The sequence below is a fragment of the Verrucosispora sp. TAA-831 genome (assembly GCF_050780145.1).
Classification (GTDB): domain Bacteria; phylum Actinomycetota; class Actinomycetes; order Mycobacteriales; family Micromonosporaceae; genus Micromonospora.
Genome location: NZ_CP192240.1, coordinates 964,524 through 1,022,194, shown reverse-complemented (window position 1 = coordinate 1,022,194; position 57,671 = coordinate 964,524). Strand labels below are relative to the sequence as shown.

The 57,671-nt window shown below is 72.3% G+C and carries 46 protein-coding genes and 1 pseudogene (1 of these 47 only partly in view); 21 read left to right on the top strand and 26 right to left on the bottom strand.

The window, feature by feature from the left end; all coding sequences use genetic code 11:
• Positions 1–1,116 carry the 5' portion of a polyamine ABC transporter substrate-binding protein gene (locus ACQVFL_RS04760; RefSeq protein WP_396695919.1) on the bottom strand. The gene continues 69 nt to the left of window position 1, outside the view, so only the first 1,116 of its 1,185 coding nucleotides appear in the window; it begins with the start codon at positions 1,114–1,116; its stop codon lies off the left edge, out of view.
• 205 nt (positions 1,117–1,321) lie between these two features.
• Here ACQVFL_RS04760 and ACQVFL_RS04755 point away from each other — a divergent pair, with 205 nt between their 5' ends.
• A complete protein-coding gene (locus ACQVFL_RS04755) occupies positions 1,322–1,834 on the top strand; it encodes an Lrp/AsnC family transcriptional regulator (protein ID WP_396695917.1) in 513 nt (170 codons plus the stop codon).
• Positions 1,835–2,067: 233 nt separating this feature from the next.
• On the opposite strand, the gene ACQVFL_RS04750 is transcribed toward ACQVFL_RS04755, so the two are convergent.
• Positions 2,068–2,253 (bottom strand): DUF397 domain-containing protein, encoded by a 186-nt coding sequence (locus ACQVFL_RS04750; RefSeq protein WP_431728766.1) that lies wholly within the window; start codon positions 2,251–2,253, stop codon positions 2,068–2,070.
• Entirely contained in the window at positions 2,244–3,014 is a 771-nt protein-coding gene (locus ACQVFL_RS04745) for a DUF5753 domain-containing protein (protein WP_431728765.1), read from the bottom strand. The genes ACQVFL_RS04750 and ACQVFL_RS04745 overlap by 10 nt, the downstream gene beginning before the upstream one ends.
• Positions 3,015–3,379: 365 nt before the next feature.
• On the opposite strand from ACQVFL_RS04745, the gene ACQVFL_RS04740 reads away from it, so the two are divergent.
• The gene (locus ACQVFL_RS04740) at positions 3,380–4,726 is read left to right on the top strand and encodes an aspartate aminotransferase family protein (RefSeq protein ID WP_396695911.1); all 1,347 of its coding nucleotides are present in this window, start codon (positions 3,380–3,382) and stop codon (positions 4,724–4,726) included.
• A 9-nt stretch (positions 4,727–4,735) separates the two neighbouring features.
• Positions 4,736–6,112 carry an NAD(P)/FAD-dependent oxidoreductase gene (locus tag ACQVFL_RS04735; protein WP_396695910.1) on the top strand — a complete coding sequence of 459 codons (1,377 nt, stop codon included), beginning with the start codon at positions 4,736–4,738 and terminating at the stop codon, positions 6,110–6,112.
• Positions 6,113–6,259: 147 nt separating this feature from the next.
• Here the strand turns inward: ACQVFL_RS04735 and ACQVFL_RS04730 are convergent, their stop codons facing one another.
• Positions 6,260–6,631 carry a DUF3499 domain-containing protein gene (locus ACQVFL_RS04730; protein ID WP_176092711.1) on the bottom strand — a complete coding sequence of 124 codons (372 nt, stop codon included), beginning with the start codon at positions 6,629–6,631 and terminating at the stop codon, positions 6,260–6,262.
• Positions 6,632–6,781: 150 nt separating this feature from the next.
• Between ACQVFL_RS04730 and ACQVFL_RS04725 the strand changes: the two genes are divergently transcribed.
• Entirely contained in the window at positions 6,782–7,231 is a 450-nt protein-coding gene (locus ACQVFL_RS04725) for a metallopeptidase family protein (RefSeq protein WP_396695908.1), read from the top strand.
• 76 nt (positions 7,232–7,307) lie between these two features.
• Here the strand turns inward: ACQVFL_RS04725 and ACQVFL_RS04720 are convergent, their stop codons facing one another.
• The 6 genes from ACQVFL_RS04720 to ACQVFL_RS04695 all read right to left on the bottom strand — a co-directional run bounded on the left by ACQVFL_RS04720 (position 7,308) and on the right by ACQVFL_RS04695 (position 14,134).
• The gene (locus tag ACQVFL_RS04720; RefSeq protein ID WP_013731688.1) at positions 7,308–7,565 is read right to left on the bottom strand and encodes a WhiB family transcriptional regulator; all 258 of its coding nucleotides are present in this window, start codon (positions 7,563–7,565) and stop codon (positions 7,308–7,310) included.
• 448 nt (positions 7,566–8,013) lie between these two features.
• The gene (locus tag ACQVFL_RS04715) at positions 8,014–8,358 is read right to left on the bottom strand and encodes a phospholipase (RefSeq protein ID WP_431728764.1); all 345 of its coding nucleotides are present in this window, start codon (positions 8,356–8,358) and stop codon (positions 8,014–8,016) included.
• A 138-nt stretch (positions 8,359–8,496) separates the two neighbouring features.
• Positions 8,497–9,891, bottom strand: coding sequence for a DUF4331 domain-containing protein (locus ACQVFL_RS04710; RefSeq protein ID WP_431728763.1), 1,395 nt, complete (start codon positions 9,889–9,891; stop codon positions 8,497–8,499).
• 179 nt (positions 9,892–10,070) lie between these two features.
• Complete coding sequence (locus ACQVFL_RS04705) at positions 10,071–10,358, bottom strand: hypothetical protein (RefSeq protein WP_396695901.1); 288 nt, start codon at positions 10,356–10,358, stop codon at positions 10,071–10,073.
• Between the two features lie 160 nt (positions 10,359–10,518).
• The gene (locus ACQVFL_RS04700; RefSeq protein WP_431728762.1) at positions 10,519–13,059 is read right to left on the bottom strand and encodes a bifunctional FO biosynthesis protein CofGH; all 2,541 of its coding nucleotides are present in this window, start codon (positions 13,057–13,059) and stop codon (positions 10,519–10,521) included.
• Between the two features lie 82 nt (positions 13,060–13,141).
• Entirely contained in the window at positions 13,142–14,134 is a 993-nt protein-coding gene (locus ACQVFL_RS04695) for a hypothetical protein (RefSeq protein WP_396695897.1), read from the bottom strand.
• A 98-nt stretch (positions 14,135–14,232) separates the two neighbouring features.
• On the opposite strand from ACQVFL_RS04695, the gene cofD reads away from it, so the two are divergent.
• Together cofD and ACQVFL_RS04685 are read left to right on the top strand one after the other, a co-directional pair.
• Positions 14,233–15,201 (top strand): 2-phospho-L-lactate transferase, encoded by a 969-nt coding sequence (gene cofD / locus ACQVFL_RS04690; protein WP_396695895.1) that lies wholly within the window; start codon positions 14,233–14,235, stop codon positions 15,199–15,201.
• Positions 15,198–16,286: a coenzyme F420-0:L-glutamate ligase gene (locus tag ACQVFL_RS04685; RefSeq protein ID WP_431728761.1), complete on the top strand. Its 1,089-nt coding sequence runs from the start codon at positions 15,198–15,200 to the stop codon at positions 16,284–16,286. Before cofD ends, ACQVFL_RS04685 begins: the two co-directional genes overlap by 4 nt.
• 25 nt (positions 16,287–16,311) lie before the next feature.
• Here ACQVFL_RS04685 and ACQVFL_RS04680 read toward each other — a convergent pair whose 3' ends face one another.
• Positions 16,312–17,298 (bottom strand): ArsR/SmtB family transcription factor, encoded by a 987-nt coding sequence (locus tag ACQVFL_RS04680; protein ID WP_396695891.1) that lies wholly within the window; start codon positions 17,296–17,298, stop codon positions 16,312–16,314.
• A 318-nt stretch (positions 17,299–17,616) separates the two neighbouring features.
• On the opposite strand from ACQVFL_RS04680, the gene ACQVFL_RS04675 reads away from it, so the two are divergent.
• Positions 17,617–18,231: an NUDIX hydrolase gene (locus tag ACQVFL_RS04675; protein ID WP_396695889.1), complete on the top strand. Its 615-nt coding sequence runs from the start codon at positions 17,617–17,619 to the stop codon at positions 18,229–18,231.
• Here the strand turns inward: ACQVFL_RS04675 and ACQVFL_RS04670 are convergent.
• Both ACQVFL_RS04670 and ACQVFL_RS04665 read right to left on the bottom strand, forming a co-directional pair.
• Complete coding sequence (locus ACQVFL_RS04670; protein WP_396695887.1) at positions 18,200–19,291, bottom strand: mannose-1-phosphate guanylyltransferase; 1,092 nt, start codon at positions 19,289–19,291, stop codon at positions 18,200–18,202. The two genes, ACQVFL_RS04675 and ACQVFL_RS04670, sit on opposite strands and share 32 nt — an antisense overlap.
• A 47-nt stretch (positions 19,292–19,338) precedes the next feature.
• The gene (locus tag ACQVFL_RS04665) at positions 19,339–20,484 is read right to left on the bottom strand and encodes a glycosyltransferase family 4 protein (protein WP_396695885.1); all 1,146 of its coding nucleotides are present in this window, start codon (positions 20,482–20,484) and stop codon (positions 19,339–19,341) included.
• 151 nt (positions 20,485–20,635) lie between these two features.
• On the opposite strand from ACQVFL_RS04665, the gene ACQVFL_RS04660 reads away from it, so the two are divergent.
• Positions 20,636–21,325 carry a TIGR03089 family protein gene (locus ACQVFL_RS04660; protein ID WP_396695883.1) on the top strand — a complete coding sequence of 230 codons (690 nt, stop codon included), beginning with the start codon at positions 20,636–20,638 and terminating at the stop codon, positions 21,323–21,325.
• A gap of 119 nt (positions 21,326–21,444) precedes the next feature.
• On the opposite strand, the gene ACQVFL_RS04655 is transcribed toward ACQVFL_RS04660, so the two are convergent.
• Together ACQVFL_RS04655 and ACQVFL_RS04650 are read right to left on the bottom strand one after the other, a co-directional pair.
• Entirely contained in the window at positions 21,445–23,433 is a 1,989-nt protein-coding gene (locus ACQVFL_RS04655; RefSeq protein ID WP_431728760.1) for an acetoacetate--CoA ligase, read from the bottom strand.
• Positions 23,434–23,604: 171 nt separating this feature from the next.
• Positions 23,605–24,129, bottom strand: coding sequence for an acyl-CoA thioesterase (locus tag ACQVFL_RS04650; RefSeq protein ID WP_396695879.1), 525 nt, complete (start codon positions 24,127–24,129; stop codon positions 23,605–23,607).
• A 23-nt stretch (positions 24,130–24,152) separates the two neighbouring features.
• On the opposite strand from ACQVFL_RS04650, the gene ACQVFL_RS04645 reads away from it, so the two are divergent.
• On the top strand, positions 24,153–24,800 hold the full coding sequence (locus ACQVFL_RS04645) for a hypothetical protein (RefSeq protein WP_396695877.1): 648 nt from the start codon (positions 24,153–24,155) through the stop codon (positions 24,798–24,800).
• Between the two features lie 58 nt (positions 24,801–24,858).
• Here the strand turns inward: ACQVFL_RS04645 and ACQVFL_RS04640 are convergent, their stop codons facing one another.
• Complete coding sequence (locus ACQVFL_RS04640; protein WP_431728759.1) at positions 24,859–26,022, bottom strand: acyl-CoA dehydrogenase family protein; 1,164 nt, start codon at positions 26,020–26,022, stop codon at positions 24,859–24,861.
• A gap of 252 nt (positions 26,023–26,274) precedes the next feature.
• Here ACQVFL_RS04640 and ACQVFL_RS04635 point away from each other — a divergent pair, with 252 nt between their 5' ends.
• Together ACQVFL_RS04635 and ACQVFL_RS04630 are read left to right on the top strand one after the other, a co-directional pair.
• Positions 26,275–27,702, top strand: coding sequence for a UDP-glucose dehydrogenase family protein (locus ACQVFL_RS04635; protein ID WP_396692684.1), 1,428 nt, complete (start codon positions 26,275–26,277; stop codon positions 27,700–27,702).
• A gap of 1,021 nt (positions 27,703–28,723) precedes the next feature.
• Positions 28,724–33,373 (top strand): annotated as a pseudogene (locus ACQVFL_RS04630) (SCO7613 C-terminal domain-containing membrane protein); the annotation flags it as partial.
• A gap of 84 nt (positions 33,374–33,457) precedes the next feature.
• Here the strand turns inward: ACQVFL_RS04630 and purE are convergent.
• The 3 genes from purE to ACQVFL_RS04615 form a co-directional block, all read right to left on the bottom strand.
• Complete coding sequence (gene purE / locus ACQVFL_RS04625) at positions 33,458–33,946, bottom strand: 5-(carboxyamino)imidazole ribonucleotide mutase (RefSeq protein ID WP_350695631.1); 489 nt, start codon at positions 33,944–33,946, stop codon at positions 33,458–33,460.
• A 125-nt stretch (positions 33,947–34,071) separates the two neighbouring features.
• Positions 34,072–35,253 (bottom strand): 5-(carboxyamino)imidazole ribonucleotide synthase, encoded by a 1,182-nt coding sequence (locus ACQVFL_RS04620; RefSeq protein WP_431728758.1) that lies wholly within the window; start codon positions 35,251–35,253, stop codon positions 34,072–34,074.
• Between the two features lie 49 nt (positions 35,254–35,302).
• Positions 35,303–37,342, bottom strand: coding sequence for a thioredoxin domain-containing protein (locus tag ACQVFL_RS04615; RefSeq protein ID WP_396692680.1), 2,040 nt, complete (start codon positions 37,340–37,342; stop codon positions 35,303–35,305).
• A gap of 134 nt (positions 37,343–37,476) precedes the next feature.
• Between ACQVFL_RS04615 and ACQVFL_RS04610 the strand changes: the two genes are divergently transcribed.
• On the top strand, positions 37,477–38,520 hold the full coding sequence (locus ACQVFL_RS04610; protein ID WP_396692678.1) for a phosphatidylinositol-specific phospholipase C domain-containing protein: 1,044 nt from the start codon (positions 37,477–37,479) through the stop codon (positions 38,518–38,520).
• Positions 38,521–38,579: 59 nt separating this feature from the next.
• On the opposite strand, the gene ACQVFL_RS04605 is transcribed toward ACQVFL_RS04610, so the two are convergent.
• The 3 genes from ACQVFL_RS04605 to mca all read right to left on the bottom strand — a co-directional run bounded on the left by ACQVFL_RS04605 (position 38,580) and on the right by mca (position 42,526).
• Positions 38,580–41,021, bottom strand: coding sequence for a putative bifunctional diguanylate cyclase/phosphodiesterase (locus ACQVFL_RS04605; protein ID WP_431729770.1), 2,442 nt, complete (start codon positions 41,019–41,021; stop codon positions 38,580–38,582).
• Positions 41,022–41,299: 278 nt separating this feature from the next.
• The gene (locus tag ACQVFL_RS04600; protein ID WP_396692674.1) at positions 41,300–41,593 is read right to left on the bottom strand and encodes a hypothetical protein; all 294 of its coding nucleotides are present in this window, start codon (positions 41,591–41,593) and stop codon (positions 41,300–41,302) included.
• Positions 41,594–41,641: 48 nt separating this feature from the next.
• Entirely contained in the window at positions 41,642–42,526 is an 885-nt protein-coding gene (mca, locus tag ACQVFL_RS04595; RefSeq protein ID WP_431728757.1) for a mycothiol conjugate amidase Mca, read from the bottom strand.
• Between the two features lie 273 nt (positions 42,527–42,799).
• Between mca and ACQVFL_RS04590 the strand changes: the two genes are divergently transcribed.
• Together ACQVFL_RS04590 and greA are read left to right on the top strand one after the other, a co-directional pair.
• Positions 42,800–43,234, top strand: a complete 435-nt coding sequence (locus tag ACQVFL_RS04590) for a DUF4307 domain-containing protein (RefSeq protein ID WP_396692670.1) — start codon at positions 42,800–42,802, stop codon at positions 43,232–43,234.
• Positions 43,235–43,402: 168 nt separating this feature from the next.
• Positions 43,403–43,900, top strand: a complete 498-nt coding sequence (gene greA / locus ACQVFL_RS04585) for a transcription elongation factor GreA (protein ID WP_131053387.1) — start codon at positions 43,403–43,405, stop codon at positions 43,898–43,900.
• Between the two features lie 70 nt (positions 43,901–43,970).
• Here greA and ilvA read toward each other — a convergent pair whose 3' ends face one another.
• From ilvA to ACQVFL_RS04570, 3 genes are all read right to left on the bottom strand, one after another.
• On the bottom strand, positions 43,971–45,191 hold the full coding sequence (gene ilvA, locus ACQVFL_RS04580) for a threonine ammonia-lyase (RefSeq protein WP_396692668.1): 1,221 nt from the start codon (positions 45,189–45,191) through the stop codon (positions 43,971–43,973).
• A gap of 133 nt (positions 45,192–45,324) precedes the next feature.
• On the bottom strand, positions 45,325–46,734 hold the full coding sequence (locus tag ACQVFL_RS04575) for an amidase (protein WP_431728756.1): 1,410 nt from the start codon (positions 46,732–46,734) through the stop codon (positions 45,325–45,327).
• 16 nt (positions 46,735–46,750) lie between these two features.
• Positions 46,751–47,893: a cystathionine gamma-synthase gene (locus ACQVFL_RS04570; RefSeq protein WP_431728755.1), complete on the bottom strand. Its 1,143-nt coding sequence runs from the start codon at positions 47,891–47,893 to the stop codon at positions 46,751–46,753.
• Positions 47,894–48,078: 185 nt separating this feature from the next.
• Between ACQVFL_RS04570 and ACQVFL_RS04565 the strand changes: the two genes are divergently transcribed.
• The 7 genes from ACQVFL_RS04565 (at position 48,079) to ACQVFL_RS04535 (ending at position 56,128) form a co-directional block, all read left to right on the top strand.
• The gene (locus ACQVFL_RS04565) at positions 48,079–48,501 is read left to right on the top strand and encodes an HIT family protein (protein ID WP_431728754.1); all 423 of its coding nucleotides are present in this window, start codon (positions 48,079–48,081) and stop codon (positions 48,499–48,501) included.
• Positions 48,502–48,574: 73 nt separating this feature from the next.
• Complete coding sequence (gene msrA / locus ACQVFL_RS04560; RefSeq protein ID WP_396692662.1) at positions 48,575–49,237, top strand: peptide-methionine (S)-S-oxide reductase MsrA; 663 nt, start codon at positions 48,575–48,577, stop codon at positions 49,235–49,237.
• 251 nt (positions 49,238–49,488) lie between these two features.
• On the top strand, positions 49,489–51,273 hold the full coding sequence (locus tag ACQVFL_RS04555; protein ID WP_396692660.1) for an N-acetylglutaminylglutamine amidotransferase: 1,785 nt from the start codon (positions 49,489–49,491) through the stop codon (positions 51,271–51,273).
• Positions 51,274–51,275: 2 nt separating this feature from the next.
• Positions 51,276–53,168: an N-acetylglutaminylglutamine synthetase gene (ngg, locus tag ACQVFL_RS04550; RefSeq protein ID WP_431728753.1), complete on the top strand. Its 1,893-nt coding sequence runs from the start codon at positions 51,276–51,278 to the stop codon at positions 53,166–53,168.
• Positions 53,165–54,355 carry an osmoprotectant NAGGN system M42 family peptidase gene (locus tag ACQVFL_RS04545; protein ID WP_396692657.1) on the top strand — a complete coding sequence of 397 codons (1,191 nt, stop codon included), beginning with the start codon at positions 53,165–53,167 and terminating at the stop codon, positions 54,353–54,355. The genes ngg and ACQVFL_RS04545 overlap by 4 nt, the downstream gene beginning before the upstream one ends.
• Before the next feature lie 337 nt (positions 54,356–54,692).
• A complete protein-coding gene (locus tag ACQVFL_RS04540; RefSeq protein ID WP_431728752.1) occupies positions 54,693–55,622 on the top strand; it encodes a ribonuclease Z in 930 nt (309 codons plus the stop codon).
• Complete coding sequence (locus ACQVFL_RS04535; RefSeq protein WP_431728751.1) at positions 55,619–56,128, top strand: N-acetyltransferase family protein; 510 nt, start codon at positions 55,619–55,621, stop codon at positions 56,126–56,128. The genes ACQVFL_RS04540 and ACQVFL_RS04535 overlap by 4 nt, the downstream gene beginning before the upstream one ends.
• 171 nt (positions 56,129–56,299) lie before the next feature.
• Here ACQVFL_RS04535 and ACQVFL_RS04530 read toward each other — a convergent pair whose 3' ends face one another.
• Positions 56,300–57,670 carry a cystathionine beta-synthase gene (locus ACQVFL_RS04530; protein ID WP_396692651.1) on the bottom strand — a complete coding sequence of 457 codons (1,371 nt, stop codon included), beginning with the start codon at positions 57,668–57,670 and terminating at the stop codon, positions 56,300–56,302.
• Position 57,671 lies beyond the last annotated feature (1 nt).

Genomic DNA, 57,671 nt, shown 5'->3' with positions numbered 1-57,671 from the left:
GACGCGGGCCTTGGAGAGGATCGCCTCGTCCGGGAAGATCAGCGGGTTGGCGGCCAACTCCGGGTCGATCTTCTCCATCTCCTCCTGCGCGCCCTGCACCGGACAGATGTAGTTGACGTACGCGGCGAGCTGGGCGGCGATGGCCGGGTCGTAGTAGTGGTTGATCAGCGCCTCGGCGTTGCCCTTGTGGGTGGCCTTGTTCGGCACCAGCATGTTGTCCGACCAGAGCGTCACACCGGAGTCGGGCACCACGAACTTGATCTGGTCGTCGTCGAAGCCGAGCTGGATGATGTCGCCGGACCACCCGATGCACGCCGCGATGTCGCCCTTGGCGAGGTCGGGGGCGTAGTCGTTGCCGGTGAACCGGCGGATCTGCCCGGAGTCGACCGCCTTCTTGAGCTTGTTGAGGGCGTCGTCGAACTGGTTGGCGGTGAAGTCGGCCGGGTTGTGACCGTTGGACATCAGCAGCAACCCCATGGTGTCGCGCATCTCGGTCAGCGCGGTCACCTTGCCCTTGAGGTCGGCGCGGGTGAGCAACTCGTCGACGGTCCGGATCTCCCGGGTGACCCGCCCGTTGTACGCCAGCCCGGCCAGGCCCGACTGCCACGGCACGGCGAGGTGGTTGTCCACGTCGAAGGGACGGTTCCGCAGCGACGGCAGCAGGTTCGCCTCGACGTTGGGCAGCTTCGACTTCTCGAGCCGCTGGATCCAGCCGAGCCGGATCATCCGGGCGGCCATCCAGTCGGTGAGCACCATGACGTCCCGCCCGGTGCCCTGACAGGCGGCGAGCTGGTTCTGCACCTTGCCGAAGAACTCGTTGTTGTCGTTGACGTCCTCGGTGTAGGTCACCTGGATGCCGGTGTCGGTGACGAACTTGTCGAGACTGGGACGCTTCGACGCGTCATCGTCATCGACGTCCATATATTGCGGCCAGTTGGAGAAGGCGAGAGTCTTCTCCGTGCCGGACAGGTCCTCGCTGACACAACCGGCCTCGGTCTGCTGCGCGCCGGGGGTGCCGCAACCGGCGAGGGTGCCACCCGCCGCGAGCAGCGCGGCCGAGCCGAGGGTGCCGGTGAGCAGACCACGCCGAGTGAGGGGCCGGTAAGCGTTTCGCATGTGACGACTCCTACAGGTCATCGTCGGCGGCGGGACGGGGGTGGGCGCGCCGACGGGAGGGTCAATGGCGATGGACGACTGATCCTGACATGAGGAAACCTCGCTCACAAGGGATTCCGTAGCCGCAATAGCCGTGGACGACGAATTACGCCAGACTGCGCGGTGGCACTAGGCTCAGCGCCGTGATGGACATGGGGAGCGCTCGATGACGAACCGGCAGCAGGACAACGGCACCGGCGGACGCCGGGTCAGCGTGCGGGAGGGCGCCAGCCACGTCCTGCTCGACGACGTGGCCAAGCAGATCATCGAACAGCTCCAGGAGGACGGCCGCCGTCCGTACGCGACCATCGGCAAGGCGGTCGGGCTCTCCGAGGCAGCGGTACGTCAACGCGTACAACGGCTGCTCGACGCCGGGGTGATGCAGATCGTCGCGGTGACCGATCCGCTCCAGCTCGGCTTCCCCCGGCAGGCCATGATCGGGCTGCGCACCGACGGCGACCTGGAGAGCGTGGCGGACCGGCTCGCCGAGTTGGACGAGGTCGACTACGTGGTGATCACCGCCGGCTCCTTCGACCTGCTGGCCGAGGTGGTCTGCCGCAACGACGAGCACCTGCTGGAGATCCTGCAACGGCTGCGCGCCGTCTCCGGTGTGCTCTCCACCGAGGCGTTCGTCTACCTCAAACTCCGCAAACAGACCTATAGCTGGGGCACCGCCTGACGGCGCCCCCACGCCGTCCCACCGCCCGCCGCGCCCGCCGCCCGCCCCGCGCCCCGCCCGCCCCGTCCCCCGCGCCCCGCGCCCCGCCGATCATGGAGTTGTGGTCGTGGAAATGCGCCGATCGCCCTGGTTTGTCGCTGCCACAACTCCATGATCGGCGCGTGCGGAAGGGATGGCGCGGGGAAGGGACGGTGCGGGGAAGGGACGGTGCGGGGAAGGGGCGGTGCGGGAGGTCAGCGCGGGGGCGTGGAGACGAACGCGCGCCAGGCGTCGGGGGTGAAGGTCAGGGTGCCGCCGGCCCGGTCCTTGCTGTCGCGCACCAGGATCCGGCCGGGCAGATTGTCGGCCACCTCGACGCAATCGCCGCCGTTGTTGCTGCTGCGGGTGGCGGTGCGCCAACGGGCACCGGTCAGCTCCATGTCGCCGCTACCTCCCGGATCAGCTCGATGGACCGGCGACGTGGCAACGCCTCACCGGTGACGCTCTCCCATCTCGCGCCCAGGCTAGCAAGGTCGGCACGCTCGGTCACCACCTGACCGCGCAGTTGATTGTCCAGATAGGCCGCCTCGTAGCCGTCCGGCATCCGGGCCAGCACGAACGGCCCGGCCAGGCCGGTGTGCCACGGGTTCTCCGCCGGGATCACCCGGACCTGCACGTGCTCCCGCTCGCCCAACTCGGCCAGGTGGAGCAGTTGCCCGGCCATCACCGCCCGGTCGCCGCCCACCCGCCGCCGCAGCACGACCTCGTCGACCACCGCCACCAGTTGCAGCGGCACCTCGCGCTCCAGCACCCGCTGCCGGGCCAGCCGCGCCGCCACGATCTCCTCCACCTGCGCCGGCGCGACCAGGCCGCCGGTCGCCAGCACCGCCCGGGCGTACGCCTCGGTCTGAAGCAGGCCCGGCACCAGCAGCGGCTGGTACGACCGGAGCGAGCTGGCCTTCTGCTCCAGTTGTGCCCACTCCTGGAACCAGGGCATGTCCCGGCGACGGTACGGCTCCGGCCAGAGTTCCTTCGACTGGCGGCCGAGGATGGCGGCGACGGCGGCCCGGGTGCCGGGATGCGGGGTACGCCCGTCGGCCACCCAACGGCCCGCCGTCTTCGGGTCGACGCCGACCTTCCCGGCCAACGACTGAGCCGTCTCGCCCTTGTCCACCATCGCCAACCGCAGTGTCTCGTTCATCTGCCGACCTCCGTCCGCGCGTCACGTTGCGCCGCACGCTAGCCACTCTGGGTGGCGCTGTCCGCCCGATCGCGGCGTGTTGTGGGTGGGACTGTTTCGCGCATCTCAGGTGCGATCGAGATGCCCCTCGAATGCCCTGGACACGCCCCGCCGCACTCCTCCGGCACCACCACCGACCTCCGACCACCTGCCGAAGCGGCGGCGATGCGGATTCCGTTGCAGTACGTCGGATAAGCTCGCTAAATCCGTTGCTTCAAGGCGTAATGTCAACCGATTGCACTTGCCTCGCGGCGGCGGGCTGTGGGATAACCGTGAGCAGAGCGGCCGGTGAACCCCTGACCGGCCCGAGACCCGATGGGGCTGACATGGCGAACGCCACCGACCACCTCTGGATGCATTTCACCCGGATGGCGAGCTACTCCGCCGGTGAGGTACCGACCATCGTGCGCGGTGAGGGCGCGTACGTCTGGGACTCGGCGGGTCGCCGCTACCTGGACGGCCTGGCCGGGCTCTTCGTGGTCAACGCGGGCCACGGTCGCACCGAGCTGGCCGAGGCCGCCGCCAAGCAGGCCGGGGAGCTGGCGTACTTCCCACTCTGGTCGTACGCCCACCCGACCGCCGTGGAGCTGGCCGAGCGGATCTCGGAGTTGGCGCCGGGCGACCTGAACCGGGTCTTCTTCACCACCGGCGGTTCGGAGGCGGTCGAGGCGGCCTGGAAGCTGTCCCGGGCGTACTTCAAGCGGGTCGGCAAGCCCACCAAGCACAAGGTGGTCAGCCGGTACATCGCCTATCACGGCACCTCCATGGGCGCCCTGTCGATCACCGGGCTGCCGGGCATCAAGACGGACTTCGAACCGCTGGTGCCGGGCGGCATCAAGGTGCCGAACACCAACTTCTACCGGGCTCCGGAGCACGGCGACGACCCGGTGGCGTTCGGCCGCTGGGCCGCCGACGAGATCGGGCGGGCCATCGAGCGGGAGGGACCGGACACCGTCGCGGCGGTCTTCCTGGAGCCGGTGCAGAACTCGGGCGGCTGCTTCCCGCCGCCGCCGGGGTACTTCGAGCGGGTCCGCGAGATCTGCGACGCGTACGACGTGTTGCTGGTCAGCGACGAGGTGATCTGCTCGTGGGGTCGGCTCGGCGAGTACTTCGGCGCGACCCGCTACGGATACCAGCCCGACATCATCACCACCGCCAAGGGCATCACCTCGGGGTACGCCCCGCTCGGCGCGATGATCGCCAGCGACCGGCTGATGGAGCCGTTCCTCACCGAGACCGGCATGTTCGCCCACGGGGTGACCTTCGGCGGGCACCCGGTCTCCTGCGCGGTGGCCCTGGCCAACCTGGAGGTCTTCGCCCGCGAGAACCTCGTCGGGCACGTACGCGCCAACGAGGCGGCCTTCCGGTCGACCCTGGAGAAGCTGCACGACCTGCCGATCGTCGGTGACGTCCGGGGCGACGGCTACTTCTACGGCATCGAGCTGGTCAAGGACAAGGACACCCGGGAGACCTTCGACGAGGCCGAGTCGGAGCGGCTGTTGCGCGGCTTCCTGTCCAGCGCGTTGTTCTCCGCCGGGCTGTACTGCCGGGCCGACGACCGGGGCGACCCGGTGGTGCAACTCGCCCCACCGCTGATCGCGGGACAGCAGCAGTTCGACGAGATCGAGCAGATCCTGCGGGGCGTACTCACCGAGGCATGGAAACGACTCTAGGAGGCGGTGGTGGCCTACCAGGACCTGTCGTACTGGCTGTCCACCGTGGACGAGCCGTTGACCCCGCGCCCGCCGTTGGCCGGTGACACCGTCGCCGACGTGGTCATCGTGGGCGCGGGGTACACCGGGCTGTGGACGGCGTACTACCTCGCCGAGGCCGAGCCGGCCCTGCGGATCGTGGTCCTGGAACGCCAGGTGGCCGGTTTCGGTGCCTCCGGGCGTAACGGCGGCTGGTGCTCGGCGTTGCTGCCGACCTCGCTGACCGGGCTGGCCCGGCGACACGGCCGGGACGCCGCGATCGCCATGCAGCACGCCATGCACGACACGGTCCGCGAGGTCGGCCGGGTGGTCGCCGCCGAGGGCATCGACTGCCACTGGTCGTACGGCGGCAGCGTGGTGCTGGCCCGCAGCGAGCCGCAGGTGCAGCGGGCCCGGGCGGCGGTGGCGGAGGCGCGGGCGTTCGGTTTCGGCCCGGACGACCTGGACCTGCTCGGCCCGGCCGAGGCCGTGGCCCGGTGCGGTGCCACCGGGGTACGCGCCGCCACCTACACGCCGCACTGCGCGGCCGTGCACCCGGCGCGACTGGTCCGCGGCCTGGCCCGCGCCGTGGAACGCCGGGGCGTGACGATCCACGAACGCACCCCGGTCACCGAGATCCGGCCCCGCGCGGCGGTCACCCCGGCCGGCACCGTACGCGCCCCCGTGGTGATCCGGGCGACCGAGGGCTACACGCCGGGGCTGACCGGGCACCGGCGGGCCCTCGCCCCGGTCTACTCACTGATGATCGCCACCGAGCCGTTGTCCGACGAGACGTGGGCCGAGATCGGGTTGGCCGAGCGGGAAACCTTCTCCGACCACCGGCACGTCATCATCTACGGCCAACGCACCGCCGACGGCCGACTGGCCTTCGGCGGGCGGGGTGCCCCGTACCACTTCGGCTCTCGGGTCCGCGCCGACTACGACCGGGAGCCACGGGTCTTCGCCACGCTCCGCCGTACGCTCGGGGATCTCTTCCCGGTGCTCGGCCCGGAGGTGCCGGTCACGCACACCTGGGGCGGTCCGCTCGGGGTGGCCCGGGATTGGGCGGCCTCGGTCGGCTACCACCGGGCCGACGGGCTGGGCTGGGCCGGCGGGTACGTCGGCGACGGGGTGGGCACCAGCAACCTGGCCGGGCGTACGCTGGCCGACCTGATCCGGAACGAACCGACCGAGCTGACCCGGCTGCCCTGGGTCAACCACCGCTCGCCCCGCTGGGAGCCGGAGCCCCTACGCTGGCTCGCGGTCAACGCCGGCCTGCGCCTGATGCTCTCCGCCGACGAACGCGAGTCCCGTACCGGCCGGACATCCCGCCGCGCCGCCACCTTCACCCGCCTCCTAGGCCACTAACCCCCACTCCCCCGCTCCCACTCCCCCCTCCCCGCCTCCCCCCTCCACCTCCCCGCCTCGACGCGTTGATCAAGAAGTTTGCGTCGATTCCTGGCGCCCAGCCCGACCAAACTTCTTGATCAACGCAGCCCAGGGGGGGTGGGTGGGTCAGTGGGTGGGGGGGATTACGCGGAGGTGGCCTCGGCGGGACGAGGTGGTGGGGGGTGCGGCCTGCTGGGTCTGGTCGTCCTGTGGCGGGCGGGGTGCCGGGCGGGCGGCTTCGCGGACCGCCTCGGCGAGCGCGACCAGGTCGTCGGTGGTGGGCGGCGGGGGCTCGAACTCGCCCTCGTGCCGGACCACCTCCCAGCCACGGGGGGCGGTCAGGCTGCGGGCGTGCGGCTCACACAGGTCGTACGTGTGCGGCTCGGCGAAGGCGGCGAGCGGACCCACCACTGCGGTCGACTCGTTGTAGACATAGGTCAGCGTGGCGACCGCTTGCCGGGGGCAGCCGTTACGGGAGCAGCGCCGTGGTGACCTCACGGGCGCAGGGTATCCCCATTACCGGGTCCGGCGCACCGGTTCGCGTTACGACACGCCCGTCTTGGTGATCACATTTCGGCTCGGGGGCACGGCACGCCAGGTGGCGGCGCTGCTGCGGGCAGGGGCGTGGTGGCGGCTACCCTTTGGCTCATGACGAGTCCGGAGAACCGCCGCCCCGGCCCCGGCCGGCGCTCGCACCGCGACCGGCACGGACGCGGTCTGCGCGGGCGGCTGGTGCCGGCCACCGTGCCGTTGGCGCGTACCAAGGCGGAGATCTTCGACGATCTGGTGCTGGACACCGTCGAGACGCTGGAGCGTCGCTTCGCCAAGGAACTCGCCGGGGTGGAGTTCGCCGTCGAGGACGTCCCGCCGGACCTCAACGTCTATGACACCGACGTGCTGGAGGACGGCGAGGTGCCGTTGGCCCGGCTGCTGCCGGGTCGGCCGGGACGCCAGGAGGTGCCACCCCGCATCGTGCTGTACCGCCGTCCGCTGGAGTTCCGGGCCATGGACCGGGAGGATCTCGCCGACCTGGTACACGACGTGATCATCGAGCAGGTGGCGAACCTGCTCGGCGTCGACCCGGACGAGTTGGCCTGACCGACCGCCGTGACCCCCCACGGCGCGTCGTCACCCCCCGGGGCGGGACGTCCCCCGACCGTCCCTTCCCGACGACTCAGGCTGCTCGCCGCTTGAGCTTGCGCCGCTCACGCTCGGAGAGCCCACCCCAGATCCCGAACCGCTCGTCGTGGCCGAGAGCGTATTCGAGGCATTCGGTCTTGACCTCGCACCGCGAGCAGATGCGCTTCGCTTCGCGGGTCGAGCCGCCCTTCTCGGGAAAGAACGCCTCCGGGTCGGTCTGCGAGCAGAGCGCTCGCTCCTGCCACTCCGGCGCGTTTCCGAGCAGGTCGGCCGCCTCGAGCTGGCCGTCCATCAATTGCCTCCTTGTCGCGCACCGGCGCCATCGCCGCTGCAACCCCCCACGCGAAAGGCGTGCTTGTCCGTCCGGTCCCGTTTTGCTGCGGTTCGTGCGAACAACCCCATTCAAATTACACGCGTGTAATGCGTGCGGCGTCAAGCCAAACTTGATAATGGAGTCGCCCTCCCGACACGCACCCGGCCTCGCCCTGCCCTATCGATTCAGACCCCGACCGAGTAACGCCCTCTCCGGCGAGTTGCCCGAGTTTTCTCCCGTGGCGCGCGGCCCGAGACAGGGGTGATCCCGCTCCGCGCCGGCCTCTGGGAGGCCACCCGTCAAGATCGGTTGATCTTGACCCGCAAGATTAGCCCGACTTGGCCGGGACCGCCCATCGAGCCGGTAGACGACGACTGCGCCCCGTCCACATCGTGGACGGGGCGCAGTCGCGCGGAAGCCTGATCAGTCAGTCAGAGGAGCCGGAAGGGCTGGTGGGCCAGGTGAATTCGGTGACCACACCACCGCCCACCCGGACCATCCCGGCGGGCGTATCGTCGTCCCACCAGACGGTATAGGTACCGGCCGGTAGGTCCGGGTAGACCGCACTGTGGAAGGTGCCGTCCAGGACCTGCCGCTCACGTACGGCCGAGTGGGTCCGGGGCTCACCCTGGCGCTCCGGCCGGCTGACCTCGATCTCCCGGCCGAGCAGGTCGCGTCCGGTGTGCACGATCAGGGCACCGGTGTCCCCGCCCAGGTCGAGCACGACAGTCCCGGTCCCCGTCGGACCGTATGTGTGCACATGCCCGCTCATGCCGACACTCCGCTCCGCTCCGCGCCGGCACGAGACCCGACTGCGCCGATGATTCGCTCGCTCCGCTCGCTCATGCCGTCCTCCGCCTCGCTCCGCGCCGGCACACCACTGCGCCGATGATTCGCTCGCTCCGCTCGCTCATGCCGACACTCCGGGGTTGTTGAAGCCGTCGTAGGGCGTACCGAGGAAGGGGAAGTTGCGCAGGAAGGGTGCGGTCACGTCGGCGGCGCTCAGCCCCGGGGTCACCGCAGCGGCTGCCTCGTCCGGCTGGAACCGCCGGTCCACCAGCGGCACCGTCAGGCCCGCGATGGCCCGCAGGGCGATCGTCACCACGTCGTCGGTGACCCGCCGACCGTTCGGGAAACCGGCCAGGTCACCGGCGAGCACGCCGATGGCGTTCGGCCGACGGGCCGGGGGGATCGCGGTGTTCAGGCGCAGCATGTCGGCCTGCACGTCCCCGGTGGCGTTGGTGAAGCCGTCGATCAGACCCTCGGGGAGGCCGGTGAGCAGGATCGCGACCAGGTCCGCCCGCGCCTTCTCGGACTTGTTCAGCTTGTCCAGGTTGGGGAAGACGCCGGGGTAGAGCACCGGCAGCAGAGCCGCCAACTCGGGCCGCTCGACGAACTTGGCGAACCGCTTGTCCTCCGACGGCGGCAGGGTGTTCCACAGATCCTTCTCTGCCATCGGCACGATGACCTCGTTGAACAGCGGGTTGCCCAACCTGGACACCTGGGTGAACGGCCCGGTGTTCGTGTCCGCCGCCACCTTGTCGCCGAGCACCCGCACCTGACGGCGGGACGCCGTGGTCCAGACGCCGATCACCGAGGCGGGTTCCTGCCAGTGGTAGCGGTTCGCCTGGCGGCGCACCCGGCCGAGCGGCACCTGGAGGGCGAGGCTGTGCACGTTCAGCCGGTCGGTGGCGTTGACCGGCTCGCCGGGCTCGCGGAAGATCTTCTTCCCGGCCACGTGCAACTGCTGGAAGGGGCGCAGCGTACCGAGGTCGAAGATCGCCCCGAGGTCGACGAAGAAGCCGTCGGCGCGCTGCCCCGCGAAGACCTTCTCCCCGGTGGAGAGCGAGAAGGTGGCCTGGCGGACCAGATCGCCGTACTTCGGGGTGGAGAGCGGGCCGACGTTGCACGGCGGGCAGGGCAGCTTGCGTGCCAGCCGCTGTTCCCGTCCACCGGCGATCCGGGTCAGGCTGTAGAACTGCCGCCGGTTCCAGTTCTCGCTGTCCAGCGAATCGATCGGCCCGGTGTTGTAGAGAAAACTGTTCGGGTTCGTGATTTCGGTGGTGAATTCGAAACGGTAGGTGACGTCCGGCTGACCGTCACCGTTGTTGTCGATGTGGATCTCGTAGCGCACGTCGTCGCCGAACTCGAAGAAGTTCGGTCCCCCCGAAGGCAGTTGCAACGGGACGTAGTTGGCGATCAGCGTCACCGTGTCCGGACGGTCCGGCGTGACGAAGGCGTACAGGTCCGACGAATCGGCGACCGGATCCTTGGCGATCTCCGGCGCCTCGCGGTGTGAAGACATGACGAACCCACCTCACTGGGCGAAAGTGTGCATTGGACGGACGGCCGGGCGCCGAGAGCCCGCGCCGGACCGGGGGACGCGACCGCCGGTACGGCGGTGGCGGGTGACCGCTGCGCGCCGCTGACGGACGCGGCGGTCGGGGACGCCCGGCGTGGCGGGCGGAGGTCGGGTGGGCGGACTCAGCGTCGGGCGGCGGCCTTGCGCAGCCGGTCCGCCAGACCACGATCCCGCACCTCGATGCGGGACTGGCCGACGAAGACGTCCATCGTGCCGGAGCGGGCGTCGCGCAGGTGCACCACGATCGTCTCGTCGGCACCGGCCGCGCTGCCCTTGTCGTCGTCACCGGCGGCCGAGAGACCCGGCACCGCCAGGGCTGCCGCGCCGAGCGTGGCACTGGCCGCAGCCGTCAACGTCTGCCGACGGGTCAGTCGCGGCCACTGCCGCGTCCGCCTTCTCTCAGTGATCATGGCCAACCTTTCCGGCGGCGGCGCACACGCGCCCGCAAGGACGGACGGGGGTCGCCGCACGGACCGCGAAGGCCCCCGAATCTCGGGTGCCGGCGGCGGTCCTCGCCGATCCCGCCGCCGGCATCGACAGGTACGGCCGGGGACGCGTGAAGGTTCGACGCTAGGCGCTGATGTGACCGTACGCAGTCGTACGCCTACGCGCCGGACGACCGGCCGCCGTCGCGATCGCCCGCAACTGCTCCTCGGTCCGCGCCGAACCGTTGCCGGAGCCGGCCATCCGCGAGATGGTCTCCTCCATCAACGTGCCGCCCAGGTCGTTGCAGCCGCTGCGGAGCATCTCCACCGTGCCCTCGTCACCGAGCTTCACCCAGGAGCACTGGATGTTGTCGATCCGGCCGTGCAGCAGCACCCGGGCCATCGCGTGCACCACCCGGTTCTCCCGCCAGGTCGGCCCGGGTCGCGCGATACCGGCCAGATAGATCGGGGCGTTGGTGTGCACGAACGGCAGCGCCACGAACTCGGTGAACCCGCCGGTGCGGTCCTGCACCCCGGCCAGCACCCGGAAGTGCGCCAACCACTGCCCGGGATGGTCCACGTGGCCGTACATCATCGTGGAGCTGGACCGGATGCCCAGCTCGTGGGCGGTGCTGACCACCTCGACCCACGCGGCGGTCGGCAGCTTGCCCTTGGTCAGCACCCAGCGCACCTCGTCGTCGAGGATCTCCGCCGCCGTCCCCGGGATGGTGTCCAGGCCGGCCTCGCGCAGCCCGGTCAGCCACTCCTTCACCGGCACCCCGGCCTTGGCGGCGGCGGTGACGATCTCCATCGGGGAGAAGGCGTGCACGTGCATGCGGGGCACCCGCGCCTTGATCGCCCGGACCAGGTCGGCATAGATGGTGACCGGCAGCTTCGGGTCGATGCCGCCCTGGATGCAGACCTCACCGGCTCCGGCGTCCCACGCTTGGAGCGCCCGGTCGGCGACCTGCTCCACCGACAGCCGGTACGCGTCGGCGTCCCGCTCCCGCTGCGCGAAGGCACAGAACCGGCAGCCCACGTAGCAGACGTTGCTGAAGTTGATGTTGCGGTTGACCACGTACGTGACGTCCTCGCCGACCGCGTCCCGCCGCAGGTCGTCGGCGCTACGGCAGAGCTCGTCCAGGGCCGGACCGTCCGCGCCGAACAACGCCATCGCGGCGTCGGCGTGCCGGGGTTCGAGCAGCGCCGCCGGGTTCTCGGCGGCCAGCCGCAACCCGGCCCGCAGGTCGGCGTCGCCGGAGCCGAGGGCAGCCGACCGGCCGGACGGGTCGGCCTCCGACGACGGTACGGCGACCTTGGCCGCCACCTCCGACCAGTCCCCGTAGACGTGGTCGAAGTCGCCCCGCCGGTCCTCGGTCCGCCCCGTGCGGTCGATGTCGACGTGCAGGTCGGTCCGCCCACCGAAGGTCTCGTCCGGCTCCTGCCAGGGACGGCCGACCGGCCGCGCGGACGCCACGGCGAGCCCGGTCGACGGCTCGGCCAACGCGGTGACGTGCGGCAGCAGGCGCGGGTCCAGCCACGGCTCGCCGGCCCGGACGTACTCCGGGTAGACCGTGAGCCGCTCGCGCAGCTCGAATCCGGCGGCGGCGGTGCGCTCCGCCAACTCGTCGAGCTGCGGCCACGGGCGTTCCGGGTTGACGTGGTCCGGGGTCACCGGGGAGACGCCGCCCCAGTCGTCGATGCCGGCGCGCAGCAGCAGGTCGTACTCACCGGCGATGAGGTTCGGCGGTGCCTGGATGCGGGCCTTCGGGCCGAGCAGCAGCCGGGCCACCGCGACGGTGGCCGCCAGGTCGTGCAGCTCCGCGTCCGGCATCCCGCGCATCGCGGTGTCCGGCTTGGCGCGGAAGTTCTGCACGATCACCTCCTGGAAGTGGCCGTACTCCCGGTGCGCCCGCCGGATGGCGAAGATCGCGTCCACCCGTTCGGCGGGCGTCTCGCCGATGCCGATCAGGATGCCGGTGGTGAACGGGACACCGACCCGGCCGGCGTCGTCGAGGACCCGCAACCGCACGGCCGGTTCCTTGTCGGGCGAGCCGAAGTGCGGGCCGCCCGGCTCCGACCAGAGCCGCGTCGCAGTGGTCTCCAGCATCATCCCCATGCTGGGCGCGACCGGCTTGAGTCGCTGCAACTCCGACCAGGAGAGCACGCCCGGGTTCAGATGCGGCAGCAGGCCGGTCTCCTCCAGCACCGCCACCGCGCAGGCGCGCAGATAGTCCAGGGTGGACTCGTAGCCGCGCTCGTCCAGCCACTGCCGGGCCGCCGGCCAGCGCTCCTCCGGCCGGTCACCGAGGGTGAACAGCGCTTCCTTGCACCCCTGCGCCGCACCGGCGCGGGCGATGGCGAGCACCTCGTCGCGGTCGAGGAACGCCGCCGGCAACCGGTGCGGCACGGTGGCGAAGGTGCAGTAGTGGCAGCGGTCCCGGCAGAGCCGGGTCAGCGGCACGAAGACCTTCTTCGAGTACGTGACCACGCCCGGCCGCCCGGCGTCCCGCAGCCCGGCGTCCCGGATCGCCCCGGCGACGTCGAGTAGTTCGGTGAGGGCGGTGCCCCGGGCACTCAGCAGTGCGGACGCCTCGTCGACGTCGAGCGCCCGGCCGGCGGCGGCCCGGCGCAGGGCCCGCCGGACAGCCGCCTCCGCAGGGCCAGGCTCGCTGCGATCAACCATCCGCCCAGCCTAGGCGCTGTCGCCGGCCGCACACCCCCCACGTGGGCAACCGCACCCGGCCGCCCGGCTGGTCGTACGGCGGTCAGGCGGGCTTGTCGCCCGGGTCGATCCGCTGGGTGCGGTCGCCCTCGCCCGGCGGCGGCACCGCCTGGCCCGGCTCGGTGCCCTGACGCGGGATGGTCTGGGTCGGGTCGGCCGACGGGGGCTGCCCGAACGGCGGTGCCGCCGGAGAGGTCGGAGCCGGTGGCTGCGCCGGCACGACCGGCTGGCCGTGCGGCGGCCAGGTGTGCGGGGCGGACGACGGCCCGCCGGGCGCCTGACCCGCCACCGGCCACCCCGGCTGCTCCCCGCCCGGCTGAGCGCCGGGGTAACCGCCCGGCTGCTGGCCGGGGTAACCGGCGGGCTGGCCCGCGCCCGGGTAGCCGGCCTGGCCGGGAAAGCCACCGGACTGCTCGCCACCGGGCCATCCACCGGTCGGACCGGGCTGCTGCGGCCACCCACCCGGGTAGCCACCGGGCTGTCCCGGGGTGCCCTGCGGGGCCCAGCCCTGCTGCGGGGTGCCGTACAGGCCGGGCTCCTGCTTGGGCTTGGGCACGTAATAGAGCCGCCGCCAGACGGTCCAGACCACGTACGCCGCCGCGCCGAACAACGCCACCCAGGCCGCCCGGGTGATGACGCCGGTCAGGGCGTCGAAGATCTGCGCCTCGGCCAGCCGACCGACCGTCCAGATCAGCAGCGTCAGACCGCCGAACACGACGCTGACCGCGTACTCGACCAGGGCCACCTGCGTGATCAGCTTCGCCTTGCCGACCACCGGGGCGAGGTGGGTGGCGAGCAGCACCGCCAGCAGCGGCAGGACGATCGCCTCCAGCCCGACGAAGCCGAAGAACGCACTGCCCGCCCGGCCGGTCACCGTGCTGTAGGCGCCCTGCGGAGTGATCAACCGGATCAGCGTGACGAAGAGGAAGACGGCGTTCGCGCCCAGGAGCACGAGGGCGACGAGTTCCCGAAGCGGCCCGGTCACCTGACGGGCCGGGGTCGGTTCGGAGGGCGGATGCTCCACGGGGCTGGTCACGAACTCTCCCTGGGGGCGAAAGCGGACAGATGCCGACGTGAGCCTAGTCTCCCTGGGCGACTGGCCGTCGGAGGCGTCACGTAGGCGAGGATGGGCTGATGCGTGTCGTGGTTCTGACCGGCGGAATCGGGGGTGCCCGGTTCCTGCTCGGGGTGCGTGCGTACGCCCGTGAGGTGGGTGCCGAGGTGACCGCCGTGGTCAACGTCGGCGACGATCTGCGCCTGCACGGGCTCCGGGTCTGTCCGGACCTGGACAGCGTCATGTACACCCTCGGCGGCGGGGCCGACCCCGAGCGCGGCTGGGGTCGTACCGGCGAGAGCTGGACGGTCAAGACCGAGCTGGCCGCGTACGGTGCCGAGCCGACCTGGTTCGGGCTGGGCGACAAGGACCTGGCCACCCACCTGGTACGCAGCACCATGCTCGACGCCGGGTACCCGCTGCACCAGGTGACCGACGCGTTGGCGACCCGCTGGCAGCCCGGCGTACGCCTGCTGCCGGCGACCGACGACCGCCTGGAGACGCACGTGGTGGTGACCCTGCCCGACGAGACCGGCGACGGCACCGGCGGGCAGCGGGCGATCCACTTCCAGGAGTGGTGGATCCGGTACCGGGCCCAGGTGCCGACGCACCGGTTCGTGTTCGTCGGCGCGGAGGCCGCGAAGCCGGCACCCGGCGTGACGGAGGCGATCGCCGGTGCCGACGTGGTGCTGGTGGCGCCGAGCAACCCGGTGGTCAGCATCGCGCCGATCCTCGCCGTACCGGGCGTGCGGGAGGCGCTGACCGGCGGTCCGGCACCGGTGGTCGGGGTGTCGCCGATCATCGGTGGCGCCCCGGTGCGCGGCATGGCGGACCGGTGCCTCTCGGTGGTCGACGTGCCGTGCACCGCCGCCGGGGTCGGCGGGCTGTACGGCAGCCGGGCCACCGGTGGCCTGCTCGACGGATGGCTGGTCGCCGAGGAGGATGCGGGCACGGAGGTGCCGGGCGTGACCGTACGCGCGGTGCCGCTGCGGATGACCGACGAGGCGGCGACGGCGGCGATGGTCCGCGCCGCGGTGGAGTTGACGTGAGACTGGAGATCCTGCCGGTGCCGGGCATCGGCCACGTGACCGAGGGCGACGACCTGGCGGCGCTCATCGGAGGCGCGGCACCGTGGCTGCGCGACGGCGACGTGCTGGTGGTGACCAGCAAGATCGTCTCGAAGGCGGAGGGTCGGCTGGTGGACGTGCCCGCCGACGGCCCGGATCGGCAGGCCGCCCGGGACGAGGTGCTGGCCTCGGAGACGGTCCGGGTGGTGGCGTCGCGCGGCCCGACCCGGATCGTGCAGACCCGACACGGCTTCGTGATGGCGGCGGCCGGCATCGACGCCTCGAACGTCGACAAGACCCGGCTGGTGCTGCTCCCGGAGGACCCGGACGCCTCGGCCCGGGCACTGCGCGCCGGGCTGCGGGCGCGTCACGGCGTGAACGTCGCCGTGATCATCAGCGACACCATGGGTCGGCCGTGGCGCAACGGGCTCACCGACGTGGCCCTCGGCGTGGCCGGGATGGACGCGATCCGGGACCACCGGGGCGAGGTCGACCCGTACGGCAACGAGCTGGTGCTGACCCAGATGGCCGTGGTCGACGAGTTGGCCGGCGCGGGCGAACTGATCAAGGGCAAGTGCGACCAGATGCCGGTCGCGGTGATCCGGGGCTACCTGACCGCCGGGCAGGACGACGACGGCGAGGGTGCCCGGGTGCTGGTGCGGGACGCGTCGATGGACCTGTTCTCGCTCGGCACCGCCGAGGCCCGGGCGGCGGGGCTGGCCGAGGCCGCGCACCTGCCGGACCGCCCCGGCGAGGCACGGCCCGACCCGGCTACGGTCGCCGCGGCGATCGCCTCGGTCATCGACGTCGTCGCACCCGGCACGGTGTTCACCCAGGTCGTCGACGACGACGTACGCGCCGGACTGGTCCATACCGTGCCCGGCTGGCCGGAGCGTGCCACCGGCCTGGTGCTCTGCTCCCCGCCCACCCCGGTCGGTCCGGTCCAACTGGTCCGGTTCGGCACCGACGTGCAGCGGCTGCGGACCGCCCTCGCGGCCCACCACGTCCCCTCCCAACTCCTCCCCCCGCCACCGGCCACCACCGCCGCCGCCTCCCTGGCCCTCTGAGCACCCGACGCCGGGTTTCCGCCGGTCAGGGGTTGAGCAGGGCGCGCCCCAGCGGGGTGGGGGTGTGCAGGACGGTGTTGCGGTCGCGGTGGCTCACCAGCAGACCGGCGTTGCGCAACACCGTGGTGTGCTGGCTGGCCGCCGCCGCCGAGATCCGCAACCGGCGGGCCAGCTCGCCGGTGCTGCACCCGCCGTCGGTGGCGGCGAGCACCGCGGCCCGGGTCCGGCCGAGCAGCGCGGCCAACGCCGTGCGCCCGGCGCCGGTCGCGTCGGCCTCGACGGCCAGTCCGCCCAGCCGGTCCACCGGATAGACCAGCACCGGCGGCAGCTCCGGGTCGACCAGCGCCACCGGCGTCTTCGCGCAGAAGAACGACGGCACCAGCAGCAGTCCCCGACCCCGCAGGTGCAGTTCGCGGCTGTTCGGATAGTCGGGGATGTGCAGCACCCCGGACTCCCAGCGCACGCCCGGCCGCAGGGAGGTCAGCAGGCCCTCGATCCCGCCGTCCAGCATGGCCCGCGCCCGGCGGCTCCGGTCGGCGTCCACCGCCGCCTGCACCCGCTCCCAGTACGGGCCGAGGGCCAGGTCGCGGTACCGGCTCATCGCGTCGGTCAGGTCGTCCAGCGCCCGCGGCTCACCCCGGGCCAGGGCGTCGGCCCCGGTGGGCAGGCTCCGACCGCTGGCCAGCCGACTGAGGTCGCGGTGCAGCAACGTCGCCGGGGTACGCCGCAGCGCCTCCATCCCGGCCTCGAACCCGCCCACGCTCTCGTACGGGGTGAGGAAGTCCGGGAAGTAGCCACGCGGCGGGTTCAACGTCAGCAGCAACCGCAGTCCGTCGGCGTCATCCTGCCGGCGCAGGCCACGCATGACCTCACGTCGCCAACCGGCGAGCAGCGGGTCCCGGCTGCGTCCGGGCAGCAGGTGCAGGCTCAGCACCACTTCCCAGATCGGGTCCGCAGCCGGCGCGACTCTGGTCCGGAGGATGTCCTCGCCGGAGAAGTGGATCTTCAGCATGGAACGACTCCCCGTCACCCGGCTGAGGGACGTCCGGCGACGCTTGGCACTTTACCTGGGGCACATCGCCTTGGTCCGTTAAGCGTGGGCTAAAAGACCTCGACTCCCGACGCCCGGGTCCGCCATGCTCTGCGTGCCGCAAGGGACGACACACGTCCCCTGCGGAGTCCGGGGGCCGGGGGAAGGCACGGCCGGGCGGCACCACACGAGGGTCTGCGGCTCAACGTTTCCGCAGAGGTGTCGCCCGGCCGTCAACCGTCCCGCCCCGCAACTCCCCTCCCGCCCGCCCGTACGCTGTGCGGGACGGAAGGAGGGGCCGTGTCGACGCCTCATGCAACCGACGAGCACCCGCAGGCCCCGGAGAGCGGCTGGTCCGCGCTGCACGACGACGCGTCGACGGTCCTCACCGGATGGACGCCGACCAGCTCGGACGCCGCGACCGCGCGGGACCGGACCCTCGCCCTGCTGACCGCCGGACCGGTCGCGATGAGCCGCGAGCACCGGGCCGGACACGTCACCGCCAGCGCCCTGCTGTTCGACGCGACCGGCACCCGGGTGCTGCTCTGCCTGCACCGCAAGTTCCACCGCTGGGTGCAACTCGGCGGGCACTGCGAGTCGGGCGACGGGACGCTGGCCGGGGCCGCGCTCCGCGAGGCGACCGAGGAGTCCGGCATCACCGGCCTGCGGGTGGACCCGGTGCCGATCGACGTGGACGTGCACCAGGTCGGCTGCCAGGGCGGGTCGCTGCACCACGACGTACGCTTCGCCGTCTTCGCCCCGCCCGGCGCGGTGGAGACGGTCAGCGCGGAGTCCGAGGCGCTCGGCTGGTTCCCGCCGGACCAGCTACCGCAACCGCTGGCCGGCGGGACCGCCCGGCTCATGACACCCGGGCTGGCCGCGTTCAGACGAGCCTGTCCTCACCCCGTGCCTTGAGTTCGTCCACGATCGCCTTCACGTCCTGGGCGCGTCCACGCGGGCAGACCAGCAACGCGTCCGGCGTGTCGACCACGATCAGGTCGTGCACGCCGACGCCGGCCACCATCCGCCCGGACTGCGGCACCACCACACACCCGCTGCTGTCGCGCAGCAGCACCTCGGCCTTGACGTCGCCACCGAGCACCACGTTGCCGTCGTCGTCGGTCGGCAGCACCTCACCGAGGGTGTGGAAGTCACCCACGTCGTTCCAGCGGAAGTCGCCCGGCACGGTGGCGACCCGGCCGGCGCTCGCCGCGCCCTCCATCACCGCGTAGTCGACCGAGATCTTCGGCAGCGTCGGCCACACCGCGCCGAGCACGTCGTCCTGCTCGGGGGTGCCCCACACCGCCGCGATCGCGGTCACCCCCGTGTGCAGGGCGGGCTGCTGGCGGGCCAGTTCGGCGAGGAACGCCGACACCCGCCAGACGAACATGCCGGCGTTCCACAGATACCGACCGGACCGGACGTACGCCTCGGCCACCTCGGCGTTCGGCTTCTCCTTGAACTCGACGACCGGACGCATCGGACCGTCGCCCACCGGATCACCGGTCTGGAGGTATCCGTAGCCGGTCTCCGCCCGGGTCGGGGTGATCCCGACGGTCATCAGCAGACCCTGATCCGCACCCCGGACCGCCGCCCGGACCGTCTCCACCCACTGCTCCGGCTGACCGATGAGGTGGTCCGCCGCGAACGACCCCATCACCGCGTCCGGGTCGCGTACCGCGATCACCGCAGCGGCGAGCGCGATGGCCGCGCAGGAGTCGCGCGGCGACGGCTCGATGAGGATGTTCTCCTCGGGCAGGCCGGTCAACTGACGGGCCACCGCCGCCGCGTGCGCGGCCCCGGTGACCACCATGGTCCGCTCCGGAGTGGTCAGCGGCGCCGCCCGCTCCACCGTCGCCTGGAGCAACGAGGCCGGGGTGCCGGTGAACGGGTGGAGGAACTTGGGGTGGCCGGAGCGGGACAGCGGCCACAACCTTGTGCCGCTGCCACCCGCCGGAATGACGACATAGATCACTAGGACATCATGCCCGAACCGCCCGTCCCGGGGGCCGGGTTGCCACGTCAGGCCCGCACCCGTGACCAGGCGGCGATGTGCACCTCGGCGCTCGACTCCCAGGTGAACTCCTTGGCCCGGTCGAACCCGGCCTTGGCCAGCGACAACCGGCGCGGCTCGTCGTCGAGCAGCGCGGCCAGGTCGGTGGCGATCTGGTCCGGGTCCTCACTGGTGTACGCCACCGCGTCGCCACCCACCTCGGGCAGGGACAGTCGGGGCGTGGTGAGCACCGGAGCGGCGCACGCCATCGCCTCCAGCACCGGCAGGCCGAAACCCTCCCCGTAGGACGGATAGGCGGCCACCAGGGCTCCACCGAGGAAGCCGGGCAGGTCGGCGTAGCGCAGATAGCCGGGACGCAGCAGCCGCAGGTGCGACGGCACGTCGGCGGCAGCCCGGTCGATGTCGTCGTCGTGCCCCTGCCCACCGGCGATCACCAGCGCCGGCGGGTCCTCCCGGTCGGCGACCGCCCGCGCCCAACCACGGATCAGGTTCGGCACGTTCTTGCGCGGCTCCTTCGCGCCGTGGAAGGCCACGTAGCTGCTGCCACCCAGTCCCAGCCGGGCGCGTACCCGGGCCTTCTCCTCGTCGCCGGGAGCGTGGAAGGCGTCGTGGTCGACACCGTGGTATGCCACGTCGATCCGGGTCGGATCGGCGTCCAGCAGCCGGATCAGCTCGTCCCGGGTGGCCTTGCTCGGCACGATCACCCGGTTGGCCCGGCGCAGCGAGGTCTTGATCGCGCTGCGGAAGAACGTCCGGCGGGACTTGTCGTAGTGCTCCGGCTCGGTGAAGAAGGTCGCGTCGTGCAGGGTCACCGTGACCGGGCAGCCGGCCCGCAACGGACAGGTGTAGAACGGCGAGTGCAGCACCTCGGCACCGACCTGCTGCGCCAGCAGGGGCAGACCGGTCTGCTCCCAGGCGAGCCGGGCGGGACGGTGCGCGACGGCGGCGGGTGCGGGGACGATCTCGGCTCCGGGCAGCATCCGGCGATAGCGGTCCAGGTCGGTGCGGAGACTGACCACGACCAGTTCCACCGCCGACCCGCACACCTTGCCGAGGGCGCCGAGCAGACCGTCGACGTATCTACCGACGCCCCCGCGGTCGGCGGGGACACTCGTGGCGTCGATGAGCACGCGGGGCGGGCGACCGGCGGTCACGGGGCGACTCCTTGTGGTGGCGGGACTGTGGGGAACAACACTTCGGGCAAGCCTACGCCGGTGCCGAGTGCGGACGCTGACTCCGACCCGACGGTTCGCCGACTTGTGACTGTCATCGAGTACGGGCGGCGGCGGCGTATCGTTCGCGCCGATGGCCGACAACATTGCCCGCGTCCTGCCCGACGCGATCGCGACCGACCCGACCCGCCCGCTGCTCACCTGGTACGACGACGCGACCGGCGAGCGCACCGAACTCTCCGGCGCCACGCTGACGAACTGGGTGGCCAAGACCGCCAACCTGCTCGTCGACGAACTGTCACTCGCCCCCGGTGACACTGCGGCGGTGCTGCTGCCACCACACTGGCAGACCGCCGCCGTGCTGCTCGGCTGCTGGTCGGCCGGGCTGACCGTGGCCGATCGACCCGGTGCCGTGGACGTCCTGTTCGCCACCGCCGACCGCGCCGCCGAGGCGGACGCCTGGTCGGCCGGCGACCGGTACGCGCTCGCCCTGCACCCGTTCGCGCTGCCGCTGCGGGAGGTGCCGGCCGGCTTCGCCGACTACGTGACCGAGGTACGCGCACACGGCGACCACTTCGGCGCGTACCCGCCAGGCGGGCCGGACCACGTCACGCTGCGTGAGCGGGCGACGGCCCGAGCGGCCGAGTTGGGCATCTCCCCCGGCGAGCGGGTCCTGATCGACGTGGACGCCCTGCCCGACCCGGTCGACTGGCTGCTCGCCCCGCTCACCGCGCGCGCGACCACCGTCCTCTGCGCCCACCCCGACCACGCCCGCCTACCCGCCCGAGCCACCACCGAGAAAGCCACCCACACCCTCCCCTGACACCCTCACCCCACCCCACCCCGTAATCGACGGGTCGGGCCACGTGCGACGGGCACGGAAGCTCGTTGATCAAGGGGTTTGAGTCAGAATCCCGCTCGAACGCGGCGCAAACCTCTTGATCAACGGGACGGGGGCGGGGTGGGGGTGGGGCGGGATTGGGCGAGGGTGGCGAAGGCGGTCAGGGAGTCGGGGTTGGCCAGTGCGCCCTTGGCGGCGGCCTGATCGACCGGGGTACCGGTGAGGATCTTCTTCACCGGGACCTCCAGCTTCTTCGCGGACAGGGTGCGGGGCACCGCGCGGACCTGGTGGATCTCGTCCGGCACGTGCCGGGGGGAGAGGGCGGTTCGCAGCTCGCGGGAGATCGCCGCGCGCAGGTCGTCGTCGAGGGTCAGGCCGTCGGCGAGTACCACGAAGAGCAGCAGTTCACCGGCACCGCCCTGGTCGTCCTCCAGGTGCACCACCAGCGAGTCGACGACCTCGTCCAGCCCCTCCACCACCGAGTAGAACTCGGCGGTGCCCAGACGTACGCCGCCCCGGTTCAGGGTGGCGTCGGAACGGCCGGTGATCACACAGCCGCCGCGCGCGTTGATGGTGATCCAGTCGCCGTGTCGCCAGACTCCGGGGTAGACGTCGAAGTACGCCTCCCGGTAGCGGCTCCCGTCGGCGTCGTTCCAGAAGCCCACCGGCATGCTCGGCATCGGCGCGGTGATCACCAGTTCGCCCAGTTCGCCGATGACCGGGGTGCCGTCGGCCGAGCGGGCCTCCACCCTGGCGCCGAGCGCCCGACAGGTGATCTCACCGGCGTGCACCGGCAGCAGCGGTACCCCGCCGACGAAGCCGGTGCAGACGTCGGTGCCGCCGGACAGCGACTGGAGTTGCAGGTCTGTGCCGACGGTCTCGTACACCCAGGTGAAGCCCTCGGCGGGCAGCGGCGCACCGGTCGAACCCAGCCCGCGCAGCGCGGACAGGTCGGCGATCTCGCGCGGCACCAGACCCGCCTTGCGGCAGGCCAGCAGGTACGGCGCCGAGGTGCCGAAGTACGTGGTGCCGGTCTCCTCGGCCAGCCGCCACAGCCCGCCCAGGTCCGGGTGGCCCGGGTTGCCGTCGAACAGCACGATCGTCGCGCCCACCGCCGGACCGGAGGCCAGGAAGTTCCACATCATCCAGCCGGTGGTGGTGAACCAGAAGAACCGGTCGGCCGGACCGAGGTCGTGGTGCAGGGCGAGCATCTTGAGGTGTTCCAGCAGGATGCCACCGTGCCCGTGCACGATCGGCTTGGGCAACCCGGTGGTGCCGGACGAGTAGAGCACGTACAGCGGATGGTCGAACGGCACCGGGGTGAACGTCGCGGGCTCGTCCGTCGGCGCCGCCAGGTCGGCCCAGGAGAGCGCACCCGCCGGGGTCGGGCCGGACGGGTCGAGGTAGGCGATGCTCACCGTGTGCCGTACCGACGGCAGTGCGGCGCGGATCGCGGCCACCTCGGCACGCCGGTCCACCGGCTTGTCGCCGTAGCGGTAGCCGTCCACCGCGACCAGTACGGTCGGCTCGATCTGCTGCCAGCGGTCGGTGACACTGCGGGTGCCGAACTCCGGCGCGCAGGAGGAGAAAATCGCCCCGAGGCTCGCCGTGGCCAGCAGCAGCACGTACGTCTCGGGGATGTTCGGCGCGTTCACGGCCACCCGGTCGCCGGTGCCCACGCCGAGTCGGCGCAGCCCGGCGGCCACCCGGCGGACCTGCTCGCGCAGTTCGGCGGCGGTCAGGGTGACCGGCGCACGGGTCTGCGAGTGCGCGATCACCACCGGGTCGTCGTCGGCCCGGCCGGGCATCCGCAGCACGTTCTCGGCGTAGTTGAGCGTGGCGTCGGGGAACCACCGCGCCCTCGGCATGTCACGCGTGGCCAGGGCGGCGGTCGGCGGGGTGTGCGCGACGACCTCGAAGTGGTCCCAGATCGAGCGCCAGAAGGCGTCCAGGTCGGTGACCGACCACCGCCACAGCGCGTCGTAGTCGGCGAACTCAAGGCCCCGGTGCTCGGCCAGCCACCGCAGGTACGTCCCGATGCGTGAGCGCTGGAGCACGTCCGTCGGCGGCGTCCACAACACGTCCGTCACTGGTCCACTCCTCCCCTGGCCCGACACGACGCTGTGCGGTGGGCCGTGGCGTCATCCTGCCCTAGCTTGCAAGGAAGGGCACCCTCCTAACGCCTGCGGTAGAGCAGGGGTCCCCTGCTAACACACGGCCCCACGGCCACGGCCCCACGGCCACGGCCCCACGGCGACCGCTCAGCCCGACTCGCCCCGGGCGTGCTGGATGGCGCGGCGGCGGGCCAGCCGGTGGGCACGGCGGATCTCCGCCTCGCGCCAGCGACGTTCGTCCTCCGGCGTCTCCGGCAGCACCGGCCGCACCGCCCGTGGCGCGCCGCCCACCTCGACACCGACGAAGACGAGGTACGCGGTGGCCACCCGCACCGCCTCCGCCTCGGCCGAGTCCCAGCGCTCGGCCATCACCCGTACGCCGACCTCCATCGACGTCGATCCGGTCCAGTTGATCTGGGCGTACGCGTGGATCAGGTCGCCGACCCGGACCGGCTCGGAGAAGACGATCTCGTCGATCGCGGCGGTGACCGCCGTACCGCCGCTGTGCCGGGCCGCGGCGGCACCGGCGACGTCGTCCACGAACTTCATCAGCACCCCGCCGTGCACGGTGCCGTAGAGGTTCACGTCGACCGCCGTCATGATCCGACTCAGGGTCACGCGCGAGTACGACGTCGGCTTGCCCGGTGGCGCGGCGGAGGGGTGCTCGGTCATGGCGGAAACGGTACGGTGCGCGGATGCGACATCTGTGGAGCTTCCTCGCCGGGCTGGTGGTGGCACCGGTCACCTGGGTGCTGGTCACCCTGGGCCAGGACGGGTCGGCCGGGACGGTCGACCGGTGGGTGGAGATCGGCACCTCGAACACGGCAAACCTGATCGAACCGGCCGTTTATCTCGCCGTCGGCGGAATCGTGTTGGGCCTGCTCGGCACACTGCGCATCTCACCGCTCGGCCCGCTGGTGGCCGGGCTGCTGCTGATCACCCCGTACGTCGGGCTGTTCGTGGCGCCCTTCCGGGTCCGCGAGCGCATCCCGGCCGACTGGGAGTTCCTCGGCGACCCGCTGCCGCTGCGGCTGCCGGTGCAGAACGGCACCCTGTTCCTGATCGGCCTGCTGTTGGTGATGGCGACGTTCAGCGGGCAGCGGTGGCGGCGCTGGCCGACGCCCGCACCGGTGGTGCCGCCGCCGACCGAGGCGACGACCCAGGACCTGCCGGTGACCGAGTGGCCGCCGCCGTCGGCGGAACGGGACACCGAGCCGCTGAGCCTCGGCTACCCGGACCCGGACGACACGCCGACCGAGCCGCTGCCCCGGCGTACCAGTGGGACCTCGCCCTGGTCGGCGCCGCCCGGCAGCCTGCCGCGACGGGACGACGCAACCAACTGATCGAAGGAGAGAAGGGCTCCGCCCGGTGGCCGTGGCCGCCGGGCGGAGCCCTCCGTCGTCAGTCCTTCAGCAGTTGGCGGGCCATCACGATGCGTTGGACCTGGTTGGTGCCTTCGTAGATCTGGGTGATCTTGGCGTCGCGCATCATCCGCTCGACCGGGTAGTCCCGGGTGTAGCCGTACCCACCGAGCAACTGCACCGCGTCGGTGGTGATCTCCATGGCGGCGTCCGAGGCGAAGCACTTCGCCGCCGCACCGAAGTACGTCAGGTCGGCGTCACCCCGCTCGGACCTGGCCGCCGCCGCGTACGTGAGCTGTCGGGCCGCCTCCAGCTTCATGCCCATGTCGGCGAGCATGAACTGCACACCCTGGAACTCGGCGATCGCCTTGCCGAACTGCTTCCGCTCGGCCACGTACCCCCTGGCGTAGTCCAACGCACCCTGCGCGATCCCGAGCGCCTGCGCCGCGATGGTCACCCGCGTGTGATCCAGCGTCCGCATCGCCGTACCGAAACCGGTGCCCTCGGCACCGATCATGCGGTCCGCCGGGATACGGACGTTGTCCAGGTACACCTCACGGGTCGGTGAACCCTTGATACCGAGCTTCTTCTCCGGCGCACCGAAACTCACCCCCGGATCGGACTTCTCGACCACGAAGGCGGAGATGCCCCGGGAACGCGCCGTCGGGTCGGTCACGGCGAACACCGTGTAGAACTCGGACACCCCGGCGTTGGTGATCCACCGTTTCACGCCGTTGAGCACCCAGTGATCGCCGTCGCGCACCGCGCGGGTGGTCATCGACGCCGCGTCGCTGCCCGCCTCCGGCTCGGAGAGGCAGTACGAGAACATCGCCTCACCGGCGGCGACCGGCGTCAGGTAGCGGCGCTTGATCTCGTCGGAACCGGCCAGCAGCAGCGGCATGGTGCCGAGCTTGTTCACGGCCGGGATCAGCGACGACGAGGCGCAGGCCCGGGCGACCTCCTCGATCACGATCGCGGTCGCGAGGGCGTCGGCACCCGCACCGCCGTACTCCTCGGGGATGTGCGGGGCGTGGAAGTCGGCGGCCCGCAACGCGTCGTAGGAGGTCTTGGGGAACTCGCCGGTCTCGTCGGCCTCGGCGGCGTGCGGTGCCACCTTCGCCGTGCAGACCTCACGGACGGCTTCCCGGATCGCCTCGTGCTCCTCGGGCAACCGATACACATCGAACGACTGCTCTGCGGGCATGCCGGCCCCTCCCCTTCACCGCTACTATGCGCAGTCTGTAGCGTCACCTGGACGGCCATCGCGCAGACTGAAGGATAGCCACCACCGTTCGGGTCATGTTACCGGCGCGTAGGCTGAGTCGTGACGGAGCATCGGCGCCGGTCGGCGATGATGGAGCACAGACAGCAGAATCACCCCCCTCCGGTGCCCCGCCAGGCGCCGCAGCGGACCGCGACGCGACCACGCGCCGCCAGTGCGAGCGGAGAGACAGGCGTGACCATCCCGTACCCGAACACCCAGCCGATGCCCGCCATCGCCTCGGTGACACCCCCCTCGGGTGCCTCCCGACCTCGGGTGACCTTCCTGGGCACTGGTTATCTCGGCGCGACCTACGCCATCTGTTACGCCGAGCTCGGCTACGAGGTGCTCGGATTCGACGTCGACGCCGACAAGATCGCCAAGCTGAACGCGGGGCAGGTGCCGATCCACGAGCCGGGCCTGGACGAGCTGCTCCGGCGCAACCTGGCCGCCGGGCGACTGCGGTTCAGCACCGACATCGCCGAGACCGCCGACTTCGGCGACGTGCACTTCATCTGCGTCGGCACGCCGCAGCGGGCCGACGGCATGGGCGCCGACCTGTCGTACGTCGAGGCGTCGGTCACCGGTCTGGCCCAGCACCTGACCCGCAAGGCCCTGATCGTGGGCAAGTCCACCGTTCCGGTCGGCACCGCCGAGTGGGTGGAGCAACTCGTGGGCAAGCACGCCTCCACCGACCTGGGGGTCGAGGTGGCGTGGAGCCCCGAGTTCCTCCAGGAGGGCTTCGCCGTTGACGACGTGCTCCGGCCCAACCGGATCGTCGTCGGCGTCAAGAGCGACTGGGCCAACGGCATGCTCTACGCCGCGCACAAGGGCGTCTTCGACCTGGCTGCCACCGAGGACCGCGAGGTGCCCCTGGTGGTCACCGACTTCGCCACCGCCGAGCTGGTCAAGGTCGCCGCGAACGCCTTCCTGGCCACCAAGATCTCCTTCATCAACGCGATGGCCGAGGTCTGCGAGGCCGCCGGGGGCGACGTCACCCAGCTCGCCAAGGCCATCGGGTACGACCCCCGCATCGGCAACCGCTTCCTCCAGTCCGGGCTCGGCTTCGGCGGCGCCTGCCTGCCGAAGGACATCCGCGCCTTCCAGGCCCGCGCGCAGGAACTGGGCGCCGGTGAGGCGCTGCGCTTCCTGCACGAGGTCGACCTGATCAACCTGCGTCGCCGGACCCGCGTGCTGCATCTCGCCGCCGACCTGCTCGGCCGCCGGTCCGGCCCGGCCGGTCCGGACCTGTCCGGCACCCGGATCGCCGTCCTCGGGGCGACCTTCAAACCCAACACCGACGACGTACGCGACGCGCCCGCGCTCGCCGTCGCCGCGCTGCTGCACAAGGCCGGTGCCGAGGTGCACGTGTTCGACCCGCAGGGGATGGAGAACGCCCGCCGGGCGGTGCCGGAGCTGACCTACGAGCCGGACGTCAACGCGGCGGTCACCGGCGCCGACCTAGTCTGCGTCCTCACCGAGTGGGCGGACTTCCGCAACGCCGACCCGAGCGCGCTCGGCGACCTGGTCAGCGGACGGCGCGTGGTGGATGCGCGCAACTGCCTCGACTCGGCACTGTGGACGCAGGCGGGGTGGGAGTATCGGGGGATGGGGCGGCCCTGATCTTTGGTTGCGCTGGTGGTTTTCCGGGGGAGCCCACCCGCTCCGGGCGGTCAGGCTTGATCCCTGCGCGGGTGGGCTCCCCCGGAAAACCTGACTGTCCACGGCCTGCGTGAGCCGGTCCATCCCCGGCGGGGGGTGAGATCATCTGGCTTGCTCGGCGGACCTGACTGTCCACGGCCTGCGTGAGCCGGTCCATCCCCGGCGGGGGGGGGGGTGAGATCATCTGGCTTGCTCGGCAGACCTGACTGTCCGCATTCCGCGTGAGCCGGTCCATCCCCGGCGCGGGGTGAGATCGGGGGCCTTCGCTTTGCCCGGCGGTCCGAGGTTGGTCGATCTTGGGGGTGTGTGACCCGCCGACAACGGTCGAATTCCTGGGCCGCATTCGGCATGCTGCGACAGTGGGAATCCACACTGCGGGTGGAGGGGTGTCGTGGCGACCTTTCAGTGCTCCTCGTGCGGCCAGGAGATCAAGCCGGCCGTCCGCTGCCCGCGCTGCGGTGCCCACCAGCCACAATGGGCCGAGCACCTGGCGGACATCGAGCGGTCCATCGCGGAGATGAAGGCCCGCGAGGCCGCCATCGCCAGTGAGCAACGGCAACTCGCATCCAAGATGCAGGCCGCGATCTTCCAGCGGGACATCCTCGCGCACGCCGGTAACTCGGGTGACGAACGTCTCAAGCAGTCCGGCCGGTCGCGCCGCGTGCTCCGCCGGAGGCCGCCGCGCACCTCCCCCGGTGACGGCACCACCGCCACCACCCCCACGACCGACCGCACCACCCCACCGCCGCGACGGCAGCCCGCCGACGATGCCACCGGACCGAGGCGTACGCCGCCGGGTGACGGTGCCACCTCGACGGCCCGGATGCCGCCGGGCGACGACGCCCCCGGACCGATCCGCGTCTCCGACGACTCCCCCGGGGCGACGCGCGCGCCGTCCGGGGACGGTGCCACCCGGTCGACGCGGACGCCGGTCGGTGACGGCGGCACCTCGACGGCCCGCAAGCAACCCGTCGACGGCCGGCGCAGGCCACCGGGCGACGGCGACACCCGGTCGGCGAACGGCCCGGTCGGCGGTGACGCGCCGCCACGGGTGCCCCGACAGGGGGCCGCCGCCTTCGGGGCGGGCGACCCGCCACCGGACGCGCCGGTCTGGCTGGACGCCGACGACCCGGAGCACCCGCCGGAAGCCTCCTCGCGCGAGGTGCAGAACATCCCGCTCGGGCTCGGCGCGCTGCTGCTCGGGGTGGCCGCGGTGGTCTTCGCGGTGGTGGCGACCAGCTCGATGGACGCGTTGTCCCGGCTCGGCATCCTGCTGCTCGCCACCGTGCTCATGCTGCTCGCGCCGCCGGTGCTGGTCCGGCGTGGACTGACCTCCACCGCCGAGACCATCGCCGCGGTGGGCCTGCTCCTGGTGCCGCTCTCCGGGTACGCACTCTGGACCGTCGACGCGATCGGTGCCGGCGGCGCCTCCGGCGCGGTCTTCGCCGGAGTGATCTTCGCGGTCACGGCCGCCGTCTCCGTCGGGTACGCCGGATGGACGCGACTGCGTGCGCCCCGCTTCGCGACCGTCCTGGCCGCGCAGCCGGTGGTGCCGCTGCTGGCGTACGACCGGATCAGCGGACCGGTCGGCTGGGCGCTGGTGCTGACCGTGATGGCCCTGCTCGACCTCTGGCTGGCCCGCTCCCCGGTCACCGTGGAGCAGTCGCCCGCCGACGCGCCGACCTCGGCCCCGCCCGGCGGCCGGATGAACCCGCCCCGCCAACGGCAGGGAGAGGGGCGGCCCGAGGGAGCGCCGGAGGAGGCCGGTGAGCTGCTGGACCCGACCGGCAGCGGGCGTACCGTCGCGCCGAGCCGACCGGTACCCGGGCTGCGGGAGCTGACCTGGGTCCTGCACGGCGTCGCGGTCGCGGTCGCCCTCGCGTACGCGGTGACCGCCCTGGTGCGGGCCACCGCCGTGCCGGGCGCCACCGTGGCCGGCCTGGTGCTGCTGTTGGCCGCCACCGTCTGCCTGGCCGGGACGCTGGTGCTGCGACGACCGCCGCTGCCCGACGTCGGCGCGGGTGTGCTCACCCTGGCCGTCATCGGCGCGCTCGGCCGGATCGCCTCGGTGGCCCTGCCGGGCCGGGCCCTGCTGCTGATCGCGGCCGTCATCACGGTGACCGGTCTGGCCGTCCGGGCGGTGCCGGAGTCCGCCCGTCGCGGTCCGCAGCTCGCCTCCGCGATCGCGTTGACGGTCACCGGGGTGCTGGTCGCGGGCAGCGCCCTCCGGGCCGGGCTCGCCCCCGTCCAGGCCGCCCTGCCCGCCTGGGCGGCGGACCTGGACCGGTACCCGGCCGAACTGGCCGGCGCGGTGGGACCGGCCGCCTGGCAGCTCGCCACCAGTGCCTTCCTGTTGACCGTGGCCGCCGTGCTGGCCCTGCCGGCGGAGATCCGACGCGAGTTCGCGGTGACCGGTGCCGCGTTGACCGCGCTCGCCGTACCCGCGTCCTTCGGGCTGTCCTGGGCGTTGGCACCCTGGCCGATGGTGCTGACCGCGATCGGGATCGGGGCGGTCGGGCTGTCCGCCCGTACCCCCCGGGCCGCCCTGGCGCACGCGATCGCCGCCACCGGCGTCGGTCTGGCCGGTGCCGGGGCGGCCCTGGCCCGACCGGCGTCGACCGCCGCCGTGCTGCTCGCCCTCGTGTTGGCTGGCATCCTGATCGCCGCCGCGCCCCGGATCCGGCTCGCTCCGGCGACGGCCGACACCGTCTCCGCCTGGGCGGCCGGAGGTGCCGCCTTCGCCCTGCCCGGGGCGGTGGCCGCGTTCGTCGCGGCGACCCTGCCCACCGACCCGATCCTCACCCCCGCCGCGCTGCGGGAGGTGACCGTTCCGGTGCTGGCGGCCAGCTTCCTCGCCGTCTGCGTCACCCTCGGCTACGCGGCCATCGTGCAGGTGTCCCAGCGCCACCTCCCGACGCCGCTGTCGGTGGGTACCGGCCTCGGCGCGTTGGCGGTCGCCGCCGCCGGCTTCGGCGCGCCGGGGGCCACCGTGGCCGACGCCTGGGTGGGTGCGCTGCTGCTGGTCTCCGCCGTGCTGCTCTTCCTGGCCCCGTCGATCGACAGCGGCCGGCGCGCCGACGCCGCCCTGGACGGCTCCGACCTGGCCGCCGCCGCGGTCACCGCGGCGCTGGTCGCCACCCTGCTGCGGATCGGCACGGTGCTGGCACCGGGTGGGCAGCTCGCGGTCGCCGCCGCCCTGGTCCTGGTGGTCTCGGTGGCCGCGCGGGCGATGCCCGAGCAGTGGCGGCGCGGACCGGTGCTCGGCCTCGCCGTCGGTGGGGTGCTGATCGGCCTGCTCGCCGGATGGATGGCGCTGCGCGGCGGGGTGGGCGTGCTGGCCACCCCCGGGCCGATCTGGAACGGCGACCTCACCGGTTGGCCCGCCGCACCGACCGGCGGTACGACGTGGCAGGGGCCGATCGCGCTGCTGCTGCTCGCGCTGGCCGCCGGCATCCTGCTGCCGCCGCCCTGGCGCTACGACGTCTCCAACGCCGCGGTGGTGCTCGCCACGATCGGTGCGGCCGCCGCGTTCCACCTGAGCTGGTGGTCACCGGTGGTGATCGGTGCGATGGTCGCCGCCGTCCTCGGCATGGCGGCGGTCGCCTCCGTCGATCCCCGGGCCGGGCTGTCCCGGATCACCGCCGCCGGGGTGGTGGCGCTGCACGCCACCGGCGCCGGTCTGGTCCGGCCGTGGACGACCGCGCTGGCTCTGGCCGGCGTGGTGCTGATCGGTGCGGTGGTGGCGATGCTCGCCCGGTCGATGGCGGAGCCGCTGGTCGACGACGTCCACGTCGAGGGGATGCCGCCGCACCTGGCACAGATCGGCGGTGCCGGCACCGGTGCCGCGCTGCTCGCGTTGCCCGGTGCCACCGCCGCCCTGGCCGTGGAGTTCGGGCACCCGCCCGAGGTGGTGCTGACCGCCGGCCTGGCCGCGTCGAGCCTCGGCCTGGCCGCGATCGCCGCGGTCCGCCGCCAGGTCCCGCAGTACCTGCCCTGGGCGAGCGCCGGGGTGGTCGGCGGGGCGAGCGTGACCGCGTTGGCCGCCGTGCCCGTGCACCTGCCGATCGGCGTGTACGCCGCCGCCGCGGCCCTGCTCGGGGTGCTCGCCGAACTGGTCCGGGGGGCCACCGAACCACCCGTCGGTGCGGCACAGCCGGTTCGCCGGTGGACGGTCCTGCTGGACGGTGCCCTGCGTCGGCTGCCCGACGACGGCAGACGGCGTCGGTGGCGGGTCAGCCCCGCCGCCGGGGCACTGGCCGCCGCCACCCTGCCGGTCGTCCTGGCGCTGGTCTCGATCGCCCCGGCGCTGCTGGCCGCACTCGTCGACCCGCACCGCACGCTGAGCCGGATCTGGCAGGGGCCGCCACCGGAGCTGCTGAACCCGCCGCCGGCTGCGGTGAACCCCACTCACGTGCTCACCGCGCTGCTGCTCACCGTGACCGCGGCCCTGGCCGCCACCGGGTTCAGCGGCGGTCGGCGTTCCCGGGCGGTGCCGGTGGTGCTGCCCGGTGCCGCGGTGACCCTGCTGATCACCCCGGTCGCGCTCGGCAGCGGCTGGCCGTCGAGCACCCTCTCGGCGTTGGCCGTGTTCGCCATCTCGATGCTGGGGCTGGCGCTGACCCCGCCGCCCCCGATCGAGGAGCGGGCCCGGTCGATCCGGCTGGCCCGGGTCCTGGTCTTCGTGATCGGGCTGGCCGCCGGTGGGGCGGGTCTCGCCGGCAGCCTCGCCACCCGGGAACTGACCCTGTTCACCCTCGCGGGCGGGGTCGCGGTCGGGGTGGTCGCCGCCCTGTACGGCACCACGTCCCGGGCGCGCATCCTCGGCTGGCTGTTCGCCTCGCTGAAGGCACAGCTCCTGGTGCTCACCGCCGGACTGGTGGCGGGGCTCGCCCCGGTCTGGTCGGCGTTCGGCGTACTCGCGGTCGGCGCGGCCCTACAGGTCTTCGCCGCGACGCTGCCCCGGTTCCGGCGACCCGAGGCACGGCGCGAGGCGTCGACGGTGGAGTGGAGCGGGTACGCCGCCGCGCTGATCGCGCTGGCACTGGCCTTCGACTCGCCCCGGCACATCGCCGCCCTGCTGGCCGCCTGGGGTGCGGTCCTCGGGCTCGCCGCCACCCGGCCGGGTCGACGACCGATGGAGCGCCGCATCCTGTTCTGGGGCGTGGTGGTCTGCGAGATCACCGCCTGGTGGATCCTGATGTGGGTCGCCGACGTGGCGCTGCCCGAGGCGTACACGCTGCCGTTCGCGGCGTTGGCGCTGCTGGTCGGCGTGCTGGAGTTGCGGCAGCGGGCCGACCTGAGCAGTTGGGTCGCGTACGGCCCGGCGCTGGTCGCCGCGTTCGTGCCCACCCTGGCGATCGTGCTGGCCACCGACTCCAGCACGCTGCGGCAGGTGCTGCTCCTGCTCGGCGCGGTGGCGGTGCTGGTCTTCGGCTCGATGACCCGTCAGCAGGCACCGGTGATCGTCGGCGCGGTGGTCACCGCCATCGCCGCCGTGCACGCCCTGTTCAGCCTCGGGCCGTGGCTGGTGCTGATCCCGGTCGGTCTCCTGCTGCTCGTGCTCGGCGCCAGCAACGAACGCCGCCGTCGCGCCCAGGAACGCCTCCAGACGGCGCTGCGCGGCATGCGGTGAGCCGCTCTGACGGAATGTGTTAGGAGGGGTCCCCTGCTATGCACCAGGCGTTAGCAGGGGACCCTCCTTTCACGCTGCACGCTCCTACAGCGAGGCGCGCAGGGCCGCGTCCTTCTCGGCGACGAGCTGCTCCAGGTCCGCCTGGTAGGCCGACATCCGGTCGACGAGTGCCGGTTCACCGATGCCCAGGATGCGTACGGCGAGCAGCCCGGCGTTGCGCGCGTTGCCGATCGACACCGTGGCCACCGGCACCCCGGCCGGCATCTGCACGATCGACAGCAGCGAGTCCAGGCCGTCGAGGTGCTTCAACGGCACCGGCACGCCGATCACCGGCAACGGCGTGACCGAGGCGATCATGCCCGGCAGGTGGGCGGCGCCACCGGCACCCGCGATGATCACCTTCATGCCCCGCCCAGCGGCGGCCCGACCGTAGTCGATCATCTTCACCGGGGTGCGGTGGGCCGAGACCACCTCGACCTCGTACGGCACCTCGAACTCGGCGAGCACGTCGGCAGCCGCCTTCATGGTCGGCCAGTCCGAGTCGCTACCCATGATCACACCGACCGTGCTCACGTTGCTCTCCCTCTCGTTCACGAACTGCGGGGTCCGCACGGTCACTCCACGGCGTCGCGGAGCCGGCAACGGACGCCCGTACGGTCACTTCGCGGCGGCGCGCTCCCGGCGGACGGCCGGTACGGTCACTCCGCGCCGTCCCGGAGCCAACGGGCCGCGCGGGCGGCCCGGGCGCGCACCTCGTCCAGGTCCTCGCCGAGCACCGTGACGTGCCCGATCTTGCGGCCGGGACGGACCTGCTTGCCGTACAGGTGCACCCGGGCGGTCGGCTCGGCGGCGAAGAGATGGTGCAACCGCTCGTCGATGGACATCCCGCCGGGCTCGCCACCGAGCACGTTCGCCATCACGACCACCGGCGCGGTCAGCGCGGTGTCGCCCATCGGGTAGTCGAGCACCGCCCGCAGGTGCTGCTCGAACTGCGACGTCCGGGCACCCTCGATGGTCCAGTGCCCGGAGTTGTGCGGGCGCATCGCCAGCTCGTTGACCACGACGCGGCTGCCGCCCGGGGCCACCGGGTCGGCCACCTCGAACAGCTCCACGGCGAGCAGGCCGACCACGCCGAGCGCGGTGGCCAGGTCGATGGCGAGCTGCTGGGCGGAGACCGCCAGTTCCTCGGCGAGGTCGGGCGCCGGTGCCAGCACCTCGACACAGATGCCGTCCCGCTGCACCGTCTCCACCACCGGATAGACCGCGACCTGCCCGAACGGCGAGCGGGCCACCTGCACCGCCAACTCCCGGCGCAGCGCCACCCGCTCCTCGACGATGAGCGTGGTCCCGCCGTCGAGCAGCGTCCGCACCAGGTCGTCGGCGACGGCGGCGTCGGCCACCGGCCACACGCCTCGGCCGTCGTACCCGCCCCGGGCCGCCTTGAGCATCACCGGCCAGCCCACCTCGTCGCCGAAGGCCACCACGTCGGCCGGGGCGGCGACGGGTCGCCACGCCGGATTGGGCGCGCCGAGCCTGCCGAGCCGCTCCCGCATGACCTGCTTGTCCTGGGCGTGCACGAGCGCGTCGGCGGGCGGGAACAGCTTCACCCCCTCACCGGTGAGGGTGCGGATGTGCTCGGTGGGCACGTGCTCGTGGTCGAAGGTGACCACGTCGCAGCTCTTGGCGAACGTCCGCAACGCGGCCAGGTCGGTGTGGTCGCCGTACTGCACGTCGGCGGCGACCAGCGCCGCGCCGTCGTCCGGGGTGAGGGCGAGCACGCGCAGCGACTGACCGAGGGCGATCGCGGCCTGGTGGGTCATTCGGGCCAACTGGCCGCCACCCACCATGCCGACAACAGGCAGACCGGTACGGGAATCCATAGCGGCGCCAGCCTATCCGGGCCGATCGGGGTGCCGGTCGGCGGAGGTGTCAGCGCAGTTGCGCCACCAGGTCGTCGACGCCGCTCACCGGCCGTTGGCAGACGAAACCCCGGCAGACGTACGCGGCGGGCGCCCCGTCGAGCAGCGGCCGACCGGCCAGCAGCGGCACCCCCGGCTGGTCGGGCTGCCCGGCGACGATCACCGCACCGGGCGGGGCGTGCCGGTACGCCGCCGCGACCAGCGGATCGTTCGCCGGGTCGCCGGTGACCACCGCGATCTCGACCGGGCCGGCGAGCAGCGCCTCGCCCACGGTGGCCGCGTACCCGGTGAACCGGGCGTGCCGCCCGACGATCGGCGCGACGGTGGCCAGCGCCGCCTCGGCCGCCTCCCGGTACCGGTTCTCCCCGGTCAGCGCCGCGTAGCTGACCAGGGCGGCGGCGATGGCGGAGCGGCCGGAGGGGGTGGCGTTGTCGGTCGGGTCGGCAGGCCGGGCCACCAGTCGTTCCGCGTCGTCGGCGGTGTCGTAGAACGCCCCGTCGGGGGCGGCGAAGTGCGTCAGGGCGGCGTCGAGCAGTTCACCGGCCAGGTCCAGCCACCGTCCCTCACCGGTGACCTGGTGCATGGCGCAGAACGCCTCGGCCACGCAGCCGTAGTCCTCCAGCACGCCGGCCGGCTCCCCCACCCGGCCGTCCCGGGAGGCGCGGCGCAGCCGCCCGTCCACCACGTGCACCCGGGCCAGGTGCTCGGCGGTCTGGCGCATCGCGCCGTCGGCGACGATGGCGACCCCGTCGAGCAGGTTCGCCTCGCCCTCGGTGCCGATCCGGCCGGCGGTCTCGACCAGCCGGACGAACTCGGCGAGCGCGGTGACGGCCAGCCCGTTCCAGGCGGCCACCACCTTGTCGTCGCGGGCCGGCTGGGGACGGGTGTCGCGGACGGCCAGCAGCCGGCGGACGACGTCCTGCCAGCGGGCGCGGACCTCCGGGGCGGCGTCGTCGACGTCCCGGGCCAGCCGCAGCACGCTCATTCCCTTCTCGAAGGTGCCGGATTCGACGACCGTGAAGAGGTCGGCGGCCCAGCGGCCGTCCTCTTCACCGAGCGCCTCGACGAGCTGGGCCGGGGTCCAGGCGTACGTGAGCCCCTCGACGCCCTCGGTGTCCGCGTCCAGCGCCGAGGCGAAGCCCTGGCCGGGGCGGTGCAGCTCGTCGGCGAGGAACCGGGCGACGTCCCGGGCCACCCGCAGCGCCAGCGCGTCCCCGGTGAGCCGCCAGAGCTGCGTGTAGACCCGCAGCAGCAGCGCGTTGTCGTAGAGCATCTTCTCGAAGTGCGGCACGGTCCAGTGCTCGTCCACCGCGTACCGGGCGAAGCCACCGGCGAGCTGGTCGTGGATGCCGCCCCGGGCCATCGCCTCGCAGGTGTGCCGGACGATCTCCAGGCTCCGCGCCGAGCCGGTGCGCTGGTGGTGCCGCAGCAGGAAGAGCAGGTTCATGTGCGGCGGGAACTTGGGGGCGCCGCCGAAGCCACCGTGCCTCTCGTCGTACTCGTCGGCCAGTTGGTCGGCGGCGGCGTCGAGCAGGTCGGCGGTGAGCGGGGCGGTGGGCCCGCCGACGGCCTGGGCCCCGCCGATCGCCTCCACCACCGCGGCGCCCTGACGCAGTACGGCGTCGCGCTGGTCCCGCCAGGCGGTGCCGATCGACTCCAGCAGCCGGACGAAGTTCGCCCGGGGGAAGTACGTCCCGCAGAAGAACGGGGTGCCGTCCGGGGTGGCGAAGACCGTCATCGGCCAGCCGCCCTGGCCGGTCATCGCCTGGGTGGCGGTCATGTAGACGGCGTCGACGTCGGGCCGCTCCTCGCGGTCCACCTTGATCGACACAAAGCCCTCGTTGAGCAGCTTGCCGACACCCGCGTCCTCGAACGATTCGTGCGCCATGACGTGACACCAGTGACACGCGGAGTAACCGACCGAGATGAGCACCGGCACGTCACGGCGCTTGGCCTCGGCGAACGCCTCCTCGCACCAGGGCCACCAGTCGACCGGATTGTCCGCGTGCTGGAGGAGGTACGGGCTGGTGGCATCCGCGAGTCGGTTCACCCGACGACCATATCCAGCCGGGCGACCGGCCGCCGGTCGGACGCCGTGCGCCGGACGGCCTTCCGCCGTTCACGTCGATCCATTTAGATCTGTGCATATTCCCGGCGACCCGCCGGGTGACGAGGAGGTACCCCATGCGCAGATCCCGGTTCCGGTCCGCCCTCGCAGCCGGTGTGGCCCTGTCGGCCCTCGCCGCCGGAGTCCTGGTGGCGGCGTCACCGGCCGCCGCCGTCGACCCGGACGCCCGGATCTCGGCCACCACCGGCGTCGGCACGCACAACGCGTACGAGAAGGCGACCTACGCCTATCTGGCGCAGTCCCTGGACGCACGCCCCGGACTGATCGAGTTGGACGTCTGGCCGGACATCCTCACCCGGCAGTGGCGGGTCAGCCACTCCAACCCGCTCGGCAACGACAACAACTGCGTGGCCGCCACCAGCGCGAGCCAGCTCTACTCCGGCACCCGCAACCGCAACCTGGAGCACTGCCTGGACAACATCCGACTCTGGCTGACCGCGCACCCGGACGCCGGGCCGCTGCTGCTCAAGATCGAGCTGAAGACCGGCTTCAGCGCCCGTACCGGCCAGGGGCCGACCCAGCTCGACGCGGTCCTCGCCGCCCGGCTCGGCGACCGTCTGTTCAGCCCGGCCGACCTGCGGGGCGGCCATCCCTCACTGGACGCCGCCGCGCGTGCCGACGCCTGGCCGACCCGACGGCAGCTCGCCGGAAAGGTGATCGTCTACCTGATCCCGGGCACGGTCGAGCACGGCAACCCGACCGACGTGCTCCGCACCGACGTGGAGTACGCCCGACACCTCGTCGCGCTGGCCGCAGCGGGCACGCTGAGCAGCGCGAAGGCGTTCCCGGCCGTACACCGGGCACGGGCCGGTGACCCCCGCAGCCAGTACGCCGAGACGGCGTTGCGTCCGTGGTTCGTCGTCTTCGACGGCGACGCCACCGCGTACGTCACCGGGTCCATCGACACCGCCTGGTACTCGGCCAACCACTACCTGCTGGTGATGACCGACGCGCACCAGGTCCCGCCCGCGATCGGCAACACCGATCCGGACGCCGCCCTGGCCCGCCTCACCGCGCTGGCCGCCCGGCACGCCACCATCGCCTCCGCCGACTGGGCTGCGATCCCCCAGGTGGTCGCCCGGACCCTCCCCCGCGCCTGACCGGCCCGTGCCGCCGCCCGTCCGTCCTCCGTCCAGAGAGGCGGACGGGCGGGTCGCGGTCAGGAGGCGCCGTCGGCGCGCAGCGGCAGGACGTTGGTGGGGCTCTGGCGGGACAGCGAGCCGAGCACGGCACCGATCTTGTCGGCGGGCATCGGCTTGAAGAAGTGGTAGCCCTGGGCGGCGGTGCAGCCCAGCTCGGCCAGGGCCGACCGCTGGGCGGCGGTCTCCACGCCCTCGGCCACCACCCGCAGCCCCAGCTCGTGGGCCAGCCCGACGGTGCTGCGGACGATCGCCGCCGCCTCCGGCGAGTCGACCATCCGGAGCACGAACGACCGGTCCACCTTCAACTCGTCGACCGGGATCCGGGTCAGGAAGGCCAGGGAGGAGAAGCCGGTGCCGAAGTCGTCGACGGCCAACTGCACACCCATCGACCGCAGCGCGCTGAGCACCTGGTCGATGACCTCCAACTCGCTCATCACCACGGTCTCGGTGATCTCCAGGACCAGCCGGTCGGCCGGGACCTGGTGCCGGCGCAACGCGTCGGCGATCTCCCCCGGCAGGCGGTGGTCGAGCAGGCTGCGGGCGGAGAGGTTGACCGAGATCGGGATGTCCAGGCCCTCCCGGGCCCAGCCGGCCGCCACCCCGAGCGCCTTGTCCAGCACGTAGCGGGTGAAGGGGCCCAACTGCTCGCTGTTCTCCACCGGCCGGATGAAGTCGGCCGGACCCAACCAGCCCCGGCGCGGGTGCCGCCAGCGGATCAGCGCCTCCACCCCGGTCGGCGCGCCGGTCGCCAGGTCCACGGCCGGCTGCAACACCAGCACGAGCTGATCGTCGGCCAGCAACGCCTCACGCAGCTCGGCGAGCAGCGCGAGCTGGTCGGTGCTGGCCGCGTCCCGGGAGCCGTCGTACGCCGCCACGCTGCCACCACCGGACTTGGCCTGGTACATCGCGATGTCGGCCCGGCGCATCAGCTCGGTGAGGTCGGCGGTGCCGGCCGACGCCACCACCACGCCGACGGACACCTCGACGGACATCCGTACCCCGGCCACCTCGGTCGGCGCGGCCAGCCGCTCGGTGATCTCCCGGGCCTGGCGCAGCGCGTACGCCATCGGGGCGGTGCGGTCGCCGAGCACCGGGACCGAGGTCAGCAGCAGCGCGAACTCGTCGCCGCCGAGCCGGGCGAGCAGGTCGCCGGAGCGGGTCAGGGTGCCCAGCCGGTTGGCGGTCAACCGCAGGAGCTGGTCGCCCGCGGCGTGCCCGAGCGTGTCGTTGACCTCTTTGAACTGGTTGATGTCGAGCAGCAGCAGGGCCACCGGATGGTCGTGTCCGAGTCGCCGCAACGCCTGGTCGCCCTGGCCGAGCATGGCCGTCCGGTTGGCCAGCCCGGTCAGCGGGTCGTGCACCGCCTCGTAGGAGGAACGCGCGGTGACCAACCGCAGCTCCCGGTGGGTCGCCGCGTCGTGCAGGGCGGCGGACAGCGCCTCGGCGAAGGCGTCCAGCGCGTGCCGTTCCCGGCCGGTGGGTCCAGCCGTGCGGGGCAGCCGGACCCGTAGCCGACCGACCCGGTGCTCGCCGATGGAGAGGTCACGGAGCAGTTCGTCGGGCCCGGGTCCGTCGTCGCCGGGTGGCGCGACCTCCCGGTCGATCACCTGACCGCTGGGATCGCCCCGGTAGCGGCGCCATCGACCGTCGCCCCGGGCCACCTCCACGTCCACGAGCTCCGCCTCGAACACGGTGAGCACGCCGGTCACCCCGGCGGTCGCCACGCCGCGCTCGTCGAGCTGGTTGAGCGCCGCCGTCGCCTCCGCGAACGCCCGCCAGGTCCGCCGTTCGCGTTCGTCGCGCAGCCGCTGCCGATAGGTCTGGTGGAGCAGCCACAGCGGTACGGGCAGCAATACCAGCCACCGCGGATCGAACTCGATCAGGGCCACCACGAGCAGGCCGGCCACCACGTTGCCGACGAACATCAGCAGTTTGCCCCGCAGCGCGGCCAGCAGTGGGCGCCCGATCGGCATGTCGTGCCGCAGCGCCAACGTGACCCCGCCCAGCCACGCACCGGCCAGCAGGTAGGTGAGGGCACCGGCGGCGGCGGCGAGCGCGAGCGCCGGGGTCGGAGTGGCCAGCAACGGCTCGCCCAACGAGGTGGTGACCGACACCGCCAGGGCGACGGCAGCGGTCTGCGACGCGGCGATGCGGACGACGTCCCAGGTGGACCTGCCCTCGTCCACCACGGTCAGGATCGTCCAGGCCAGCATCATGCCGATCAGGGCCGCGCCGGGCAGCCATCCGGGCGGTACCAGATAGAGGCAGACGATGAGCGCGGCCTCGGCCCAGGTGATGGAGACCACCCCGGCCGCGGCCCGGAACCGCAGCCGGGCCAACTGGGACAGTGCGAAGAGGGCGATCGCGATGCCGAAGCGGGTCAGCCCGCCGTAGGGCCCGAACGGGTCGTCGGCCGGCAGCCCGACCGGCACGCTCCACCCCACCACGGCGGCGACCATTGCGGTGAGGACGACGGCGGCCGTCAGCAGGTGCACCCGGATCGGGGTGCGACGGCCCTCGGGCCGATCGAGCGGATGACCGGCCCTGCCGGAGGTCACCGACCCACTCCCGTCCGGCGGGAACAGGGCGCACGGAGGGCGGAAACGACTGCGATGGTCATCGGCGCCCCCTCCCGCGCACGGCATGAGGACGTCGGGTCCTCCCGGCGGAAGGCTAAGCCAAACCGGATGGTCGCAACAGGGGGCGACCATCCGGTTCGGCGTGAATCATGCCCCGATCAGCCGTCGCGACGCTGCTGGCGCCGGTTGGGAGCGTGACCGGATGAATCCAGCATCACGTTCTCATCTGTCGGATCACCGACCGTTCGCTGCGCGATGTCCGACTCGGCGGCGGGCTCCTGACCGGGGAAATGATCGGGCAACCGGCGCAGCCGGGCGTTCATGTTCCGGATCAGCAGCACGGTGGCGGTGCCCAGGACGAGGATGAGGAACAGGCCCATCGGACCGGCCAGGCCCCCCGTGCGGGTGTCCCCGAAATTGTTCTGGGCGAGCACCTGAGCAGCGGTCAACATGGGATTCCTCCGAAGTGCGATGTCCGACCAGGGTAGCCCGGGGCCGGATCAGCGGGCATGGGCCGTCTCCCGGATGCCCGCGAACAGGTCCGACTCGGGCAGCGGAGAATCGACAAGCGAGCGCACGAGCTGGAAATCCTCCGTCGGCCAGGCCCGCTGTTGCAGATCCATCGGCACCTGGAACCAGAAGCCGTCCGGGTCGACCTGGGTGGCGTGGGCCCGCAACGCGTCGTCCCGGACCGGGAAGTACTCGGCGCACTCGACCCGGGTGGTGATCCGGGGGCCCTTGTCCGGCCGGTCCTCCCAGCGGGTGATCCACTCCGCGTACGGCGACTCGTCGGCGCCGGTGGCCAGGACCGCCTCGTGCAGCGCGAGGATCTTGCCCTTGGAGAAGCCGATGTCGTAGTAGAGCTTGAGCGGCTGCCACGGCTCGCCCAGCTCGGGGTAGCGCTCCGGGTCACCGGCCGCCTCGAAGGCCGCCACGCTGACCTTGTGGCACATGATGTGGTCCGGGTGCGGGTAGCCGCCCTCCTCGTCGTACGTGGTGACCACGTGCGGGCGGAACTGCCGCATCAGGCGCACCAGGGGGCCGGCGGCCACCTCGACGTCCTGGAGCGCGAAACAGCCCTCGGGCAGGGGCGGCAGCGGGTCGCCCTCGGGCAGGCCCGAGTCGACGAAGCCCAGCCAGGCCTGCTCGATGCCGAGGATGGCGCGGGCCGCGTCCATCTCCGCCCGGCGGATGTCGGCGATGTTGGCCCACACATCGGGCCGGTCCAGCTTGGGGTTGAGCACACTGCCCCGCTCGCCGCCGGTGCACGTGACGACCAGCACGTCCACCCCCTCGGCGACGTACTTGGCCATGGTCGCGGCGCCCTTGCTCGACTCGTCGTCGGGGTGCGCGTGCACGGCCATGAGCCGGAGTTGTTCTGCCACGGTCGGCGCTCCTCGTCTCTGCCCACCGGCGGGCCACGGGCCACACCGCTGACCTGCCGGAATCCTCCCCCGTCGCGGTCCCGGCCCGTGCTGGCCTGTCATATTTGACCCCAGCAACCAGCAATGCCCGGTCGAGAAGCAGTGCTCCCGATCGAGAAGCAGCACCCCATCGACAGGAGGTGTCGGTGGCGGCAATGCCCGGTCGGACAGGAACGACGGCGCTCTGCCATTCTTGCCGATGGGCCCGACAACGACGCCAGGAGATACCCGCCGGTGACCGAGACGCACGCCACACCTGGATCGACCTCGCCGGTGTTCCCGCCCGGACGGTACGGCCGACGCCGTACGCCGGGCCGCCGCACGCGGCTGCTGACCACGCTGCTGGTGGTCGCCGTGCTGGTGGCACTCACCGCGGTCTCGTTCCGGCTCTACCGGCAGTACGGCGACCCGGCCTACGACGCCCAGGTGATCACCTACGGCGAGATCACCGACCAACAGGTGGTGGTCGACTTCCGGGTGAACCTGCCGGCGGGTGGCTCGGCGGTCTGCGTGTTGCGGGCCCGGGACCACGCCGGGGCCGAGGTGGCCCGGGAGCAGGTGCCGGTGGCAGCCACGGACGGGCAGCGCAGCGTCACCGTCCGACACGCGCTCGCCACCAGCGCCCGCCCCTTCATCGGCGAGGTCGTCCGCTGCCGGCCGGCGGCCTGAACCCGCCGCGACGGCGAGCCCAACCCACCCGGCCTGCGGCGCGAGCGGCACCGGGCCGCCCGGCGCAGACCGGCTCCCCGGCGTGATCACCGACACTCCTTGTCGTACGGCACTGGTAACTTGGAGGTTCACCTGTCAGCCAGCCCGCACAACCGAGGAGGACCGCCTGTGTCCAATGGCAACGAGGCGCCCGCCACCTGGCTGTCCCAGGACGCCTACGACCGCCTGAAGGCCGAACTCGACGAGTTGATCGCCAACCGGCCGGTGATCGCCGCCGAGATCAACGCGCGGCGCGAGGAAGGTGACCTACGCGAGAACGGCGGCTATCACGCCGCCCGTGAGGAGCAGGGCAAGGCCGAGGGGCGCATCCTCTATCTGAAGGAGCTGCTCCGCACGGCCCAGGTCGGCGAGGCGCCGACCGTCGACGCGGTGGCGCCCGGGATGGTCGTGACGATCTACTTCGACGACGACGCCGACGACACAGAGACCTTCCTGCTCGGTTCCCGCGAGATCTCCTCCACCACCGATCTCACCGTCTACAGCCCCGAGTCGGCCCTCGGCCAGGCGATCCTGGGCGGCAAGGCGGGCCAGGCCTGCACCTACACCGCGCCCAGCGGCGCGGACATCAAGGTGACCGTGGTCAGCTTCGAGCCCTTCTCCGGCTGAAACACCCGCCGCCCCGGCAACGTCCGAGGTCGGCCGTCGTACGAACCCAGAGGCGTGACACCGGGCGGTGTCACGCCTCTGGTGCGATCGAGACCTGGTAGCCGCTGGCCCGCAGAGCGCTGATCAGCGTGTCCGAGTGCTCCACACCCCGGGTCTCCACCGACAGCGCCACCTCGACCTCGCCGAGGCGCAGGTGCGGATTGGCCCGTTGGTGCTCCACGTCCACCACGTTGGCCCGGTGCTCGGCGATCTGCCGCAGCAGCGAGGCGAGCTGTCCGGGCCGGTCCGAGCAGCGGACGGTCACCCGCAGGTAGCGTCCGGCCGCCGCCAGTCCGTGCTCGATGACCCGCAGCATCAACAGCGGGTCGATGTTGCCGCCGGAGAGGACCGCCACCACCGGCGGCTCCACCTCGACCGCCCCGGCCAGCAACGCGGCCACCGCCACCGCACCGGCCGGCTCCACCACCTGCTTGCCGCGCTCCAGCAGCATCAGCAGCGCCCGGGAGATGTCCTCCTCGGTGACGGTGACGATGTCGTCGACGAGCTTGCGGACGTGGGTGAAGGTGACGTCACCGGGGCGACCGACCGCGATGCCGTCGGCGATCGTGGAGAAGGCCGGCAGGCGTACCGGCTCACCGGCCACCAGTGACGGCGGGAAGGCCGCCGCGCCCGCCGCCTGCACCCCGATCACCCGGACGTCGGGGCGCAGCGCCTTGGCGGCCACCGCCATCCCGGAGACCAGCCCGCCGCCACCCACTCCGGTGACGATCGTCCTGACCTCGGGGCACTGCTCCAGGATCTCCAGCGCGACCGTGCCCTGACCGGCGATCACGTCCCGGTGGTCGAACGGGTGGATCAGGATCGCGCCGGTGCGCTCGGCGTACGTCTGCGCCGCCACCAGGGACTCGTCCACCGTGGCGCCGACCAGCTCCACCCGGGCGCCGTACCCCTTGGTGGCCGCCACCTTCGGCAGCGGCGCGTTCACCGGCATGAAGACGGTGGCGTGCGCGCCGACCAGCCCGGCGGCGAGGGCCACCCCCTGCGCGTGGTTGCCGGCGCTGGCCGCCACCACCCCCCGCTCCCGCTCCGGCGCGGAGAGGCGGGAGATCCGCACGTACGCGCCCCGCACCTTGTACGACCCCGCGCGCTGGAAGTTCTCGCACTTGAGCCAGACCGGCCCACCGAGCGCCGCACTCAGCGGGCGAGAGGGTTCCAGCGGGGTGGTGCGGGTGACATCGGCGAGCAGCTCCCGCGCCGCCCGCACGTCGTCCAGGCTGACCAGTTCCGTCATGCCCCGATCGTGCCACCCGGGCCATCTGCCGCCTGGACCGGCGTGGACGCCGACCCTGGCGTCCGATCCGGCGGGCACCGCCGCGTCCGACGGGCGTCGGCTGCGGCACGACCGTCCAGCCGGAGCCGCGCGGTCAGGCGCTGGCCGGCGACCCCGTTCCGACGCGGGGGTAGCCGGGGGCGTGCCGGGGCCAGGGGGCCGCCATCTCGAACTGGCCGGCGACGCCGAGCAGCAGCAGTTCCGACCCGGGCGGTCCGATCAGTTGCACGGCCAGCGGCAGGCCGTCCGGGCGACGGCCCACCGGCACCACCAGCGCGGGCAGCCCGGCGATGTTCCACGGTGCCGCGTACGGCGCGTACCGGATGTTGACCAGCATGTTGGCCCGCCAGGACCGGGCCGACCAGCTCGCGGCCGGCGGCGGCGCGCTGGCCAACGCCGGGGTGAGCAGCAGGTCGACCGAGTGGTCGGCGAAGAAGCCGATGGAGCGTTCACGCCAGGCCGCCCGGTCGGCCTCCCGGACGTACCCGCGTCGCCAGGCCCAGTCCCCGAAGGTGACGTGCCGACGGCTGCGGGGTTGCAGGTCGCGGCGGTCGATCCCGGCGGCTCGCACGTCGGCGGCAGCGGCGGCGAACCAGGTGGCGATGCCCTGCAGACCGAGGGCGGTCGGATAGACCGGGTCGGCCGGGACGGCGTCGTGCCCGGCCGCCGCGAGCAGTCGACCGGCAACGGCGACCGCGTCGCGGTTGGGTGCGTCCGGCGAGACCCCGCGCACCGGGGACCGCAGCGACACCCCGACCCGCAGCCGCTGCGGCGGGACCAGCTTCTCCTGGGCCCGGCCGGCGAGCACCTGGAAACCCACCGCCGCGTCGGCGACCGTGGTGGCCAGCATGCCGTGCTCGGTCAGCCCGAACCAGTCCTCCGCGCCGAGCTGGCAGGGCACCACGCCCCGGCCGGGCTTCAGGCCGACGAGTCCACAACAGGCCGCCGGGATGCGGATCGAACCGAGACCGTCGTTGCCGTGGGCGATCGGCACCAGCCCGGCGGCGACCGCCGCCGCCGCGCCACCCGACGAGCCGCCCGGAGTACGCCCCAGGTCCCAGGGGTTGCGGGTGACCGCGGTGCCGTCGTCGGTGACCCCCCACAGACCCAGCTCGGGCATCCGGGTGACGCCGAGGATCACCGCGCCCGCGCCACGCAGCCGGCGGACCACCTCGTGGTCGGCCTCGGCCACCGGGGTACGCACCGCGGCCGAACCGTTCCAGGTGGGCACCCCCGCCACCGGGGTGTTCTCCTTGACCGCCACCGGCACCCCGGCCAGCGGCAGGTTGCCCAGGTCCTCCTGCTCGTCGACCTTCTCCGCCTCGGTGACCGCCTCCCCGCCGCGGACCGTGCGGAACGCGGCGAGGTCGGCGTCGGCCTTCGCGACGTGGTCGAGATGGTCGGCCAGGACCTGGGTGGCGGAGACGTCGCCCCGCCGTACGCCCCGGGCGATCTGTTTGGCGGTCGCCCCGACCCAGGTCGGCATGATGTCCTGCACGGCCACCCTCCCCAGCCAGCGGTCAGCCCAGCGCCTGCTCCAGATCGCCGAGCAGGTCTTCGACCGTCTCGATGCCGACAGACAGTCGCACGAGATCGGAGGGAACTTCAAGCGGCGAGCCGGCAGCGCTGGCGTGTGTCATCCGACCCGGGTGTTCGATCAGGGATTCCACCCCGCCGAGGGACTCCGCGAGCACGAAGAGTCGGGCCCGGTTGCAGATCTCGACGGCGTGCTCCTCACCCCCGGCCGCCCGGAACGAGATCATGCCTCCGAACCGGCGCATCTGCTTGGCGGCCACCTCGTGACCGGGGTGCGACGGCAGGCCCGGGTAGAGGACCTCGGCCACCTTGGCGTGCCCGTCCAGGTAGCCGACGATCCGCTCGGCGTTGTCGCAGTGCCGGTCCATCCGTACCCCGAGGGTCTTGATGCCGCGCAGCGTCAGCCAGGCGTCGAACGGGCCGTTGACCGCGCCCATCGCGTTCTGGTGGTAGCGCAGTTCCTCACCGAGCCCGGCGTCGGCCGCGATCAACGCCCCACCGACCACGTCGGAGTGTCCGCCGACGTACTTCGTGGTGGAGTGCACGACCACGTCCGCGCCGAGGGCGATCGGCTGTTGCAGGTACGGCGAGGCGAACGTGTTGTCCACCACCAGCAGCGCCCCGGCGTCGTGGGCGACGGCGGCCAGGGTGGCGATGTCGGCGATGCCGAGCAGCGGGTTGGTCGGCGTCTCCAACCAGACCACCTTCGTGGTGCCGGGCCGGATCGCGGCCCGGACCGAGTCCGGGTCGGAGACCTTCGCCGGGGTGTACGTCAGTCCCCACCGCTGCGCCACCTTGGCGAACAGCCGGTACGTGCCGCCGTACGCGTCGTCCGGGATCACCACGTGGTCACCGGGACCGCAGACGGTCCGCAGCAGCGTGTCCTCGGCGGCCAGGCCGCTGGCGAAGGCGAGACCGACCGGCCCGCCCTCCAGCGCGGCCAGGCACTCCTGGAGCGCGTCCCGGGTGGGGTTGCCGGAACGGCTGTACTCGTATCCGAGCCGGGGCGCACCGACGGCGTCCTGGGCGTAGGTGCTGGTCTGATATATCGGTGGGATCACCGCGCCGGTGCGGGCCTCCGGGTCCTGGCCGGCGTGAATCGCGAGCGTCTCGAAGCCGTGGGTCATGACGCAGACGTTAGTCCTCCCCCTCGTCCCAGCGTGTGGAACCCGATCGTGGCCCGGTCACTCGGTGGATTCGGGGTGTCCAGGTCCGGCCGCGACGATCCAGGGTCTTCCCTCCGACCTCGCGATGCGACAGCCCGCCGCGTCGCGCCGAGCGGGACACGTGGGTACGGCCATAATCTGAGCCGATGGCGGGATGTGTGTTCTGCGGGATCGTGGCGGGCGAGGTGCCGGCGTTCCGGGTGGTCGACACCGACGATGGTGTGGCGTTCCTGGACACCCGTCCGGTGTTCAAGGGGCACGTGCTGGTGGTGCCCCGCACCCACCTGGTCACTCTCGCCGACCTGCCGCCGGAGTCGCTCGCCGGCTACTTCGGGCTGGTCCGGCGGCTCGCCGTCGCGGTGGAGAGCGGTCTGGGCGCGGGCGGCACGTTCGTGGCCATGAACAACAAGGTGTCCCAGTCGGTACCCCACCTGCACACCCACGTGGTGCCCCGGACCAAGGGCGACGGCCTGCGGGGCTTCTTCTGGCCGCGTACCCGCTACGCCGACGACGCCGAGGCGACCGCGTACGCCGAGCGTGTGCGGCACGCCCTGGCGGACAGCGCCTGAGCGCGCGCGGGGCGGGTAAGGAAGTGGGGTCCGCCGGTGTTGCACGCGGGGAAGGTACGAAAGGAGTTCCACCGTGTTCCTCCGCAGCATGAAGGCCGAGATGATCTCCCCTGACCGGGCCCTGCCCGGCCGCCCGATCGCGATGCCGGTCGCCGACCGGCACGAGGTGCTCGGGACCCCGCTCAAGGGGCCGTTCCCCGAGGGCTCCCAGGTCGCCGTGTTCGGCATGGGGTGTTTCTGGGGTGCCGAGAGGTTGTTCTGGACCCTTCCGGGCGTCTACACCACCTCCGTCGGATACGCGGGTGGTTACACCCCGAATCCGACCTACGAGGAGGTCTGCTCCGGCGGGACGGGGCACGCCGAGGTGGTCCAGGTCGTCTACGACCCCGCCACGATCAGCTACGAGGACCTGCTCAAGGTCTTCTGGGAGAACCACGACCCGACCCAGGGCATGCGCCAGGGCAACGACGTCGGCACGCAGTACCGCTCGACGATCTACACCACCACCGACGAGCAGTACGCCACCGCCGAGGCGTCCCGGGAGGCGTTCGCGCCGATCGTGGCCCGGGCGGGCAAGGGCGAGATCACCACGGAGATCAGCCGCCTCGGCGACTACTTCCTCGCCGAGGACTATCACCAGCAGTACCTGGCACCGACCAAGAACCCGAACGGCTACTGCAACCACGGCCCGAACGGGCTGAGCTGCCCGGTCGGCGTGGCACGCACCACCGGCTGACCCGCTCGCGACCGGCTCGCCCGACGGGCGGGCCGGTACGCACCGGGCGCGATGATCCAAATTGCGGCGCTCGTCACAGCCCGACAGGCGGGGCAAGTCGGGAAAGTCCCCGCAGCCGGGCATCTTTCACCCGCCCTCGCTGGCAGATGTCGCGCGGCTGATCGTGCGGGCGCGGATTCTAGCAATGCTGTTACACGACCGTCATGGTCTCAACAGGCGAATCGCAACAACCTCTGGCAGCATTGGCTCGCATGTGCGGACTAGCTGGGGAGTTCCGACGGGACGCGTCGCGTGCCGACGTCGGGACGGTGGAGCGAATGGCCGCAACGATGTGCGACCGGGGGCCTGACGGTGGCGGTGTGTGGGCCCAGGGACCGGTCGCCCTCGGCCATCGGCGTCTGAAGATCATCGACTTGTCGGCCGCCAGCGGCCAGCCCATCGTCGACTCGGCCGCCGGCCTGACCGGCGTCTTCAACGGCTGCATCTACAACTACCGCGAGTTGCGCGCCGAGCTGGCGGCCAAGGGCCACCACTTCTTCTCCAGCGGTGACAGCGAGGTCGTCATCAAGGCGTACGCCGAGTGGGGGCTCGACTTCGTCGACCACCTGATCGGCATGTTCGCCGTGGCGATCACCGAACGGGACACCGGCCGCCTGGTGCTGGCCCGGGACCGGCTCGGCATCAAGCCGCTCTACCTCGCCGAGTCGCCCGGTGTGGTGCGCTTCGCCAGCACCCTGCCCGCCCTGGTCGCGGGTGGCGGCGTGGACACCGCCATCGACCCGGTGGCGCTCGCCCACTACCTCAGCTTCCACAGCATCGTGCCGCCGCCGCGCACCATCCTGCGCGGCGTCACCAAGCTGCCCCCGGCCACCGTCCGGGTCTACGAGCCCGACGGCGCCACCCACGAGCGCGTCTACTGGGACCCGTCCTTCCTCCGCCGGGAGGAGTACTCCGGCTGGTCGGAGAAGGACTGGCAGGACGCGCTGCTGGAGTCGCTGACCACCGCCGTACGGCGACGCATGGTCGCCGACGTGCCGGTGGGCGTGCTGCTCTCCGGCGGCCTGGACTCCAGCCTGGTGGTCGCCCTGCTGGCCGGTGAGGGGCAGCGCGGTCTCTCCACCTTCTCGATCGGCTTCGACGCGGTCGGCGGCCGGGAGGGCGACGAGTTCCGCTACTCCGACGTGGTCGCCAAGACCTTCGACACCGACCACCACCAGCTCCGGATCGCCGCCCAGGACCTGGTGCCGCCGCTGGAGGCCGCCGTGGCCGCCATGAGCGAGCCGATGGTCAGCCACGACTGCGTCGCGTTCTACCTGCTCAGCCAGGAGGTCTCCCGGCACGTCAAGGTGGTCCAGTCCGGTCAGGGCGCCGACGAGATCCTGGGCGGCTACCACTGGTACCCGCCGCTGGCCGAGGTCGGCCGCGAGCAGGCCCTCGACACGTACGCGCGGGCCTTCTTCGACCGCGACGCGAGCGGCCTGGCCCGGGTCCTCAACCGGGAGTGGCTCACCGACGCCGACCCGGCGCGGGAGTTCGTCGCCGCGCACCTGGCGCGGCCCGGCGCGCAGACCGCCGTCGACGCCGGCCTGCGCCTGGACACGCAGATCATGCTCACCGACGACCCGGTCAAGCGGGTCGACAACATGACCATGGCGCACGGGCTGGAGGCCCGGGTGCCCTTCCTGGACCACGAGTTCGTCGAACTGGCCGCCGCCTGCCCGCCGGAGCTGAAACTGGCTCAGGGCGGCAAGGGGGTGCTCAAGGAGATCGGCCGCCGGGTGCTGCCACACGAGGTCATCGACCGGCCGAAGGGCTACTTCCCGGTCCCCGGCCTCACCCACCTGGAGGGCAAGCTCCTCGACCGGGTACGGGACGCGCTCTCCGCGCCCGAGGCCCGCCGCCGCGACCTGTTCCGCACCGATTACGTCAACGCCCTGCTCGACGCGCCCAACGCCGAACTGACCCCGTTGAACGGAAACAAGCTGTGGCAACTCGGACTCCTGGAAATGTGGCTCCAGAGCCACGGAATCGACTGACCGTGACCGACACCCTGGCGACAGGGGTGGCCCGGACCGACCGAGGTCGAGGCGCGGGACGACGGTACGAGCGGGTCGGGCCGGGCGGTGATCCGATCGCCGCGAACACCGGCGACGCCACCGACGACGACCGTGCCGGCGGCGACGAGGGCGTCATCCTCGACTGCGGGTGGGGGCGGCTGGTCTTCGGCCAGACCTTCACCGACCAGGCCGCCGTCGCCGACGTGCTGCGCTCCGAGGCGGCCGGCGCCCGGGACATCTGCATCTATCTGCGGGACCCGCACGTGCTGGTGTCCCGGCTGCCCGACGAGTTGTTCATCGACCCGTCGCTGACCTTCCGGCTGCCGCTGGGTGGAGCCCGGCCTGGTCCGCGTCGGGCCGACGGCACGACCGAGGAGGCCGGCAACGCCGACACCCCGGCCGCCGTGAACGGGCGCGGCGAGCTTCCCGGGGTCCGCATCCGCCGGCTGCGCGACGCCGCCGACGCGGACGCCGTGAACCGCATCTACGCGGCCAACGGCATGGTCACCGCCCCGGTGGACATCCTCGTCGACAACGCCGCCACGGACCGTTTCCTGCACCTGGTGGCGGAGGCGGCGACCGGCGAGATCGTCGGCACCATCACCGGCGTCGACCACGTGGCGGTCTTCGACGACCCGGACAACGGGGCCAGCCTCTGGTGCCTGACGGTCGACTTCAACCAGGCGCCGCCGGGCACCGGCCAGGCGCTGATCACCGAGCTGGCCACCCGACTGGTGGCCCGGGGCCGGGCGTACGTCGATCTCTCCGTGCTCGCCGAGAACGCCGGGGCGATCCGGCTCTACGAGCGACTCGGCTTCTATCGCACCGCCACGCTCTGCGTGAAGCGGAAGAACCCGATCAACGAGCGGCTGTTCCTGCCGGCCATGCCGACCGGATACGACGAGCTCAACCCGTACGCGAAGATCGTCGCCGACGAGGCGATGCGCCGGGGCATCCGGGTGGAGGTGACCGACGCCGCCTGGGGTGAGCTGCGGCTGACCAGTGGTGGCCGGACCATCCTCACCCGCGAGTCGCTCTCCGAGCTGACCTCGGCGGTGGCGATGAGCCGCTGCGACGACAAGCGGGTCACCCGCCGCATCCTGACCGAGGCCGGCCTGTCGGTGCCGCGCGGGCGGACCGCCACCGGTGACGCCGCCGACGCGGAGTTCCTGGCCGAGGTGGGCCAACTGGTGGTCAAGCCGGCCCGGGGCGAACAGGGCAACGGCATCACCGTCGGGGTACGCACCGACGAGGCGCTGGCCGCCGCCGTCGAGGTGGCCGCCCGGTTCTGTCCCGAGGTGCTGCTGGAGGAGCTGTGCACCGGTGAGGACCTGCGGGTCGTCGTGATCGACCACGAGGTGGTGGCCGCCGCCGTACGCCGCCCCGCCTCGATCACCGGCGACGGCGTGCACGACATCACCGAGCTGATCGCGCGGCAGAGCCGTCGTCGGGCCGCCGCCACCGGTGGCGAGTCCCGCATCCCGCTCGACGAGATGACCCGGGACGTGGTCGCCGAGGCCGGGTACACGCTCTCCGACGTCCTGCCCGAGGGTCAGGTGCTGGCCGTACGCCGGACCGCGAACCTGCACACCGGGGGCACCATCCACGACGTCACCGGTGAACTGCACCCGCTGATCGCGGAGGCGTGCGTGGCGGCCAGTCGGGCGCTGGACATCCCGGTCACCGGGCTCGACCTGCTGGTTCCCGCTCCGGACCGACCCGAGCACGTCTTCATCGAGGCCAACGAGCGACCGGGGTTGGCCAACCACGAGCCCCAGCCGACCGCCGAACGCTTCGTGGACCTGCTTTTCCCCGGGACTCGGGCACCGCAACGGCTGTGGACGCCGGCCGGTGCGGCACCATCTGGGGCATGACCGTACGCAAGACCACTCCGCTCCCCATCGACCTCGACTACCTGCGTCAGGTGATGGTGGAGTTGTTGGACATCCCGAGCCCGTCGGGACGCACCGACCACGTGCAGCAGTACGTCGGTGAGCGTCTGTCGGCGCTCGGCATCCCGTCGACGCTGACCCGCCGGGGCGCGCTCAGCGCCTGCCTGCCCGGTCCTCGGGAAACCGGGGCGGACCGGGCGATCGTGGTACACACCGACACCATCGGCGGGATGGTCAAGCGGCTGAAGGAGAACGGTCGGCTCGAGCTGAACCCGATCGGTACACACAGCGCGCGGTTCGCCGAGGGCGCCCACGTCCGGGTCTTCACCGACGACCTGGACCGCGTGGTCACCGGTCAGGTGCTGCCGCTCAAGGCCAGCGGGCACCGGTACAACGAGGCGGTGGACGAGCAGGGCATCGGCTGGGAGCAGGTCGAGGTACGCATCGACGAGCCGGTGGAGGACATCGCCGGGCTGCGGGCGCTCGGCATCGACGCCGGGGACTTCGTCGCGTTCCTGCCCAACCCGACGGTCACGCCCAGCGGCTACGTCAAGTCCCGGCACCTGGACGACAAGGCCGGTGTGGCGGCGGTGCTGGCGGCGCTCAAGGCGATGGTCGACGCCGGGGTGAAGCCGGCCGTCACCGCTCACCTGCTGGTCACCGTCACCGAGGAGATCGGTCACGGCGCGTCGCACGGGCTCGACCCGGACGTGGCCGAGATCGTCTCGGTGGACGCCGCCGTCGTCGCCCCCGGGCAGCAGTCCCGGGAGAACGCCGCCACCCTGGCGATGGGCGACGGGGTGGGACCGTTCGACTACCACCTGACCCGGAATCTCGCGGCGATCGCCCGTGAACACGACGTCGACCTGGTCCGCGACGTCTTCGACTACTACCGCTCGGACGTGGCGGCGGCGGTCGAGGCGGGCGCCCACGCCCGGGTGGCCCTGCTCGGCTTCGGCGTCGACGCCACCCACGGGCACGAGCGCACCCACCTGGACGGGCTGCACCACCTGGCCCAGTTGCTCTGCCTCTACCTCCAGAGCGACCTGGTGTTCCCCGAGTGGGACGCCGAGCCGGAGGGCGACCTGGCCGACTTCCCGTCGCTGGCGGTGCAGCCGGCCAGCGCGGACGGCCCCCGCAAGGGTCCGATCGGCATCGCCCAGGAGTGACCGTACGCCCGGCACGGGCCGTGGAGACGGATGTGATCGAAATCCGTTGCCGGTGGGGCCGCCGCTGGATAACGTGGCGGTACACGTGAAAGGAGGTGGTCCAGACTTGTATAGCAATCGGACTCGTGAGGTGGCTGTCCGCTAGCCGCTGTCCTCGACAGTGACCGTCTGTTCCGCAGGCGGGCAGTGACAAGCGTCGAGACCGTGTGGCAGCGGTGCGGCGAATCCACGACAAGCCACCCGACCCCCGGGGTGCCGACTCAGTCCAGTCGGTCCGCGTCCGCGCGGAAACCCCGGGGGTCGCCCTTTGTCCGGGTCCCCCTCGCTGGAGGTCGCCGTGTCGATGCGCGAGCTGGTGGTGTTGGGCACGGCCAGTCAGGCCCCGACCCGGGCCCGCAACCACAACGGGTACGTGCTCCGCTGGGACGACGAGGTGATCCTCTTCGACCCGGGCGAGGGCAGCCAGCGGCAACTGCTGCACACCACGGTCACCGCGACCGACCTGACCCGGATCTGCGTCACCCACTTCCACGGCGACCACTGCCTCGGCCTGCCCGGCACCATCCAGCGCCTCTCGCTGGACCGGGTACCGCATCCGGTGGCGGTGCACTTCCCCGCCGAGGGTGCCGAGTACTTCGCCCGACTGCGGCACGCCAGCTCCTTCCACGAGACCGCCGAACTGGCCGTCACGCCCATCGAGGCGGACGGGCAGCGCATCGCGCTGCGCTGCGGCACGCTGGAGGCCCGCCGACTGCGGCACCCCGTCGACACGTACGGGTATCGGCTGGTGGAGCCGGACGGCTGCCGGATGCTGCCGGAGAAGCTGGCCGCGTACGGCGTCGACGGGCCGGCGGTCGGCGAGTTGCAGCGCGTCGGCCACCTCGACCGGAACGGGCGTCGCGTCACCCGGGAGGAGGTGAGCGTGCCCCGCCCCGGGCAGCGGTTCGCCTTCGTGATGGACACCGGCCTCTGCGACGGGGTGTACGCGCTGGCCGACCAGGCCGACCTGCTGGTGATCGAGTCGACGTTCCTGGAGTCGGAGGCGGCACTCGCCGCCGAGGTCGGGCACCTGACCGCCGGACAGGCCGCGCGGGTGGCGGCCGAGTCGGGGGTACGCCGACTCGTGCTGACCCACTTCTCCCAGCGCTACGCCGACCCGCACCGCTTCGCCGAGGAGGCGCGCCGACACTTCGACGGGGACCTGGTGATCGCCGAGGATCTGACCACGGTTCAGGTGCCGCCCCGGCGGGTACCCTCGGCGGAGTGACTGTCACGCTGCGTGCCGCGACCGCCGAGGACCTGATGGCGGTGGGCGCCCTGCACCAGCGTTCGCGCGTCGCCGCGTACTCGTCGTTCCTGCCGCCGGAGGCGTTGGCCGACCCGACGCCGGAGGCCATGGGTGAATACTGGGCCGAACGATGGATCTGGGAACGCGACAGCCACCGGATGATCCTGGCCATGCGGGGCGACACCCTCGCCGGCTTCAGCTACTCCGGCCCGGACGACGAGGACGACCCGGACACCGGACTCCTGTGCGCGATCCACCTGGCCCCCGCCGAACGCGGTCGGGGCGTCGGTCGCGAACTGATGGTCGACGCCCTGGCCGGCATGCGTACCCGGGGCTGGCGCCGTGCGGCACTCTGGGTGTTGCGCGAGAACGGGCCCGCCCGCCGCTTCTACGAGCGGGGCGGGTGGTCCCCCACCGGAGTCGAACGCGTCGAGCTGATCGGCACCACGCAGGCACCCCAACTGCGCTACACCCGCGGGGTGTAAGCAAGGGCACCCTGTTAACGCCGGCGGTAGAGCAGGGGTCCCCTACTGACAACCGGGCTCGCAGCTCCCCGATGTCGACGTCCGGGAGCCGCTCGCGGCGTTAGTAGGGGTCCCCTGCTATGCACGAGGCGTTAACAGGGTGCCCTTCCTTGCACTCAGGTTCCCTATGCCTCAGCGGGCGCCGAGGTGGGCGAGCAGGTCCTGGCGGGTGAGGACGCCCTTGGGCTTGCCGTCGATCAGCACCAGCGCGGCGTCGGACTTCTCCAGCAGGTTCACCGCCTCGCTGACCGGCTGGCCGCCACCGATCATCGGCAGCGCCGGTCCCATGTGCCGCTCGATCGTGTCGTGCAGTTGGGCCTGGCCGGTGAAGAGCGCGTCCAGCAGGTCCTTCTCGGCGATCGAGCCGGCCACCTCGCCGGTCACCACCGGCGGCTCGGCCTTGAGCACCGGGAGCTGTGAGACGCCGTACTCGCGCATGTAGTCGACCGCGTCGCGGACCGTCTCGGTGGGGTGTACGTGCACCAGCTCGGGAAGCTGACCGGGCTTGGCGGCCAGCGCCTGCGCCACGGTCGGCTCGGAGCCGGAGTTGTCCAGGAAGCCGTAGCGGGCCATCCAGGCGTCGTTGAAGATCTTGGAAAGGTAGCCCCGACCGCCGTCCGGCAGCAGCACCACGACCACGTCGTCCGGTCCGGCGGCGCGAGCCACCTCCAACGCCGCCACCGCCGCCATCCCGCAGGAGCCGCCGACCAGCAGCCCCTCCTCCCGGGCCAGCCGCCGGGTCATCTCGAAGGACTGCTTGTCCGACACCTCGATGATCTCGTCGGCCACGTCCCGGTCGTAGGTCTCCGGCCAGAAGTCCTCGCCGACGCCCTCGACCAGGTAGGGCCGACCGGTGCCGCCGGAGTAGACCGAACCCTCCGGGTCCGCGCCGATGACCTTGACGGTGCCGCCGGACGCCTCCTTCAGGTAGCGCCCGATGCCGGAGATGGTGCCGCCGGTGCCCACCCCCGCGACGAAGTGCGTGATCCGGCCCTCGGTCTGCTTCCACAGCTCCGGTCCGGTGGTCTCGTAGTGCGAGCGGGGGTTGGCCGGGTTGGCGTACTGGTTGGGCTTCCAGGCGCCGGGGATCTCCCGGGCCAGCCGGTCGGAGACGTTGTAGTACGAGCGGGGGTCCTCGGGCGCGACGGCGGTCGGGCAGACGACCACCTCGGCGCCGTACGCCCGCAGCACGTCCTGCTTGTCCTGGCTGACCTTGTCGGGGCAGACGAACACGCACCGGTAGCCCTTGAGCTGCGCCACCAGGGCCAGCCCGACACCGGTGTTGCCGCTGGTCGGCTCGACGATGGTGCCACCGGGCCGGAGGATGCCGGCGGCCTCGGCGTCCTCGACCATCCGCAGCGCGATCCGGTCCTTGACCGAGCCGCCGGGGTTGAGGTATTCCACCTTCGCCAGCACGGTCGCCTGGATGCCCTCGGCGACGGTACGCAGCCGCACCAGCGGCGTGTTACCGATCATCTCGACGACGTTGTCGTAGTACTGCACC

What these genes read in the sequence shown, in the direction of transcription:
- ACQVFL_RS04705 (WP_396695901.1), bottom strand. Translation starts at nt 10,358, where the DNA reads ATGATCACTGAGAGAAGGCGGACGCGGCAGTGGCCGCGACTGACCCGT.
- ACQVFL_RS04755 (WP_396695917.1), top strand. Translation starts at nt 1,322, where the DNA reads ATGACGAACCGGCAGCAGGACAACGGCACCGGCGGACGCCGGGTCAGC.
- ACQVFL_RS04645 (WP_396695877.1), top strand. Translation starts at nt 24,153, where the DNA reads ATGCGACATCTGTGGAGCTTCCTCGCCGGGCTGGTGGTGGCACCGGTC.
- ACQVFL_RS04565 (WP_431728754.1), top strand. Translation starts at nt 48,079, where the DNA reads ATGGCGGGATGTGTGTTCTGCGGGATCGTGGCGGGCGAGGTGCCGGCG.
- ACQVFL_RS04570 (WP_431728755.1), bottom strand. Translation starts at nt 47,893, where the DNA reads ATGACCCACGGCTTCGAGACGCTCGCGATTCACGCCGGCCAGGACCCG.
- ilvA (WP_396692668.1), bottom strand. Translation starts at nt 45,191, where the DNA reads ATGACGGAACTGGTCAGCCTGGACGACGTGCGGGCGGCGCGGGAGCTG.
- ACQVFL_RS04680 (WP_396695891.1), bottom strand. Translation starts at nt 17,298, where the DNA reads ATGCTGAAGATCCACTTCTCCGGCGAGGACATCCTCCGGACCAGAGTC.
- ACQVFL_RS04740 (WP_396695911.1), top strand. Translation starts at nt 3,380, where the DNA reads ATGGCGAACGCCACCGACCACCTCTGGATGCATTTCACCCGGATGGCG.
- ACQVFL_RS04650 (WP_396695879.1), bottom strand. Translation starts at nt 24,129, where the DNA reads ATGACCGAGCACCCCTCCGCCGCGCCACCGGGCAAGCCGACGTCGTAC.
- ACQVFL_RS04660 (WP_396695883.1), top strand. Translation starts at nt 20,636, where the DNA reads ATGGCCGACAACATTGCCCGCGTCCTGCCCGACGCGATCGCGACCGAC.
- ACQVFL_RS04620 (WP_431728758.1), bottom strand. Translation starts at nt 35,253, where the DNA reads ATGGATTCCCGTACCGGTCTGCCTGTTGTCGGCATGGTGGGTGGCGGC.
- ACQVFL_RS04720 (WP_013731688.1), bottom strand. Translation starts at nt 7,565, where the DNA reads ATGGACGGCCAGCTCGAGGCGGCCGACCTGCTCGGAAACGCGCCGGAG.
- ACQVFL_RS04605 (WP_431729770.1), bottom strand. Translation starts at nt 41,021, where the DNA reads ATGGTCGCCGCCGTGGTGGGGTGGAGCGTGCCGGTCGGGCTGCCGGCC.
- ACQVFL_RS04750 (WP_431728766.1), bottom strand. Translation starts at nt 2,253, where the DNA reads ATGGAGCTGACCGGTGCCCGTTGGCGCACCGCCACCCGCAGCAGCAAC.
- ACQVFL_RS04555 (WP_396692660.1), top strand. Translation starts at nt 49,489, where the DNA reads ATGTGCGGACTAGCTGGGGAGTTCCGACGGGACGCGTCGCGTGCCGAC.
- cofD (WP_396695895.1), top strand. Translation starts at nt 14,233, where the DNA reads ATGCGTGTCGTGGTTCTGACCGGCGGAATCGGGGGTGCCCGGTTCCTG.
- ACQVFL_RS04725 (WP_396695908.1), top strand. Translation starts at nt 6,782, where the DNA reads ATGACGAGTCCGGAGAACCGCCGCCCCGGCCCCGGCCGGCGCTCGCAC.
- ACQVFL_RS04715 (WP_431728764.1), bottom strand. Translation starts at nt 8,358, where the DNA reads ATGAGCGGGCATGTGCACACATACGGTCCGACGGGGACCGGGACTGTC.
- ACQVFL_RS04745 (WP_431728765.1), bottom strand. Translation starts at nt 3,014, where the DNA reads ATGAACGAGACACTGCGGTTGGCGATGGTGGACAAGGGCGAGACGGCT.
- ACQVFL_RS04600 (WP_396692674.1), bottom strand. Translation starts at nt 41,593, where the DNA reads ATGTTGACCGCTGCTCAGGTGCTCGCCCAGAACAATTTCGGGGACACC.
- ACQVFL_RS04610 (WP_396692678.1), top strand. Translation starts at nt 37,477, where the DNA reads ATGCGCAGATCCCGGTTCCGGTCCGCCCTCGCAGCCGGTGTGGCCCTG.
- ACQVFL_RS04700 (WP_431728762.1), bottom strand. Translation starts at nt 13,059, where the DNA reads ATGGTTGATCGCAGCGAGCCTGGCCCTGCGGAGGCGGCTGTCCGGCGG.
- ACQVFL_RS04545 (WP_396692657.1), top strand. Translation starts at nt 53,165, where the DNA reads ATGACCGTACGCAAGACCACTCCGCTCCCCATCGACCTCGACTACCTG.
- ACQVFL_RS04710 (WP_431728763.1), bottom strand. Translation starts at nt 9,891, where the DNA reads ATGTCTTCACACCGCGAGGCGCCGGAGATCGCCAAGGATCCGGTCGCC.
- ACQVFL_RS04640 (WP_431728759.1), bottom strand. Translation starts at nt 26,022, where the DNA reads ATGCCCGCAGAGCAGTCGTTCGATGTGTATCGGTTGCCCGAGGAGCAC.